The sequence below is a fragment of the Streptomyces sp. NPDC001922 genome, assembly GCF_042891165.1.
In the GTDB taxonomy this organism is placed as follows: Bacteria; Actinomycetota; Actinomycetes; order Streptomycetales; family Streptomycetaceae; genus Streptomyces.
In genome coordinates this window covers 429,582-485,593 of sequence record NZ_JBIASV010000003.1, presented here as the reverse complement: position 1 = coordinate 485,593, position 56,012 = coordinate 429,582, and the positions used below count along the sequence as shown (strand labels likewise).

General features: G+C 71.4%; 53 protein-coding genes and 1 riboswitch (2 of these 54 cut by a window edge). Of the genes, 29 read left to right on the top strand and 24 right to left on the bottom strand.

The window, feature by feature from the left end:
* Positions 1-447 carry the 3' portion of a pentapeptide repeat-containing protein gene (locus ACFYYR_RS07700; RefSeq protein ID WP_388848096.1) on the top strand. It extends 1,371 nt beyond the left edge of the window, so 447 of the gene's 1,818 nt are visible here — the last part of the coding sequence; the start codon falls outside the window, past its left edge; its stop codon occupies positions 445-447.
* 1,056 nt (positions 448-1,503) lie between these two features.
* Here ACFYYR_RS07700 and ACFYYR_RS07695 read toward each other — a convergent pair.
* Entirely contained in the window at positions 1,504-1,779 is a 276-nt protein-coding gene (locus ACFYYR_RS07695) for a hypothetical protein (protein WP_388848164.1), read from the bottom strand.
* A gap of 813 nt (positions 1,780-2,592) precedes the next feature.
* Positions 2,593-3,003 carry a winged helix-turn-helix transcriptional regulator gene (locus tag ACFYYR_RS07690; protein WP_388848093.1) on the bottom strand — a complete coding sequence of 137 codons (411 nt, stop codon included), beginning with the start codon at positions 3,001-3,003 and terminating at the stop codon, positions 2,593-2,595.
* A gap of 101 nt (positions 3,004-3,104) precedes the next feature.
* Here ACFYYR_RS07690 and ACFYYR_RS07685 point away from each other — a divergent pair, with 101 nt between their 5' ends.
* Positions 3,105-3,962, top strand: coding sequence for an alpha/beta fold hydrolase (locus tag ACFYYR_RS07685; RefSeq protein WP_388848090.1), 858 nt, complete (start codon positions 3,105-3,107; stop codon positions 3,960-3,962).
* On the opposite strand, the gene ACFYYR_RS07680 is transcribed toward ACFYYR_RS07685, so the two are convergent.
* Complete coding sequence (locus ACFYYR_RS07680; RefSeq protein ID WP_388848087.1) at positions 3,872-4,303, bottom strand: DJ-1/PfpI family protein; 432 nt, start codon at positions 4,301-4,303, stop codon at positions 3,872-3,874. The genes ACFYYR_RS07685 and ACFYYR_RS07680 overlap by 91 nt on opposite strands.
* Before the next feature lie 324 nt (positions 4,304-4,627).
* Here ACFYYR_RS07680 and ACFYYR_RS07675 point away from each other — a divergent pair, with 324 nt between their 5' ends.
* A complete protein-coding gene (locus ACFYYR_RS07675) occupies positions 4,628-6,331 on the top strand; it encodes a GAF domain-containing protein (RefSeq protein WP_388848084.1) in 1,704 nt (567 codons plus the stop codon).
* 224 nt (positions 6,332-6,555) lie between these two features.
* Positions 6,556-7,584 (top strand): alcohol dehydrogenase catalytic domain-containing protein, encoded by a 1,029-nt coding sequence (locus ACFYYR_RS07670; RefSeq protein ID WP_388848081.1) that lies wholly within the window; start codon positions 6,556-6,558, stop codon positions 7,582-7,584.
* 36 nt (positions 7,585-7,620) lie between these two features.
* Here the strand turns inward: ACFYYR_RS07670 and ACFYYR_RS07665 are convergent, their stop codons facing one another.
* The 3 genes from ACFYYR_RS07665 to ACFYYR_RS07655 all read right to left on the bottom strand — a co-directional run bounded on the left by ACFYYR_RS07665 (position 7,621) and on the right by ACFYYR_RS07655 (position 9,993).
* Positions 7,621-8,310 carry a helix-turn-helix domain-containing protein gene (locus ACFYYR_RS07665; protein ID WP_388848078.1) on the bottom strand — a complete coding sequence of 230 codons (690 nt, stop codon included), beginning with the start codon at positions 8,308-8,310 and terminating at the stop codon, positions 7,621-7,623.
* A 31-nt stretch (positions 8,311-8,341) separates the two neighbouring features.
* A complete protein-coding gene (locus ACFYYR_RS07660) occupies positions 8,342-9,013 on the bottom strand; it encodes a CBS domain-containing protein (RefSeq protein WP_388848075.1) in 672 nt (223 codons plus the stop codon).
* 263 nt (positions 9,014-9,276) lie between these two features.
* Positions 9,277-9,993 carry a response regulator gene (locus tag ACFYYR_RS07655; protein WP_388848073.1) on the bottom strand — a complete coding sequence of 239 codons (717 nt, stop codon included), beginning with the start codon at positions 9,991-9,993 and terminating at the stop codon, positions 9,277-9,279.
* Positions 9,994-10,464: 471 nt separating this feature from the next.
* Here ACFYYR_RS07655 and ACFYYR_RS07650 point away from each other — a divergent pair, with 471 nt between their 5' ends.
* From ACFYYR_RS07650 to ACFYYR_RS07615, 8 genes are all read left to right on the top strand, one after another.
* Positions 10,465-10,971 carry a flavodoxin domain-containing protein gene (locus ACFYYR_RS07650; protein WP_388848070.1) on the top strand — a complete coding sequence of 169 codons (507 nt, stop codon included), beginning with the start codon at positions 10,465-10,467 and terminating at the stop codon, positions 10,969-10,971.
* 102 nt (positions 10,972-11,073) lie between these two features.
* Complete coding sequence (locus ACFYYR_RS07645) at positions 11,074-11,601, top strand: hydrogenase maturation protease (RefSeq protein WP_388848067.1); 528 nt, start codon at positions 11,074-11,076, stop codon at positions 11,599-11,601.
* Between the two features lie 169 nt (positions 11,602-11,770).
* Positions 11,771-12,514, top strand: coding sequence for a CBS domain-containing protein (locus tag ACFYYR_RS07640; RefSeq protein ID WP_388848064.1), 744 nt, complete (start codon positions 11,771-11,773; stop codon positions 12,512-12,514).
* Between the two features lie 174 nt (positions 12,515-12,688).
* On the top strand, positions 12,689-13,840 hold the full coding sequence (locus ACFYYR_RS07635) for a 4Fe-4S dicluster domain-containing protein (protein ID WP_388848061.1): 1,152 nt from the start codon (positions 12,689-12,691) through the stop codon (positions 13,838-13,840).
* A complete protein-coding gene (locus ACFYYR_RS07630) occupies positions 13,837-14,295 on the top strand; it encodes a cyclic nucleotide-binding domain-containing protein (RefSeq protein WP_388848058.1) in 459 nt (152 codons plus the stop codon). Before ACFYYR_RS07635 ends, ACFYYR_RS07630 begins: the two co-directional genes overlap by 4 nt.
* A complete protein-coding gene (locus ACFYYR_RS07625; RefSeq protein ID WP_388848055.1) occupies positions 14,292-15,095 on the top strand; it encodes an FAD/NAD(P)-binding protein in 804 nt (267 codons plus the stop codon). Before ACFYYR_RS07630 ends, ACFYYR_RS07625 begins: the two co-directional genes overlap by 4 nt.
* A 1-nt stretch (position 15,096) precedes the next feature.
* Positions 15,097-15,903 carry an oxidoreductase gene (locus tag ACFYYR_RS07620; protein ID WP_388848052.1) on the top strand — a complete coding sequence of 269 codons (807 nt, stop codon included), beginning with the start codon at positions 15,097-15,099 and terminating at the stop codon, positions 15,901-15,903.
* Positions 15,881-17,245 carry a Ni/Fe hydrogenase subunit alpha gene (locus tag ACFYYR_RS07615; protein WP_388848049.1) on the top strand — a complete coding sequence of 455 codons (1,365 nt, stop codon included), beginning with the start codon at positions 15,881-15,883 and terminating at the stop codon, positions 17,243-17,245. Before ACFYYR_RS07620 ends, ACFYYR_RS07615 begins: the two co-directional genes overlap by 23 nt.
* 101 nt (positions 17,246-17,346) lie before the next feature.
* Here the strand turns inward: ACFYYR_RS07615 and ACFYYR_RS07610 are convergent, their stop codons facing one another.
* Together ACFYYR_RS07610 and ACFYYR_RS07605 are read right to left on the bottom strand one after the other, a co-directional pair.
* Positions 17,347-18,363, bottom strand: coding sequence for an Acg family FMN-binding oxidoreductase (locus ACFYYR_RS07610; protein WP_388848046.1), 1,017 nt, complete (start codon positions 18,361-18,363; stop codon positions 17,347-17,349).
* A gap of 182 nt (positions 18,364-18,545) precedes the next feature.
* On the bottom strand, positions 18,546-19,421 hold the full coding sequence (locus ACFYYR_RS07605) for a universal stress protein (RefSeq protein ID WP_388848161.1): 876 nt from the start codon (positions 19,419-19,421) through the stop codon (positions 18,546-18,548).
* A gap of 388 nt (positions 19,422-19,809) precedes the next feature.
* Between ACFYYR_RS07605 and ACFYYR_RS07600 the strand changes: the two genes are divergently transcribed.
* Entirely contained in the window at positions 19,810-20,592 is a 783-nt protein-coding gene (locus tag ACFYYR_RS07600; protein ID WP_388848043.1) for a CBS domain-containing protein, read from the top strand.
* 205 nt (positions 20,593-20,797) lie between these two features.
* Complete coding sequence (locus ACFYYR_RS07595; protein WP_388848040.1) at positions 20,798-21,667, top strand: universal stress protein; 870 nt, start codon at positions 20,798-20,800, stop codon at positions 21,665-21,667.
* A 331-nt stretch (positions 21,668-21,998) separates the two neighbouring features.
* On the opposite strand, the gene ACFYYR_RS07590 is transcribed toward ACFYYR_RS07595, so the two are convergent.
* The 6 genes from ACFYYR_RS07590 to ACFYYR_RS07565 form a co-directional block, all read right to left on the bottom strand.
* Positions 21,999-23,624, bottom strand: a complete 1,626-nt coding sequence (locus ACFYYR_RS07590; protein ID WP_388848037.1) for a hypothetical protein — start codon at positions 23,622-23,624, stop codon at positions 21,999-22,001.
* A 74-nt stretch (positions 23,625-23,698) separates the two neighbouring features.
* Entirely contained in the window at positions 23,699-27,142 is a 3,444-nt protein-coding gene (locus ACFYYR_RS07585) for a hypothetical protein (RefSeq protein ID WP_388848035.1), read from the bottom strand.
* 43 nt (positions 27,143-27,185) lie between these two features.
* On the bottom strand, positions 27,186-29,393 hold the full coding sequence (locus tag ACFYYR_RS07580) for a hypothetical protein (RefSeq protein ID WP_388848032.1): 2,208 nt from the start codon (positions 29,391-29,393) through the stop codon (positions 27,186-27,188).
* 154 nt (positions 29,394-29,547) lie between these two features.
* Positions 29,548-31,962 carry a DUF6603 domain-containing protein gene (locus ACFYYR_RS07575; RefSeq protein ID WP_388848030.1) on the bottom strand — a complete coding sequence of 805 codons (2,415 nt, stop codon included), beginning with the start codon at positions 31,960-31,962 and terminating at the stop codon, positions 29,548-29,550.
* A gap of 668 nt (positions 31,963-32,630) precedes the next feature.
* Positions 32,631-33,416: a hypothetical protein gene (locus tag ACFYYR_RS07570; RefSeq protein ID WP_388848027.1), complete on the bottom strand. Its 786-nt coding sequence runs from the start codon at positions 33,414-33,416 to the stop codon at positions 32,631-32,633.
* Positions 33,417-33,788: 372 nt separating this feature from the next.
* Positions 33,789-34,442: a TetR/AcrR family transcriptional regulator gene (locus ACFYYR_RS07565; protein WP_388848024.1), complete on the bottom strand. Its 654-nt coding sequence runs from the start codon at positions 34,440-34,442 to the stop codon at positions 33,789-33,791.
* 221 nt (positions 34,443-34,663) lie between these two features.
* On the opposite strand from ACFYYR_RS07565, the gene ACFYYR_RS07560 reads away from it, so the two are divergent.
* Positions 34,664-35,308 (top strand): SRPBCC family protein, encoded by a 645-nt coding sequence (locus tag ACFYYR_RS07560; RefSeq protein ID WP_388848021.1) that lies wholly within the window; start codon positions 34,664-34,666, stop codon positions 35,306-35,308.
* 212 nt (positions 35,309-35,520) lie between these two features.
* On the opposite strand, the gene ACFYYR_RS07555 is transcribed toward ACFYYR_RS07560, so the two are convergent.
* The 3 genes from ACFYYR_RS07555 to ACFYYR_RS07545 form a co-directional block, all read right to left on the bottom strand.
* Complete coding sequence (locus ACFYYR_RS07555) at positions 35,521-36,237, bottom strand: DUF4232 domain-containing protein (RefSeq protein WP_388848018.1); 717 nt, start codon at positions 36,235-36,237, stop codon at positions 35,521-35,523.
* 408 nt (positions 36,238-36,645) lie between these two features.
* Complete coding sequence (locus ACFYYR_RS07550) at positions 36,646-37,443, bottom strand: CbtA family protein (RefSeq protein ID WP_388848015.1); 798 nt, start codon at positions 37,441-37,443, stop codon at positions 36,646-36,648.
* Between the two features lie 13 nt (positions 37,444-37,456).
* Positions 37,457-37,684, bottom strand: a complete 228-nt coding sequence (locus ACFYYR_RS07545; protein ID WP_388848012.1) for a CbtB-domain containing protein — start codon at positions 37,682-37,684, stop codon at positions 37,457-37,459.
* 34 nt (positions 37,685-37,718) lie between these two features.
* Positions 37,719-37,884, bottom strand: a riboswitch (cobalamin riboswitch).
* Positions 37,885-37,954: 70 nt separating this feature from the next.
* Here ACFYYR_RS07545 and ACFYYR_RS07540 point away from each other — a divergent pair.
* Positions 37,955-38,566, top strand: coding sequence for a histidine phosphatase family protein (locus ACFYYR_RS07540; RefSeq protein WP_388848009.1), 612 nt, complete (start codon positions 37,955-37,957; stop codon positions 38,564-38,566).
* A 121-nt stretch (positions 38,567-38,687) separates the two neighbouring features.
* Here the strand turns inward: ACFYYR_RS07540 and ACFYYR_RS07535 are convergent, their stop codons facing one another.
* From ACFYYR_RS07535 to ACFYYR_RS07525, 3 genes are all read right to left on the bottom strand, one after another.
* Complete coding sequence (locus ACFYYR_RS07535; protein WP_388848006.1) at positions 38,688-39,230, bottom strand: GNAT family N-acetyltransferase; 543 nt, start codon at positions 39,228-39,230, stop codon at positions 38,688-38,690.
* A gap of 84 nt (positions 39,231-39,314) precedes the next feature.
* Positions 39,315-39,671 carry an ArsR/SmtB family transcription factor gene (locus ACFYYR_RS07530; protein ID WP_388848003.1) on the bottom strand — a complete coding sequence of 119 codons (357 nt, stop codon included), beginning with the start codon at positions 39,669-39,671 and terminating at the stop codon, positions 39,315-39,317.
* 9 nt (positions 39,672-39,680) lie between these two features.
* The gene (locus ACFYYR_RS07525; RefSeq protein ID WP_388848000.1) at positions 39,681-41,072 is read right to left on the bottom strand and encodes an MFS transporter; all 1,392 of its coding nucleotides are present in this window, start codon (positions 41,070-41,072) and stop codon (positions 39,681-39,683) included.
* 240 nt (positions 41,073-41,312) lie between these two features.
* Between ACFYYR_RS07525 and ACFYYR_RS07520 the strand changes: the two genes are divergently transcribed.
* The 4 genes from ACFYYR_RS07520 to rpmF all read left to right on the top strand — a co-directional run bounded on the left by ACFYYR_RS07520 (position 41,313) and on the right by rpmF (position 44,495).
* Positions 41,313-42,815 carry an FAD/NAD(P)-binding protein gene (locus ACFYYR_RS07520; RefSeq protein ID WP_388847997.1) on the top strand — a complete coding sequence of 501 codons (1,503 nt, stop codon included), beginning with the start codon at positions 41,313-41,315 and terminating at the stop codon, positions 42,813-42,815.
* A gap of 107 nt (positions 42,816-42,922) precedes the next feature.
* On the top strand, positions 42,923-43,870 hold the full coding sequence (locus ACFYYR_RS07515) for a phosphotransferase family protein (protein ID WP_388847994.1): 948 nt from the start codon (positions 42,923-42,925) through the stop codon (positions 43,868-43,870).
* Positions 43,871-43,925: 55 nt separating this feature from the next.
* On the top strand, positions 43,926-44,162 hold the full coding sequence (locus tag ACFYYR_RS07510; protein ID WP_388847991.1) for a hypothetical protein: 237 nt from the start codon (positions 43,926-43,928) through the stop codon (positions 44,160-44,162).
* Between the two features lie 159 nt (positions 44,163-44,321).
* Entirely contained in the window at positions 44,322-44,495 is a 174-nt protein-coding gene (gene rpmF / locus ACFYYR_RS07505; protein WP_388847988.1) for a 50S ribosomal protein L32, read from the top strand.
* A 60-nt stretch (positions 44,496-44,555) separates the two neighbouring features.
* Here rpmF and ACFYYR_RS07500 read toward each other — a convergent pair whose 3' ends face one another.
* Together ACFYYR_RS07500 and ACFYYR_RS07495 are read right to left on the bottom strand one after the other, a co-directional pair.
* Entirely contained in the window at positions 44,556-45,305 is a 750-nt protein-coding gene (locus ACFYYR_RS07500; protein ID WP_388847985.1) for a TIGR03943 family putative permease subunit, read from the bottom strand.
* On the bottom strand, positions 45,302-46,312 hold the full coding sequence (locus ACFYYR_RS07495) for a permease (RefSeq protein WP_388847982.1): 1,011 nt from the start codon (positions 46,310-46,312) through the stop codon (positions 45,302-45,304). The genes ACFYYR_RS07500 and ACFYYR_RS07495 overlap by 4 nt, the downstream gene beginning before the upstream one ends.
* A 381-nt stretch (positions 46,313-46,693) precedes the next feature.
* Between ACFYYR_RS07495 and ACFYYR_RS07490 the strand changes: the two genes are divergently transcribed.
* Both ACFYYR_RS07490 and ACFYYR_RS07485 read left to right on the top strand, forming a co-directional pair.
* On the top strand, positions 46,694-47,185 hold the full coding sequence (locus ACFYYR_RS07490; protein WP_388847979.1) for a hypothetical protein: 492 nt from the start codon (positions 46,694-46,696) through the stop codon (positions 47,183-47,185).
* Positions 47,186-47,323: 138 nt separating this feature from the next.
* Positions 47,324-47,716, top strand: coding sequence for a hypothetical protein (locus ACFYYR_RS07485; protein ID WP_388847976.1), 393 nt, complete (start codon positions 47,324-47,326; stop codon positions 47,714-47,716).
* Between the two features lie 199 nt (positions 47,717-47,915).
* Here ACFYYR_RS07485 and ACFYYR_RS07480 read toward each other — a convergent pair whose 3' ends face one another.
* Positions 47,916-48,647 carry an alpha/beta fold hydrolase gene (locus tag ACFYYR_RS07480; protein WP_388847973.1) on the bottom strand — a complete coding sequence of 244 codons (732 nt, stop codon included), beginning with the start codon at positions 48,645-48,647 and terminating at the stop codon, positions 47,916-47,918.
* Between the two features lie 261 nt (positions 48,648-48,908).
* On the opposite strand from ACFYYR_RS07480, the gene ACFYYR_RS07475 reads away from it, so the two are divergent.
* Positions 48,909-49,556 carry a class I SAM-dependent methyltransferase gene (locus tag ACFYYR_RS07475; protein ID WP_388847970.1) on the top strand — a complete coding sequence of 216 codons (648 nt, stop codon included), beginning with the start codon at positions 48,909-48,911 and terminating at the stop codon, positions 49,554-49,556.
* Positions 49,557-49,674: 118 nt separating this feature from the next.
* On the opposite strand, the gene ACFYYR_RS07470 is transcribed toward ACFYYR_RS07475, so the two are convergent.
* Positions 49,675-50,148: a hypothetical protein gene (locus tag ACFYYR_RS07470; protein ID WP_388847967.1), complete on the bottom strand. Its 474-nt coding sequence runs from the start codon at positions 50,146-50,148 to the stop codon at positions 49,675-49,677.
* Positions 50,149-50,602: 454 nt separating this feature from the next.
* Here ACFYYR_RS07470 and ACFYYR_RS07465 point away from each other — a divergent pair, with 454 nt between their 5' ends.
* The 6 genes from ACFYYR_RS07465 to ACFYYR_RS07440 form a co-directional block, all read left to right on the top strand.
* Positions 50,603-50,989 carry a molybdopterin-binding protein gene (locus ACFYYR_RS07465; protein ID WP_388847964.1) on the top strand — a complete coding sequence of 129 codons (387 nt, stop codon included), beginning with the start codon at positions 50,603-50,605 and terminating at the stop codon, positions 50,987-50,989.
* Positions 50,990-51,049: 60 nt separating this feature from the next.
* Positions 51,050-51,814, top strand: coding sequence for a molybdate ABC transporter substrate-binding protein (modA, locus tag ACFYYR_RS07460; RefSeq protein WP_388848158.1), 765 nt, complete (start codon positions 51,050-51,052; stop codon positions 51,812-51,814).
* A complete protein-coding gene (locus ACFYYR_RS07455; RefSeq protein WP_388847961.1) occupies positions 51,811-52,659 on the top strand; it encodes an ABC transporter permease in 849 nt (282 codons plus the stop codon). Before modA ends, ACFYYR_RS07455 begins: the two co-directional genes overlap by 4 nt.
* A complete protein-coding gene (locus ACFYYR_RS07450; RefSeq protein ID WP_388847958.1) occupies positions 52,656-53,693 on the top strand; it encodes an ABC transporter ATP-binding protein in 1,038 nt (345 codons plus the stop codon). The genes ACFYYR_RS07455 and ACFYYR_RS07450 overlap by 4 nt, the downstream gene beginning before the upstream one ends.
* Before the next feature lie 591 nt (positions 53,694-54,284).
* On the top strand, positions 54,285-55,154 hold the full coding sequence (locus tag ACFYYR_RS07445; RefSeq protein ID WP_388847955.1) for an arpA protein: 870 nt from the start codon (positions 54,285-54,287) through the stop codon (positions 55,152-55,154).
* Positions 55,155-55,228: 74 nt separating this feature from the next.
* Positions 55,229-56,012, top strand: the 5' portion of a protein-coding gene (locus tag ACFYYR_RS07440; RefSeq protein WP_388847952.1) for a class I SAM-dependent methyltransferase. It continues 50 nt past the right edge of the window; the window shows 784 of its 834 coding nt (coding positions 1-784); it begins with the start codon at positions 55,229-55,231; its stop codon lies off the right edge, out of view.

Here is a 56,012-nt window from a genome sequence, read left to right as displayed (position 1 = left end):
GAGATGCGTCGCCACGATCGCACTGGCACCCCGCGCGCCGAACGCGGCCTGCTGTGGGCTTACTGGCTGCTCTCCGGCTACGGCCTGCGTGCCGCGCGCGCCCTCGGATGGCTGACCCTCGCGATGATGGCCACGATTCTGCTGATGATGGGCCTCGGACTGCCGGATGAGTCCCCGAAGCAGGAGGCGATCGGCGTCGTCCCATCGGGTGGCGGCAGGGTCACATTCGAGATCGACAAGGAGGATCCGAAGAACCCGACTGGTGACCGGTTCACGACGGAGCGGTTCGAGAAGGCGCTGAACGTCACCCTCAACTCGGTCGTGTTCCGTTCCAGCGGCCAGGACCTCACCACCACGGGTACGTACATAGAGATGGCGTCACGGTTTTCGGAGCCGGTACTACTCGGTCTCGCAGCACTCGCCATCCGGGGCCGGCTGAAGCGGTGACGTGGCTGTTCCAGAAGGGCCGCTGGGCGGCCTCCGATGGAACGCATGCATCTCCGGCCCCCCCACGGCTGACACCGCGAGGAGTCCGGGACTCCAGGGCTAGGGCGTGTTTCGAAAGTAGCGTTGTCCGCCCGAAGGGCGGGGCCGGAGGTGTCCGGTGCGTGCGATCGCAAGGCGGAGGGTGGGGGTACCTCCCGGGCCGCCAGGCCCAGGGGGAGAGAGCGCAGCGGGCTGCGCCGACGACCGACAACGCGGCGTGGGGGCACCTCCCGTGCCCGAAGGGCTACGGGGGAGTGCGTGCCGGACACCTCCGGCCAGGCGGGACTTTCGAAACACGCCCTAAGTGCCGAGGGCGCCCGCCTGCGATTGATGCGCTACGGCCCGGCAGGGCCAGGCGACTTCGCTCGAGTTGTCCGCCGGACACCTCTGCCGATGCGGCCCAACGGTTTTACCAAGGGGCGACCGCGTCCACACCGGCGGGCCGCCAGCCTTGATGCCCTGCGTCAACAACGGTGCCACTCGGGTTCCTTGGCTATTTGTCGGATCACCCCGTCCCACAGGGCGTGATCACGCACGGCCAAGTTCCACTATCGGAAACAGACATAGCCCCACTGGGAGTCGCCCGGCAGGGCGAAGACGGCATGGACCTCAAAGGAATACTCCCCGCCCCGAAAAATTGCACTGCACCAGTTGAGCAGCGGCTCCTCGCGGAGCTCACGCAGGACGATTTCGTCCTGGCCGGAGGAGTGAGTATGCGAGCGGAGGGTCCGGTGCCGGCGGGCCGCAGACACCGAAGGGCGGCTGGGAACATCGAGTAACCGATGGTTCAGCCGCCCTTGCGCTTGTTTCAGGTCGCCTCGAACGCTCGCCGGATCAACGGTGCCGCCTTCTCCAGGTCGGCCGCCGAGGCGAGGCGCATCTCCAGGTCGCCGGTCCCCAGGTGTCCGATGCTGCCCAGGGCCACGTACCGGGGAGGGTGCACAGTCGGATGGGCACCCGTCTCGGCGCTCAGGGGGCACGGGAAGCCTGCGCCCCCTGAGCCCGGCGGAAGCGCAGTCAGAGGCGTCGCAGCCATGCGGCTGCGCCATGGCCGACCGCGAGGTAAATCAGCGCAGGAAGAGCGTAGTTGAAGAAAACGCGCAGCCCTTCCGCCTCCATGACGAAGATGTCCTGCGACCAGCCGGCGAGCCAGTCGGCCACACCGTGCACGAAGCCGACGAAGACATTCGCCTGATTCGCTTCGAGCAGATACAGCAGGATCCACAGCCCGAGGAATGCAGCAGCGATATCCGCGAGGCTGTGAATGATCAAAGCGAGTCGGTCCGCTCCGATGCCTCGCCGGTTTCCCCTCCCACTCCTTCTTGCGTCGGAGGCTGCGTTCGGAACGCCGTCGTACGGCCCTGCCGGGGTCGGGGCATAGGTTGAGGGTGAATTGCCGTAATACGGGGGCTCAGCCTGGGCAAACGGCAGCGGAGGTGTATCACCGGAATCCGGCGAGTTCGGTCCGCCATGGTAGGGAGAGTTTCGACTGGAACCGTATGGGCGATTTTGCGGTATGCCTTCATGGGGATGATTCACGGTCTCACACATTTCCTGTCGGACGATTCCGAAACTCTCTTCACCGCTATGTCACATCGATGTCTCCGGGCGGCCACCTCGCAAACGACTGGTCAATGGCGCGGGCGGCCAACCGGGGATCACCCGCGCCGCGCGCGGCAACTCGAGGCGGAGGGGGCAGACGCCAAGGCACCACAGCGGCCGATAGCGATCGGCACTCTCCACTGCGGCGCGCTGGGCGAAAGTGTCACACCCGGCTGCGACCGCCTCACTGCGGACACCTTGAAGCCCTGAGGGCACCACGGAGGGCGCGAGGCCATCCGTGCCGCTTGCCCGTGACGGTGAACTTGCCGCGAATGCCGTCGCCCACCATGCCCGGCTTGCATGCCGTGGCGTACGCTCCGGGCTCGGACACAGCGTCCACGGCCGTCGCCGTGCCCTGCCCGTCGAAGTGGAACGACGTGCCCGACACCATCGCGTCGACGTCCTCCTCTGGCGTCGACCTGACAAAGCGACGTGGTATCAGGGCGGCGATGCCGGCTGCATCGAGTACCCCAGCCACCGGTACTGAGCGCGGAATCGGCCTGTCTACCCCTCATCGGCCTCCTGGGCGGCGGCTTCGTTGGCGCGGTCGACCTCGACCATGTGTTCCTCCGCCCAGGTCCGCAGCCCCGCGAGCGCGGATTCCAGGGACAGCCCGAGTCCGGTGAGTCGGTAGAAGACCCGCGGCGGCACGGTGGGTTCGACCCTGCGCGCCACCAGCCCGTCGCGGGTCAGGCTTCGCAGCGTCACGGACAGCATCTTCTGCGACACGCCGGGCATCCGGCGTCTCAGCTCCGCGAAGCGCACCTCGTCCGGTGCGGCATCGGCGAGCGTCTTGACGGCCATGGACGTCCACTTCGTACCGATGCGGTCCAGCAACTGCCGCGTCGGGCAATGGGGATCGAACAGATCGCCGCGTACCCCGTGACCGGGGGCCCGGGCTCCTCGGGTGGTCACCTGTGGCTCACCACCTTCCCTGAAAGTGCCGTCTAGGAAGCGGTCGGTCAGTTACCTATCGTTCTTTGGTCACCAATGGTAACCATCAGGGAGGGGCCGTCATGCCCGTCACCACCGCACACCACCTGCGCCGCATCGCGACGAACGGCGTCCAGCTCAATGTCGCAATCGCCGGGGACGGACCTGCGGTTCTCCTGCTGCACGGCTTCCCGCACACCTGGCAACTCTGGAGCGGCATCATGGGCCGACTGGCCGGGCAGTACCGGGTCATCGCCCCGGACCTTCGAGGCTTCGGTGCCAGTGCACGCGCCGTCGAGGGTTATGACGCAGGCACCCTCGCTGCCGACGCCGAAGGGCTGCTCGACGTACTCGGCGAGCCCTCGGCAGCGGTGGTCGGCATCGACGCGGGCACTGCCCCCGCCGTCCTGCTCGCGCTGCGCCGGCCCGGCCTCGTCCGGCGCCTGGTCGTGATGGAGGCACTGCTCGGCCGCCTGCCCGGAGCAGAGGACGTCGTCGCGGGCGGTGCCCCGTGGTGGTTCGGCTTCCACGCCGTCCCCGGCCTCGCCGAGACCGTCCTGGCCGGCAACGAGGCCCCGTACGTCGACTGGTTCCTCGACTCGGGGACGCTCGGGCGAGGAGTACCCGACGACATCCGTGCGGCCTTCGTCCACGCGTACACCGGGGGTGAGGCTCTGCGCTGCGCGTTCTCCTATTACCGGGCCCTGCCCACCAGCGCGCAGCAGATCCAGGACGCAGTCGCGACGGCTCGGCTGACCATGCCCACCATGGCCGTCGGCTCTCACCCCGTCGGCCGCGGGCTCGAACGCCAACTCCGTCCCATCGCCGATGACCTGGTCGGATACCACCTTCAGGACTGCGGCCACATCATCCCCCTGGACCGCCCCGACGCGTTGTTCGCGCTCCTTGCTCCCTTCCTCTCCGCCGATCTGCCGAAGTGACCGGAGCGGGGCCGAACGCACACCGAGGTGACACGGCGGGCGGAGGCCCCGGCCGCGGCGAGCCACCCGGTCAGCGCGCTGTCCTGCGCCGCGTGGTCGACGCTGTCGCCGCCCACCGTCACCAGGGTGTCGATTCCGCGCGGGTCGAGATCGGCCACACCGTGTCCGGCCTGTACGGGCAGGCCGCTGGTCGAGCGGACCAGGCCGGCGGCGGGCGCCAGGATCCGGCAGTCGTAACCGCCTGAGAGCATCCCCGCGTACTGGAACACCTCGTGCGGGCCGACCAGATCCAGAGACTGGAAACCCTCGAAGATCACGAAGACGATGCGGCGTTGTTGCACGTCCTCAGGCTGCTGGCCCCGGGTGATGGCGTCAACGACGCACATCCCACGATTCGCGCCATCGCGGCACCGCCACGTGCCCTGGCTCCCTGCCGTGAAACCAGGCTCTCACCGCACAGCACCGCCCACCACCGGGAGCAACCCCTGCACTCCGGTCCGTGGGCAGGGCCCGTGATCATGTCTCTCGGCCCGTACACGGCCCAGTCCGCCGGAGCCGGAGCAGCGGCCGGCGAGGAGCGGAGTAGCCGATCGGCAGCAGCCCGATACCGTGGACCGGGAGGCCCTGTGGCGGCGGTCGGCCCCGGAGCGCTCAGGAGGTGGGCGTTGGCGAACACGGACGAGGGCTCGGTGAGGCTGCCACAGCTGAGGCTGGACGAGCTTCAGAGCAGGCTGGACGCCGCACGGGGCGCCCGGGACCGGGTGCACCACCTGCTTGAGGCCGTGCTGTCGGTGGGACGGGAGCTCGACCTCGAGCATGTGCTGCGCCGCATCGTCGAGGCGGCCGTCGCGCTGGTCGACGCCCGGTACGGAGCGCTCGGGGTCATCGGGCCCGACGGCCGGACTCTGGCTCAGTTCCTCACGGTGGGGCTCACCGACGAGCAGATCGTCGCCATCGGGCCTTACCCGTCCGGCCACGGCATCCTGGGCGAGCTGATCCGGCACCCCGAGCCCCTGCGTATCTCCAAGATCTCGGATCACCCGGCCTCGTACGGCTTTCCGGAGAACCATCCGCCCATGCGCTCCTTCATGGGGGTACCGATCCGGGTGCGGGACCAGGTGTTCGGCAACCTCTACCTGACGGAGAAGGCCGGCGGCGGCGATTTCGACGACGAGGCCGTGCTGTCCACGTTGGCCGTGGCCGCCGGAGTGGCCATCGACAACGCCCGGCTCTACGAGGAGTCCACGCTGCGGGAGCGGTGGCTGCGGGCGACCGCCGAGGTCACCACCAGCCTGATGTCCGGGAGCCCGCCGACGGATGTGACGCACCGGGTGGCGGTGCTCGCCAAGGAGATCACGGGCGCCGCGCTCGCGATCATCGCCGTCCCGGTGCCCCGGGAGGACTCCCTGACCGTCGAATGCGCCGTGGGGGAACAGGCCGACGAGCACCGCGGTCGGGTGATTCCGACGGAGGGCGGATTCCTCGGACTCGCCTGCACCTCGAGCCGGCCGGTCTTCAGCCCGGACGTCAGTGAGGACCCCCGGGTCCGCGTGGGCCCGTCCCGCTACGGGGGGCTCGGGCCCGCGGTGGCGCTGCCCATCACGTCCGGCGACACCGTCCGCAGCGTCCTCATGCTGCTTCGGGACCGCGCGGAGCCGGAGTTCTCGGAGCAGGAGACGGAACCACTCGTCGGCTTTGCGAGCCAGGCGGCGCTCGCCATGGAACTGGTGGAGCGCCGGAGCGCCGCGGAGCAGGTCGCGCTCCTCGAGGACCGCGACCGGATCGCCCGCGACCTGCACGACCTGGCCATCCAACGGCTCTTCGCCACCGGCATGACGCTGCAGAGCGCGGCCCGCCTGATCGAGCACGTGGGCGCCGCGGAACGCGTCCAGCGGGCCGTGAGCGATCTGGACGAGACCATCAAGATCATTCGTTCGACGATTTTCGGCTTGCGAGCCCCGGAGCCGGCAGCTCGGCACGGGTTGCGGACGAGGGCCGTCCGGACGGTCGAGGAATGCGCCGCCGCGCTCGACTTCGCGCCCAGCCTGCGGATGGAGGGGCTGCTGGACACCGATGTTCCCCGGGACGTGGCCGACGAGGCCGTGGCGGTCCTGGCCGAAGCACTGTCCAACGTGGCCAGACACGCCCACGCCGACCGCACCGACGTGGCGGTCGTCAACGAGGGAGGGTTTCTCACGGTCACCGTGTCGGACAACGGCGTCGGTATGGCCGGGGCGGGGTACCGCCGCAGCGGCCTGCGCAATATCGAGGAACGGGCGGCGCACTGCGGTGGGGAGCTGCTGCTGTCCACCCCGCGTGCCGGAGGCACCGTACTGACGTGGCGTGTGCCGCTCTCCCGGCCCGGCTGACGGGCACCGGCTCCCGGTCACGCGTTCTGACCGGGTCGCCCCGGATCCGCACGGCGGAGTCCCTGCTCGTGCCCGGGGCGACCGGGGCCGTCCCCGAGGGGCGCAGCTCACGGGTCCGGGGGAGGTGCCGAGGGACCTTCGGCCCCCGAGAGAGCCCGGGAGCCCCTGTGCCCCGACCAGCGGTCGGCGACAGGGTGGTGACGTGAGGAAGACAGGGAGGTCCGATGCGAGCCTTCGTGTACCACGGCCCGGGCCGGGCCGCCTGGGAAACGGTGCCGGACCCCGTGATCAAGGAACCGTCCGACGTGCTGGTCCAGGTCGACACCACGACCGTCTGCGGAAGCGATCTGCACATTCTGGAGGGTGAGCTGCCAGAGGTGACAGCGGGCACCGTCCTGGGGCACGAGGCCGTCGGCGAGGTGGTGGAGGTGGGCCGCGAGGTCCACGGCCTGAGGACGGGTGAACGCGTCATCGTCTCGTGCGTGTCCGCCTGCGGGCGCTGTCGGCCCTGCCACGACAACGCGTTCGGCCAGTGCCGGGGCGGTGGCGGCTGGATCCTGGGGCACCGGATCGACGGCACCCAGGCGGAGTACGTGCGTGTGCCGTTCGCGGATCTGTCCACCCACCGGGTGCCCGGGACGCTGAACGGAGACGCGGCAGTGCTGCTGGCCGAAACCCTGCCCACCGGCTACGAAGTCGGGGTCCGCAACGGGCAGGTGAGCCCCGGCGACACGGTCGTCGTGGTCGGGGCGGGACCCATCGGCCTGAGCGCCGTGCTCACGGCGCGGGTTCTCTCCCCTGCACGCATCATCGCCACGGACCTTTCCTCCGCGCGTCTCGACGACGCCCGTCGCATCGGAGCCGATGCCGCCGTCCTTCCGGGGCGCCTGATCAGCGACCTTGCCGACTGCCCCGGTGCCGATGTCGCCATCGAGGCGGTGGGAGCTCCCGACAGCTTCACCCTCTGCACCCGTGTGGTCCGGTCCGGGGGACACATCGCCAACATCGGCATGCACGAAAAGCCTGCGACGCTGCACCTCGAGGCGTTGTGGCAGAAGAACGTCACCATCGTCACGGGGCAGGTCGACACCTACTCCGTACCGACGCTGATGGACATGGTGGTCTCCGGCCGCCTGCGTCCCACGCCGCTCATCACCCACCACTTCGGCCTGCACCGAGTGGCGGAGGCGTACGAGGTGTTCGCCCGGGGGACCGAGACGGGAGCGCTCAAGGTCCTGCTGCACCGGGACTGAGCAGCACGCGGCGGCTCCCGCTTGCCGGAGTGGGGGTCACGGCACAGCGATCCGACGGCCGGTGATCCTCAGGGGGACGATGCGGATCCAGAGCCCGCGGTCGCCGCCGGCCCAGGCCGAGGTGTAGGCCCGCTCCGCCAGCCGGTCGGCCATGGCGGTGTCGGTGGCCCGCTCGGCACGGCCGACGACGAGAACGCTCCACCCCCGGCTGAAGGCCTCGTCGATGTGGTCCACTTCGAACGCCACGTCGGTGCCCGGCTGCGGGTCCGCCGAGCCGCCGGGCCGCGTCCGGTAGACGATCTCGTCGTCCACGACCGAGTAGTTGACGGGGGCGACGGCGGGGCCGTCGGCAGTGGTCACGGCCACCCGGCCCACGCCGTGGGTGGACAGGTGCTCCCGGCACTCCTCGGGACTCATGTCCAGGAGTTCCGGGTGCCGAGCGGCCTTCCCGAGGCCGGTCGGCAGATCGGTGCCGCCGCCTCGCAGGCCGGCCGTCGTGGTCTCGAGCGCGCCTGCGAGCCTGATGAGGCCGACGGCCCCGGCATCGGCCACCTCTTCCTCCACGTACTGCAGATATCCCGGGGCCATACCGGCACGCCGCGCCACTTCCTCCCGGGTGAGCCCGAGCTCTTCCCGGCGCAGGGCCACCCTCCTCCCGAGATCGCCGGGGCCGGTCCGTGCGTTCCCCGCCCGGGTGCCGTGCGCCTCGTCGTCGTTCGCCTGCACGAGGATCAGCTCCCTTCTGCTCCCGCGCCGGTCAGGTCCGGGCACGTGCCGGTACGTCGTCGAGTTCGGCACCGAGGTCGTGTTCGACGTCGACGACGCCGTCGACGCTTCTGCACAGACGGACGAGGACGGGCACGAGACTGCTGCGGGCCAGCGTGCCGGTCAGCGTGACACGGCCGTCCGCGACCTCCACGCCCACGGCTGACGGCGGCTCCCCGAGGGTCGCGGAGAGGATCTCGTGTTCGATCTCCTCGCGGATGGCCCGGTCCCGGCGGAGGAAGACCCGGAGCAGGTCGCTGCGGCTGATGACACCGACGAGCCGGTCCGCCTCGTCCACGACCGGCAGACGCTTGACCCCGTGATCGTGCATGACGCGCGCCGCTTCGATCACGCTCCATGCGGGCCGCGCCGTCACGGCAGGAGCCGACATGAGTCCCTCCGCGGTCGTCGCCTCGGCCCGGGCCCGCTCCGCCGAGCTCGGGCGGGGCTCCAGAAGCAGCCCCGCGGGGTCGGGCTGCCCCGCCTCCTTCCGCAACAGGTCGCCCTCGGATACGACACCCAGCGGGCGGCCACCCGGGTCGAGCACGGGAACCGCGGTGATGTCGTGCTCGGCCAGCAACCCGGCGATGTCCTTGAACGTGGTCCCGGGCCGTGCGCTGACGACGGTGTGGGTCATGAGGTCTGCCACTGTTCGATGCTGCATGTCCAGGTCCTCCGAACGACTGCTCGTCCGTGGGTCATGGCTCCTCGGGCGTGGCGCACCCTGCCTGGCGCGGGGCGGTGCCCATGCCGGTCGGCGGAGCCGTTCCCCTCCAGGGTCGACCCTCCGCCCCCTCTGCCGCACGGGGCCGTCCGGCCCGGGGCCCGGGACCGGGTGGTCCGCGCCCTTCGTGCCGCGCCTCTCCGGGCGCTGCCCACTCGGGGACGATGCGGCCCCCGCACGGGCCGGCGAGCGGCGCGGAGTCGCTACTGCAGCCGGTGGTGGGAGCGGCGATGCTCCGGCTCCGGGTGGGCCGCCTGGGCCCGGGTGGCGATGACCGCGGCCTGGATCCGTCGCTCCACCCCGAGCTTCGCCAGCAGGCGGGAAATGTGGTTCTTGACGGTCTTCTCCGCCAGGTAGAGCCGCTGACCGATCTGCCGATTGGTGAGCCCCTCACCGATGAGGGCGAGAACCTCCCGCTCGCGGTTGGTCAGGCCCGGCAGCACCTCGGGTTCCCGGAGCTCCGGCTCCGGCTCGCGCAGTCGTGCCATGAGGCGGGTCGCCGCGCTGGGATCCAGCATCGACCGGCCCGAGGCGACGGTCCGGACGGCGGAGACCAGATCCGACCCCTCGATCTGCTTGAGCACGTAGCCGGCCGCCCCGGCCATGATCGAATCGAGCAGGGCCTCCTCGTCGTCGAAGGAGGTGAGCATCAGACAGGCCAGCTCCGGCAGGCGCGAGCGCAGCTCGCGGCAGACGTTGACCCCGTCCCCGTCCGGGAGCCGCACGTCCAGAACCGCGACGGCCGGACGCAGCGCCGGCACGCGGACGAGGGCCTGTTCGGCGGTCGAGGCCTCTCCCACGACGTCGATGTCCGGCTCGTCGTCGAGCAGGTCGCGCAGCCCCCGCCGGACGATCTCGTGATCGTCGAGCAGGAAGACCGTGATCGGGCTCGTCGGGGGGGTACGCGGGCTCTCCGTCATCCACCGCTCCTGTGTCGTCCGCGGAACTCCGGGAACAGCGCCCCCGGCCGCCCCTGCGGACGGTCGTTGCCGCCCGCCGGCCGTCGACGTGGGCCCTGCCCCCTTTCAGGGTGCCACCGTCCGGGGCCCGTCACCGCCCACCTGCCCCGGTGCGGGCCGGGGACCTCCGGCCCGCACCGGGGCCCGGTCAGCCCATCGGAAGCGGACCCCGGTCCGGGGAGACTGGAATCGACACGGGCGCGATCGTGTCCGGCAGGGCAGTCGCACGGGAACGGCACCCACGGGACGCGGCGACCGTGACGACGCACCACCGGAGGGCGGTGTCCGCACAGCCGGCCGGGGCCGGTCCCGGTCCGGTGGTGGCCCGTACCGACGGCGCCCCGGCGGAGGACGCGCGGATGCGCCCGCTGCCCCGCCGTCACCACGACCCCTGTGTGCGCCGACTCCGCCGACGACCGAAAGGAGCAGGCGATGAATCCGCACCACGTGCTGGTCGCCCACGGATCGAGGAACGGCTCGACCGCGGAGATCGCCGAATGGATCGGGGAGACGCTGCGGGCCTACGGACCGGCGGACGTGCGGCCCGCCGCCGAGGTCGAGGACGTCGAGGAGTACGACGTGGTGGTCCTGGGAGGGGCTCTCTACGCCGGCCGGTGGCATCGCGACGCGGCCCGGTTCGCCCGCCGTCATCACCAGGCACTGATGTCCCGAGCGGTGTGGCTGTTCAGCAGCGGACCACTGGACGCCTCCGCCGGAGAACGGGACATCCCCCCTGTTCCGGGGGTCCGCCGTATCGCTGCCCGGCTGGATGCGCTGGGCCACGTCACGTTCGGTGGCCGCCTCGAGGAGGGAGCCAAGGGCATCATCGCCCACCAGATCGTGAAGGCGGGCCGCGGCGGTGACTACCGGGACCCCGCGAGAGTCCACGCCTGGGCCCGGGAGATCGCCGCGGAGCTGGGCGCCGCAACCGTTGTCTGACAGCGGCGGGACAGGACCGGCCACCCGTGGACGCCGGTGTCCGGGTGCGCCACAGCCGCTCGGACACCGCCGTGGTGTTCCGCGCGCCGAAGGGAGTGGTGCATGGTGACGGCGGCCCCCCTTGTCGCGATCATCGGCGTCGGCAATGTGTACCGGCACGACGACGGTGCGGGACCGGCCGTGGTCGAACGGCTCCGGGCGCGAGCAGCGGACCGGCCCCTGCCGCCGCGCACGCGGCTCTCGGTGTGCGACGGGGACCCGGCACGGCTGATCGGCCTCTGGGAGGGCACCGGTCGTACCGTGGTGATCGATGCCGTGTTCACCGGGCCGGCCGGCACCCCGGGCCGCATCCGGCGGCTCGAACCCGACGGTGACACCTGGCCGGCCGGGGCACCGAGCGTGCACAGCACACACGGCCTCGGTCTCGTCGAGGCCGTGGAACTCGCGCGCGGCCTCGGCCGTATGCCCCCCTGTCTCGTCGTGTACGCAGTCGAAGGCGTGGACAGCTCCCTGGGGGAAGGGCTGTCCGAGCCGGTTGCCGCAGCCGTGGAATCGCTGGCGGAGAAGGTCGAGGCGGAATGCGCCCACGACCGGAGCGCCGCGGCCCGGCGTCCTCGGCCCGCGTCCTGATCCTCCGGCCCCGTCCGGCCCTGCCCCGACGGGGCCGGACGGACCGTCGACGTGCCCGGCCAGCCCTGGGGGAGCGGCACCCGGCGCCGGACGATGGGGACAAGCGAAGAACGGCCACGCGCTGCGGCAAGACCGCTTCTCGAGCCGGCACCGGGACGGAGCGACGGAGATGAGACACAGCAGAATCGGCAGCCTGATGGTGACCGATGTGGTCGCGGTCGGACCGCGGACTCCCTTCAAGAAGGTCGCCAAACTGCTCGCCGAGCACCGGATCAGTGGCCTGCCGGTCGTGGACGACGACGAACGGGTCCTGGGAGTGATCTCGGAGAGCGATCTGCTGGCCCGCCAGGCGAGGAATCCCGCATCGCCACCCCACGACGCCGCGGCCTGGCCCCGCTGGCTCCGTCGCCTGACCGGGGTCCGGCGGCCGCCCGCCGGCACCAGGGAACGGGCGGTGACGGCGGAGGAGCTGATGTCGGCCCCCGCGATCGCCGTCCACGCGGAGGACACCATCGCGGAAGGCGCCCGGACCATGGCGAGCCACCGGGTGGAACGCCTCCCCGTGCTCGACGAGGAGGACCGGCTCGTCGGCATCGTCACCCGGCGCGACCTCCTCGAGGTCTTCCTGCGCCCGGACGCGGACATCCGCCGGGAGATCGTCGACGAGGTGTTCGTCCAGGCCATGTGGCTGGCGCCGGACACGGTCGACGTGCATGTGCTCGACGGCGTGGTCACCCTGCGGGGCCGGATGGAGCTCCGGAGCGACACGGAGATCGCTGTGCGGATGGTCCGTCAGCTGGACGGGGTCGTCATGGTCGTCGACGAGCTGGTGAGCAGGATCGACGACACCCGCAGACGGCCCGCCGAGCGGACGCCTCAGGGGACCGCCGGGTCATGGCCCGCGACATCGTAGGCGGCCCGTCCGACGGGACCGCCCCGGCCCTGGGGCCGTCGGCTCCGCAAGGGACGTCCCACCGGTGAGGGCGGGAGGACGTTTCCTCGGGCCGGGTTCGACGTGCGGGTGGGACCGGCCCGTGATGCAGTGTTGACCGAACCGGGTGCAGGCCGAGAAGCCCGAGGGAGAGCGATGAGGGGCTCCGAAGAATCCGAAGCGGTCCTCGACCGGGACGGACTCGGCGCACTGGTCCGGGCCCTTCTCGCTCGCGGACGGACGGTGATCGGTCCCACCGCCCGGGACGGGGCGATCGTTCTCGCCCGGCTGGATTCGGCCGACGAGCTGCCCTACGGCTGGGGGGTCGAACTGGAGGCGGGCCGGTACCGGCTGCGCCGCCGGCCGGACGGGGCGGCATTCGCCCACAGCGCGGGACCGCAGTCGTGGAAGCCCTATCTGCTCCCCGAGCGGGTGCGGCAGTGGAGCGCCGACCGGGATTCCACGGGCGGCTTCACCGTCCGGGAAGAGGATCCGGAGTCCGTCTCCTACGCCTTCCTCGGGGTGCGGCCCTGCGACCTCCGTGCCATCGCGATCCAGGACCGGGTCCTGACCGGGGGCGCATACGAGGACAAGGGGTACCGCAGACGCCGGTCCGGAGCGTTCATCGTCGTCGCGGAGTGCACCGAACCCGGCGCCACGTGCTTCTGCGTGTCCATGGGAGCGGGCCCGGGTGTGGACGGTGACGCGCTCTACGACCTCGCCCTGACCGAGGTGGTCGACGGCGAAGGCCACCGGTTCCTCGTGCGCGTCGGCAGCGAGGAAGGCGCGGATGTGCTGGACGGTGTCCCGCACCGGCCGGCGGAGGAGGAGACCCGCACGGCCGCGCGGAACTCCGTGACCTCGGCGGCGGAACGGATGGGGCGGTCCATGCCACCGGTGGACCTGCACACGCTCATGGCCGGCAGCCTGGACGCCGAACGCTGGGACGACGTCGCGTCCCGCTGCCTGACCTGCGGCAACTGCACCATGGTCTGCCCCACGTGCTTCTGCACGACCTCCGAGGACGTGACCGACCTGACCGGCGACCACGCCGAGCGCTGGAGCCGCTGGGAGTCCTGCTTCGACCTCGACTTCTCCCTCCTCCACGGTGGTCCCGTGCGCGACTCGTCCCGCAGCCGGTACCGCCAGTGGCTCACGCACAAACTCGGCACCTGGTACGACCAGTTCGGGAGCTCCGGATGCGTCGGCTGCGGACGGTGCATCGTCTGGTGCCCCGTCGGAATCGACATCACGGAGGAAGCCCACGCCCTGCACCGCGAATCCATGGAGCGGGAGGGCCCGTCATGATCACGGACAAGGGTGTTCTGGCCGCCCTGCCCGAGGGCCGGCGTGCGGAACTCATGGCGCTCGCGGACGCGGCGTCGTATCCCGAGCACGCCCGCATCTTCGACGAAGGCGGCAGCGCCGACCGGTTCTGGGTGGTCAGGACCGGAACCGTGGCACTCGACGTCCACATCCCCGGCCGTGGCCGGGCGATCGTGGACACGGTGGGCCCGGGAGACCTGCTCGGCTGGTCATGGCTCTGTCCTCCGCACCAGTGGCACCTCGGGGCCGTTGCCTCCACCGATGTGGAGGCATGGGAGTTCGAGGCGGCACCGGTGCGCCGGCTGTGCGAGAGGGACCCGGCGCTCGGGCAGGCGTTGGCCGTCGTCGTGGCCGGCGTGATCGGGCACCGCCTCAGGTCCGCCCGCACCCGGCTGCTGGACCTCTACGGGCCTCCCGGAACCGAGCCGTTGCCGTGAGCACCGTCCCTGTGCCGTACCGCGTGGTCCGCTCCCACCGGGAGACCGCCGACACGGTCACGCTCGTGCTGGAGCCCGTCGGCGCGTCCCTTCCGCCGTTCGCCCCGGGCCAGTTCGCCATGGTCTACGCCTTCGGTGTGGGGGAGGTCCCGCTGTCCGTCTCCGGCACGGACGACGGGGTGCTCGAGCACACGGTGCGCACCGTCGGCGCCGTCACCGACGCCCTGCACGGCCTGCGCGCCGGCGCGACCGTCGGCCTCCGGGGACCGTTCGGCACCGGCTGGGACCTTCCCGGGGCCCGGGGCCAGGACCTTCTCGTCGTGGCCGGTGGTATCGGACTCGCCCCTCTTCGCCCCCTCGTCCGCACGGTGCTGGACCGGCCCGACGCGTACGGGCGGCTGAACGTCCTCATCGGGGCACGGACTCCGGACGATCTCCTCTACCGGGACGAACTGGATGCCTGGAAGCGGCCGTACGGAGAGGTGGTCGTCGACCGGCCCACCGGTGGATGGCGGGGGAGGGTCGGCGTGGTCACCGGACTTCTCGACGAGGCCCGGTTCGCACCCGGCGCGACCACCGCGTTCGTCTGCGGCCCCGAAGTCATGATCCGTGCCGCCGCGAGGGAGCTCCTGCAGCGCGGCGTGCCGCCCGAACGCATCCGGGTCTCCCTCGAACGCAACATGCACTGTGCCACCGGGCACTGCGGGCACTGCCAGCTCGGTCCGCTGCTGCTGTGCCGCGACGGCCCCGTCGTGAGCTACGCATGCGCCGAGCCCCTCCTCGCCGTCCCGGAGCTGTGACATGAGCGCCGACACCGCACCCGAGCCACGGCGTCCCAGGCTGGCCGTCTTCAAGTTCGCCTCCTGCGACGGCTGCCAGCTCACGCTGCTCGACTGCGAGGACGAACTCCTCGGGCTCGCCGACGAGGTGGAGATCGCCCACTTCCTCGAAGCCTCCGGCCGCGTCGAGCCCGGGCCGTACGACCTGTCGCTCGTGGAGGGCTCCATCACCACGGCGGAGGACGAGGAACGTATCCGGAGGGTGCGTGCCGAGTCCCGTTACCTGGTCACCATCGGCGCCTGCGCCACGGCGGGAGGCATCCAGGCCCTGCGCAACTTCGCCGATGTACGTGAGTTCCGGGAGGCCGTGTACGCACTGCCCGACTACATCGACTCGCTGGCCACGTCCACCCCCGTCTCCGCCCACGTGCCCGTCGACTTCGAACTCAGGGGCTGCCCCATCGACCGCAGCCAGCTGCTCGAGGTCATCTCCGCGTTCCTGACCGGGCGGAGTCCCGGCATCCCCGGCCACAGCGTCTGCTTCGAGTGCAAACGGCGGGGAACCGTCTGCGTCACGGTCGCGCACGGCACCCCCTGCCTCGGGCCGGTGACGCACGCGGGATGCGGCGCCATCTGTCCCGCTTACGACCGTGGCTGCTACGGCTGCTTCGGTCCCTCCCGTTCGACCAACCTCCCCGCCCTGATCCCTCTGCTGAGGAGCGACGGCATGAGCGACGAGGAGGTCCGGCGGTTCCTGGGCACCTTCCATGTCTCCGACTTCGCCGCACTTCAGGAGGAGGACCGGGATGACCGGCGACGGGCCCCGTGACCTGCGCATTGCTTCCCTCGCCCGGGTGGAGGGCGAGGGCGCCCTGCGGCTGACGATCCACAACGGCCGGGTCGAGGGCGCTCGGCTGAGGATCTACGAACCGCCCCGGCTGTTCGAGGGGTTGCTGCGCGGACGGGCGCACGACGAGCCCCCCGACCTCACCTCACGGGTCTGCGGGATCTGCCCGGTCGCCTACCAGCTGAGTGCCTGCCGGGCGGTCGAGGACGCCTGCGGAGTGGTCGTGGACGGGCCGCTGGCAACCCTGCGGCGTCTGCTGTACTGCGGGGAGTGGATCGAGAGCCAGACTCTCCACATCCATCTGTTGCACGCCCCGGACTTCCTGGGCTGTGACAGCGCGATCGACCTCTCCCGCACGCACCGTGCGGAGGTGGAGCGGGGCCTGAGGCTGAAGCAGACCGGCAACGCCCTGATGGAACTCCTCGGCGGGCGGGCCATCCATCCCGTCAACGTCCGGGTGGGAGGCTTTCACCGCACGCCCGCCCGCCGCGCGTTGGATCCCATGGCCGAGCGTCTGCGCCGGGCTCTCGACGATGCCCGGGAGACCGTTCGCTGGGTGGCCGGATTCGACTTCCCGGAGGCGGAGTGCGACGCCGACCTGCTGGCGCTCGCCGAACGCGACGTGTACGCCATCGAATCCGGCGTCCCCACGGTTCTTCCGGCGGATCCGGAACTCCCGCCCCGAACCTTCGCCGTGAAGAACTTCCCCGAGCACGTGATCGAGGAGCAGGTGGACCACTCGACGGCTCTGCAGTCCCGGCTCGACGGTCGCCGCCACCTCACCGGCTCACTCGCCCGCTACGCCGTGAGCGGCCATCTCCTCTCGCCCGTGGCCCTGGAGGCGGCCCGCGAGGCCGGGCTCGGCGATCCGCCCCGGACACCGGGACACGCCCGGGCCGCCCGCCCTCCCGCGTGCCGCAATCCGTACCGGAGCATCGTCGTCCGCGCGGTCGAGGTGCTCTACGCCGTCGACGAGGCGCTCCGGCTCATCGAGGCCTACGAGCCGCCGGACCGCCCGTACGTTCCCGTGCCGCCGCGTGCGGGCATCGGGCACGGTGCCACCGAGGCCCCCCGAGGTGTGCTCTACCACCGCTACGCCCTCGACGGGAACGGACTGGTCACCGAGGCGACCCTGGTGCCACCGACCGCCCAGAACCAGGGGGCCATCGAGGAGGACCTGCGCCGCATCGTCCAGGCACGGCTGACCCGGGGGTATGCGTCCGACGAGGAGCTGACCCGGCTGTGCGAACGCGTCGTCCGCAACCACGACCCGTGCATCTCCTGCGCCACGCACTTCCTCGACGTGAGTGTCCTGCGGGACTGAGCGCCGGCGGAACGCCCGTCGTTCGGCGTGCGGCCGCGTCTCGCTCGGTTGCGCGGGCTCCATGCACCTCCGCGTCCCGGTATGCGGCGGGCCCTTCCTGCTCAGGGCTCGATGTCGAGGACCTCCCGCACCGGCCGGCGGGGTGTCGGGGCGCCTTCCGGACCGTAGCCGAGACGCAGCACCATCTGGACATGCCCCGCTCCCGACACCGGGTCCCGCAGCGGCCAGCGCATGTCGGGCCACTCCAGGGCCTGGGTGACGAAGGAACTCGACAGGCCCCGCAGCGTGGCCAGGAGCAGCACACGCTCCACCGCCTGGCCGGCCCGGAGCCAGTCCACCGGAGTGTCCTCCGCGGTACTGAGCAGGGCGATGTGCGGATCCTCCTCGAATGCGGCAGCCTCCCGGCCCGGTACACGGCGCGTACCGGCGAAGTCGCGCATCGGCGCCTTGCCTCCGCGTTTGCGGGGCCCGAAAGCGGAGTCGGGGACGCCCTCGGTCCGCACCCCTTCTGCCGCGGTGCCCGTTCCGGTCCAGCGGGCCAGGTCCCCTCTGCTGCCGCTGTCGGTCAGATTCCGGGCCTCGGCCTGCTCGGCGAGCTCCAGCACCCACTGCCGGTGCCATCCGGACGGGAAGTCCAGTCGTGCGCCTTCCAGCCGGGCCGCCTCGCGCAGAGCGTTGCGCACGTCGTCCGGAATGGGCGCTGCGGTGAACGGGTGGCGGCTGGTGTGCCGGCGGTGGACGGCCGCGTGCAACGCACCGATACCGTTCTCCCCGTTGCCGTTGCCGTTGCCGTTGCCGTTGCCGGGACCGGTCAGGCGCACGAGGGCGAGCAGGGCCGGGTCCGTCGAGTCCGGGAGCAGCCGGGTCACCGGGACCCACCCCGCGTACTCCACTGCGACGCGCAGGTTCAGCAGCGCCGCACCGCACCCCAGATGCAGGGCGCGGGTGTCGGGGTCGGAGTGAGGCATGAACCGGTCGAGATCCGCTCGTAGCTGGAAGGCCCGCCGGCTCCGTGAGTAGCGGAAACGCCAGGGCTGTGCGTTGTGCATCGACGGCGCCGCGACAGCGTCCGCGATCATTGCGGTCACACGCTTCTCGTCGACTGGTGGAGCGATCACGGATCCTCCCGGGGTATGCGGCATCCGCTGCGGGTCGTTGCCTTCATGATGGTCCCGCCGACCACGCGTGCGGATGGGCCGAACGACCCTGTCCGGGCGGCCGGTCGGCGCGCCGCGGCCGTCCCCGGACGCGCGGCGGCTCTGCCGGAGCTGCTGCCCGGGGCCGCACGGCCGCACGGAAGCTAACCGCGTTGCGGCACCACCGCGACCGGGCACGCCGCGTGGTGGAGCAACGCGTGTGCCACCCGGCCGAGTTGCAGGCCGACGTGTCCGTGGCTCCGCGGAGCTCCGATGACGAGCAGTGACGCTTCGGCAGAGGCGTCGGCGAGTACCTTGTGCGCGGGACCCTCCGCCGTGATCCGCCGCACCACCGCCCCGTCCCGCACCGGTCCCACTCCCCGAAGCGCCGCGTCCATCTGGTCGGTGGCCCGCTGCTCGGGGGTCGGCGCCGGTGCGTCGCCCGTGGGCAGCAGGTGTTCCACTGCCTCGTGGGCCGGTGTCCGCCAGGCCCGCACCACGTGGAGCGGGCAGTTCCGTACCTCCGCTTCCGCCACGGCGAAGCGCACGGCCGCCGATGTCACGCTGCGCTCGCCGACGCCGAGCACCACGGGCAGACCGTCCCGCCGGGCCGGGTCCTCGCCCCGGACGATGATCACCGGGCAGACGGCCCGGGCCGCCACGGTGAGACTCACCGAACCGAGCAGGGTTTCGCCGAGCATGCCGCGCCCGCGCGAGCCCGTGACGAGGGCGAAGGCTTCGTGCCCCTCCCGGAGCAGGGCTGTCGTGGGGTCGGCGGCCAGCACGTCGCTGGAGACCTTCACGTCGGGGTTCCGCCGCTGAGCACGTTCGGCCGCCGAGGCCGCGATGTGTTCGGCGAGAATCCGCTCCGCCGGGCGGTCCGTCGCCAGCGAGGGGCGCGTTCCCTCGTACCGCTCCCACAGGGAGCCGTGGACGAGCCGCAGCTGAAGGCCGTGCCGTTCCGCCTCGTCCACGGCCCAGTCCACCGCCTCCAGGCTGGAGTCCGATCCGTCGACTCCTACGACCAGCGGGATGTCCATCGTCCCCACCGCCTTCCTCGCTCCGCGCGGTCCGGGTGCCCCGGTGCCCACCATGCCGCCGCACCGGCGCGCCTCGCGAGGGCGTACCGGCCCTGATCCAGGACCTTCGGTCCCTCGTTCCCTCCGGGCTCCGGGCGCCCGCTCGGGCTCCCGGGCGGCCCGGAGCAGCGGCCCAGAGCACCTGTGGGGCCGAGTGGTCCGGGACGAGGCCCGCTCGGCCCTGACGCCTGGCTCGCGGCCGCCGCACGATGAAGACGAAGCCACGGCGAAGGAGAGCTGCTCATGACCACGAGAGCGGGTGGCTTCGGCGCTCTGCCCAAGGACCACCGTCTGCGCACCCCCGGGCGGCGGCGCCGTGCACTGACCTGAGCCGGGACGGAGGCTCACCATGTTCGACACCCCGCACATCGTCCGTGACGTCATGACCCTGACCGTGGTAGCCGTCGGCCGTGACGCGCCGTTCAAGGAGATCGTCCGCACGATGGAGCAGTGGAAGGTCAGCGCGCTGCCCGTCCTGGAGGGCGAAGGCCGCGTCATCGGGGTCGTCTCCGAGGCGGACCTCCTGCCCAAGGAGGAGTTCCGCGACCGGGATCCCGGCCGCCGGGAGCAGTTGGACCGCTGGGACGACCTCGCCAAAGCGGGCGCGGCCGACGCGGAGGAGTTGATGAGCACTCCGGCCGTCTCGGTGCACGAGAACGCGACCCTGGCGCAAGCGGCACGGATCATGGCGGTGAAGGACGTCAAACGTCTTCCCGTCGTCGACGACGAGGGCATGCTGCGGGGCATCGTCAGCAGGAGTGACCTGCTCAAGGTGTTCCTCCGCAAGGACGAGGACATCGAGGAAGAGGTCCGTCGCACGGTGATCTCGTACCTTTTCCCGGCCCTGACCAGCCACGTCCGGGTGCGAGTCGAGGAGGGAGTGGTGACCCTCAGCGGGCGGATACCGGACACCTCGCTCGTATCGGTGGCGGCGCGCCTGGTCCGTGCCGTCGAAGGAGTCGTCGACGTCGAGTGCCACCTCACGGGAGAACCGTCTTCCGACGAGTCCCTGCCCGGTGACGCGGTGGAGCCCGGGAGCGCGGCGCGGGCCCGGATGAGCGCACAGAGGGAGGGACGGGCTCCTTGGCCCGCATGGAGCCGCGGCACAACGGATGAAACAGGAAAGCGCTAGGAGGAAATGGCGTGTGAGGTCTGCCGCGGGGTGAGACATCCCGGATCGGTCTCGTCGGCGGTCGTCGTCGGAGCCGCAGGGAGCCGAACCCGCTCCGGCCGAATCTCATCGGTGCTCGGCAGCCGTGCTGCTGCCGGTGCTCCGGCGCGCCGAAATGCCGGACGGGTTCGGCCGGTACCGGCCCACACGAGAGAGGCAACTCGTCATGGAGGACGTCGTCACCGTTGGCCTCGACGGTTCGGGCGAGAGCATGGACGCCGCGCGCTGGGCGGCGGACGAAGCCGACCGTCGAAACCTCACACTGCGCCTGTTGCACGCATGGGTCCTGCTCTCCCCGGACACCCCTGGCGCGCCGCAGGAAAAGGATCAGAACTACTGGGCGAAGCGGATCGTCGGCGACGCCCAGCGGGAGATCACCCATCGTCATCCGGACCTGTCCATCGTCGAGGAACTGCTGGCCGAGGACGCCACGGAAGCGCTTCTGCGGGCGGCCGCGGATTCCCGCATCCTGGTGCTCGGTTCGCGTGGGCTGGAGCGCGTCGAGAGCTTCTTCCTCGGTGACACCGGCCTCCATGTCGTCGCCCGGGCCGACCGGCCCGTGGTGCTCGTGCGGGCCGGGGCCGCGGAGAACCGTCCACCAGGGGACCGCGAGGCCGGAGTCGTCGCCGGTGTGAGCCTCGAAGGGGCCTGCGACAGCGTGCTGGACTTCGCGTGCGATACGGCAGCCGCGCGGGGCGTTCCCGTCCACGTGGTGCACGGCAGGAGCCTTCCGGTTCAGGCGTACGTCCCCTGGGGCGTCGATCCCGATGCCGCGAAGGAGATCCGGGACGACGTCCAGCGGGACCTGGCACCGGTTCTGGGCCCGTGGCGTGAGAAGTTCCCCGCGCTGCGCATCGTCGAGGACATCCGGCTGGAGAGCCCGGCACGGGCCGTGGTGCGGGCCGCGCGAAGCCATCAGCTGCTCGTCGTCGGACGGCGCCGGCACCGGCAGGCGCTGGGGCCGCGCCTGGGGCCGGTCGCCCAGGCCGCAGTACACCACGCGAACGGCCCTGTCGCCGTCGTCTCCCACGATTGACCGGCCGTCCTTGCGCACCGCTCCGGGTCCGCGCCGCCGCATCGGCACGGTCCGGGCGGGTGCCGGGGAGCTCCCCTGACGGGCCCGCTGCCGGGTCCGGACGCAAGGGAGGGCCCGGCTGCGCCGGGGCCTCCCGCGTGTTCCCGGAGCCGTGCCGTGCCGAGGCCGATATCGGAGCCGACGCGGGCGGTTGGCCCGCGGACGTCCCCACACCCTCCAGAAGCTCCCATGGCCGCGGTTCGTGGGATGGTTCGGGGCGGACCGAGCTGCTGGACGGGTGAGGACGGCATGACCGCAGGAGGTGTGGCCGCCCTCCGAACTCACCGCCGGGTCACTCCACGGGGGGCTGTGCCTCGGGCTCCGCCGGCGGCTGCGCGTCCGCGGGGCCGTCCTCGACCGGATCCGGAACCTCCGAGGCCGCCACCTGCGTCAGGTTCGGCCCGCCCCCGAGAGGCGTCCAGAAGACGGAGAACCACCCGTTTCCCGTGCCGCCCGGCAGTTTGGTGTTGTTGAGGGACACCACGACCGTGCCGCCCTTCGCGACGGGGACCGAGGTGAAACTCTTGGCCTGGGGTGACCCGCTGAGCTGCACCTGGGGGATGGCGATCTCGTGAGCCACGCCGGCCGTGGCCGCGGCCGCGGTGAAGTAGGCGTCGAGCTCGCGCCACGACGTGGTCGTCGTGTAGGACAGACAGGAGAGTTTGATGCTGAGGAACCCGTCACCGTCCGCTCGGAAGGTCTTCTGCCCGTAACCACTACTGATGTAGTCGGCGTGCAGCCCCTGCGAGCTGTTCTTGAAGATTCCGACCGTGCCGTAGGCGTGGAGACGGGTTCCCGCGGCGGTGTCGAGGCGGCCCGTCTTGAGCCAGAGGTAGCCGTCGGCCCCGGGGTCGACGGTGAGGTTCTTCGTGGTGGTGGCACCGGTGAGGCTGGTGGCGCCCTTCAAGGTGGCGGCACCGTTCAGGGTGGCGGCGCCGTTCAGGGTGGTGGCACCGGCGACGGTGAACTGGCTCTGGACGTTGACCTCGCGCCCCGCGGTGGAGAGGGTCAGCCGCCCTCCGATCGCGAGCGATCCGTAGGAGCCGCTGCCTTCGATGGTCCGGACGTGCAGGGTGTTCGCAGTATTGACCGTGAGGTCCCGCGTGCTGGTGGCGCCCTTGAGGTTGGTGGTGCCGTTCACGACGAGGTTGCCGATCTCCAGGTCCGGCTTGCGGACCGTGACCGGGGCGGACAGGATCCGCACCACGGGGTTCGACGGGTCGCCGACGGTGCCCCGCAGGTAGAACATGGTGTCGGACTTGACGTTGGTGATCTTCTTCGTGGTCAGGGCGGTGACATTGAGGTTGGTTTCGCCGTACAGCAGCTCGTAGACGGCGTTCGCCGAGCGCTGCCAGGTCAGGACGACCTCGCCGCCGTTGTCGATGATCAGCGGATCGCAGACGAGGTTCCGCAGGTAGAAGTCCGGCGGGAATTTGCCCACGTTGAACACCATGGACCGGGACTGGAACGCGCTGCTGCCGGTGCGCGAGCTCTCGGTGACGGTGATCGGCGACGTGCCGACCTTCCGGTTGATCGGGATGTCCGAGAGCTGGATGGTGAATCCGGTGTCCGGGCCGATCGGGGCGTGGCTCGCCCCCGGGGAGAACACGAACTCCTTGGCCGAGGCGTCCAGCCGTCCCGACCAGCCGTTCAGGCTGATCCGGTACGTGACCTTGGCCAGGTCCGTGGCCAGGTCCGGGGACATCGCTCCGGCGGGTACCTTGACCTTGATCCACTGGACGTCGGCCGGCGTGCCGCTGTGCCGCGAGCCGACGATGACCAGTTCACCCTTCTCCTCGGGCGCCTGCGGGTTCTCCGGTGACGCCTTCAACGGGTCCGGGTCGGTGCTGACGGTGTAGGCCAGCAGTGGTTCCTGCGCGGTGGCGTCCACGGTGTCGGTCTGCGTGACAAGGGCCACGGATGCTCCTTCGAGTGTGATCCGCCGCGGGTGTCCCGGACGGGGACACCCGCGGCGGTGGGGGTGATGCCGGGTCAGTGGTCGGTGGTGCGGCTGTGCGCGGCGGCGTCGTCGAGGCTGAGGAAGCCTGAGCGGAGTTCGGGTTCGGCCAGGGGCATGTCGTACTGGTCCTGACTGAGGATCGGCAGCTTCCGCCAGGCGCTGCCCCGCTTCTCCGTCCAGGTCCAGTTGCCGACGACTCCGGCCGGGGTGGGCATGAGGACGGTTTCCTCGACCTCGTCCTGGGGGCCCTTGAGCCCGGTGGTGGCCGCCAGGAGCGGGCCGGTGCGGAAGTTGACCGTCATGCGGGTGATGGCCTGATCGGTGAATTCCTGCGGGATGAAGACGCGCTTGGTGGCGAGGATGTCGGTGGTGGCGTGCACGGCCGCGCGCGGGTCCAGGAGGACGGTGGCGAGGGCGCTGCTGGCGTCACCGAAGTTCAGGTGCAGGCTCGGGCGGTCGCCGATCGGCCGCAGATAGCCGCTGCCGCCGGACGAGGGGTCGATGACCGTCTCGAAGTGGTCGTAGTCGTCGTCGAGGACGTAGCCCACCAGGCCGTCGTCGGTCTGCGCGGCCTCGCCTAGGCGGATCGCGAAGGGGTAGCGCGGCAGTTCCGCCTCCGTCTCGCAGAACAGGTTCTGCCAGCTGACGTCGGTGCGCAGCGGGCCGCGCAGGTCCATGGTCAGCCGGGTGCGGACCAGGGCGAGCGGCCGGCCCAGGAAGAAGCCCAGGCCCGGGTCGGCGGGCCCGTCCGGGTCGATGGTCTCCAGCGCGCGGTCGACCGTGGCGCGGAACGCGTCGAAGGTCCGCGGACCGCGGCTCTTGACGGCGTTCAGGAGGTCGTGGGCGTGCCGGGAGAGGTCCCGCAGCTGGTCGAAGTCGGCCACGTCCGAGCCGGGCAGGGCCGACCAGGAGACCTCCTGGACTCCGCCCGCGTTCAGGGTGACCCGGAGTTCGCCGAGTGCCGCGCCCTCGGCCGCGTACACGACCAGGGATGCGTCGAGGCGGTTGTGCACCAGCCAGGCGCAGACCGGGTTGGTGCCGGGGACCAGGTCGACGGGCTCGTCGGCGGTGGCGGAGAGGAAGTCGAAGCGCAGCCGGGCGGGCTGGAGCAAGCGTGGGCCGAGTTCGACGAGGCGGTCGCTGTCGTAGCCGCTGACCGGGTGGGCCGGCCGCATGGTGCGGGACATCTCCGGCCGGAAGTGATGGGAGTCGCCGACGAGGTTGACGGCGCGTCCGAACCGGTCGACCACCGCCACGTCGAGGAACGCGAGCTGTCCCGCGCGCAGTTCCTGGAAGGCCGACTCGGGCCAGGGGTCCCAGTCACTGGCGGGCAGGGTCCCGGGGTCCGGCGGGGAGTAATCGCCGTTGCCGACGAGGGCGGCGGTGTCATCGGCGGGCTGGAGGCCGGAGAGGGGCTGCCGCTGGGCGATGGCGGCGCCGAAGCCGTCGAGCGTCTGCGAGAGCAGGTTCGCCCGGCTCGCCTCGGAGCGCAGACGGCGCAGCGTGTCGGTGGGCAGCGCGTCGCGGATGCGGGCGTAACTGGCGAGGGCGCCGTCCATGACGTGCCCGGCGGTGGGGGCGAGTGTCTGCCGGCCGGAGACGACCAGGGGGGTGCCGGGCTCGCCGGTGCCCTTCCACTGGTAGCGGGAGCGTTCGATGAAGTCCCAGTGGTCGGTCTCCCCGTCGCGGAACGGCAGCGGGAAGTACTCGGCCTTCCACAGCAGGTACAGCGGCTGCCACGGCATGCGCCACGCGGCCGTGCCGTATTCGGGCAGGGTGCCGGTGACGTCCCGGATCCCACCGGCCTTCAGCGCCCGGTCGAGGATGAGGAACTCGGAGAGCAGGGCGGGGAAGCAGTCCGGCTGGCCGCTGAGGTCGACCTGTCCGGCGACGGCCGCGACATCGCCGGTGGTGATGCCCGACGCTCGGGTGACGAGGCGCTCGGGGACACGGCAGGGCAGAGGAGTGCCGCGGGTGAGAGGGGCGTGGAGGTTGGCGCCGTCGAGGGTGAGGACCGGATCGGCGGAGTACTCGTAGTCCTGGGCGGGTACGCGGATCAGTCGGCGTGCGGCGCGTGCACCGTACGCGGGGTGGAGGGCCTCGATGTTCGCGGCCAGGTCCGCCTCGGTCCTGCCCCAGGGCAGGGTGCGCCGGTGCTCCGACAGGCGGCGGGCGAGTTCGACGACCTGGCCGGCCGCACCGTCGGGGTTGTCCGGGGCGAGTTCGGCGTCGACGCGCTCCCGGAATTCGTCGGACTGGCGGTCCAGGCGGCTGAGCCACCACAGGTGGTAGAGGCGTTCGCGGGCGGCGTCGAGTTCGGCCTCGGCGGCGTCGTGCTCGGTCTGCTTGCGGTTGAGCTCGGCGACGGTCTCGGCCTCGGCCGCGCGGGTGGCGGGCCGGAGGGCCGTTTCGGCGATGTCGTCCCCGCGCTCGCCGATGAACCAGCGGTAGCCGCCGGGGACCGGGCCGAAGCCGGTGTCGTGGGCGCGGCGGTCGGTGAGGATGTCGGCCTCGGGCCGGTCGCGCTCTTCGAGCCCTTCGATGCCGCCGAGGAGGAAGGCCCGGAAGAGCTCGGCCTCCTCGGCGGAGAACACTCCCTCGCCGTCGGCCTGGGCGCCGAGTTCGCCGACGGCCTCGGCGATGCTGTTGGAGATGATGGGGGTGACGTCGCGCCGGTGCGGGCAGTCGGATTCCGGTACCGGGCCGGTCAGGTTCCAGTCGAGGCCGAGGACGGTGCCGGTGTGGACGGACGTCCGGATGCCGCTGCCGGAACCGGGCGGCGGGGTCCACCCCAGGCGTTCCAGGAGCGCGGCGAGGCCGTCGGGGCCGGCGAGGATGTCGGCGGCCGGGTCGGCGTACCACCCGGCGACGAAGTAGCTCAGCCGCTCCTGCTCCGGCACCCCCTCCAGGGTGTCGTGCAGGGAGAAGACGTTCTCGTTGTAGGGCTGGAAGACGGAGAAGGTGGGCAGGCCGGGGCCGATCGCGGTGAGGAACGGCTCATGCACATCGGCCGGTTCCCGCCAGCGGCCGGTGAGTTCGTGGCACTTGCCGATCAGGGTGGCGGACGGCTCGTCGCTGTCCGGGTCCTGGAAGGAGACGGTGCCGTTCATCGGGTCGAGGTAGTCGCTCTCGACGACCCAGGCCTTCAGCGAGCGGCTCGAGTCGGCGTGGCGGACGACCAGCCATCGGTTGGGTACGAGGGGGAAGTCACCGATGCCCTCTTCCTCGTCGTGGCGGCCGCGGGTGAGTGCCGCGGGCAGTTCCCACTGGAGATAGACGCCGAGACGGTCCTCGCGGCCGGTCCACTCCTCGGGGCTCGAGAAGGGCTGTGGCTCGGGCGCGACGCCTCTGCCGACGTCGCCGAAGTCGGTGATCCAGCGGTGGATGACGTGTTCGCCGCCGGTGTCGCGGGTCTGGCGGTTGACCGCGAGTGCGGCCACCTCGACCGGTACGACCAGGGTGTTGTCCACGGACATGGGCCCTCGGTCCTTTCGTTCGTCGTGCATACGGGCGGCGGGATCAGGGCCGGGAGAAGGCCTTCACCTGCGGAGCGTTGATCATCTGCAGGGCGAACTGGGCCGAGGAGATCCCCCCGACACCGTGCGCCGCGGCCAGAGCGGGGACCAGGGCGTCGCCGCTGCCCTGGACGTTGAGGACATCGCGGCCCCCGGGGCGCAGGAAGCGGCCGAAGCCGGCCGGCTGCGGGAACTCCTCCTCCTTGGGGTGGCCGATGTGGTCCCCGCTGATCTCGCGCAGCTCGATCGTGCCGACGTCGCCGATGCCGAAGCAGATGCCGCGCGGCGGTTCGGCCAGCTCGAAGCGGTCGATCACCCGGGGGTAGAGCAGCAGCTGGATGCCGGTGCCGTAAACAGCGCTGCGCAGGGGTTCGACGGGAGTGCCGCCGGCGTAGCCGGTGATGACGGTGTTGGGCCAGTCGGTGACCAGAGCGGAGTGGAGCAGCACCGCGCAGGCCGGCACCGGACCGCCTTGGGTGGCGAGGTTGTTGAGGTCGGCGTCCAGGGCGTGGCCGACACCGATGCTCAAGGCCCCGTCGACGGCGGCCCGGACCCACTCCTGGTCGATGTAGGCGAAGCGGATGGTCTCCGGCGGGAGCATCCGGCTGTCCGGGACCAGGTGCTCCAGGCCGAGCATCTCCAGCCGGCGCAGACCGTCGAGCCACCCCGTCACGGTCCGGTACTCGTTCGCGGCGGCCTGGGTGAGGACGTCGGCCACACCGGGCCGGGACAGCAGGGCCCGGGGATCGGCGGGGGTGCGGCTGACCCCGGTGGCCGCGTCGCGCCGCCGCCCGGCGCGCAGCTGCGGCCCGGCCCGGTCCACGGCCCGGGTGAAGCGGGTGCCGCCCTCGTCGGTGAGCATCCGGTCGAAGGACTCGAAGGCCAGCGGCGCGGTGAGCTGCCGGGCCGAGACCGCTCGTCCGACGAGCTGGGGGTGGGAGGCCAGACGGCGTACGGCACCGCGGGCGGTGGCGCGGAACTCCATCAGCGCCGTACGGAAGGCGGCGTCGGCCAGGGCGAGCGTGCGCCCGGCGGTGAAGGCCGCGGCGTAGGAGGTGTCGAAGACGCCGTACTTCTCCAGATAGACCAGGGCCTCGCCGGGCGAGTCGAGCCGGGTGGCCGCCGGGTCGGGCAGATCCTGCGCGGGCCGGGCGGTGAGGGGCCCGCGGTGGAAGGCGACGGTGCGCTCGCCGGTCTCCAGGCGCTGGGGCAGGGCGACGGCACCGCCCGCCATCCGGTCCAGGGCCTCGCGCTGCGGGGCCGTCGGATGGGCCGGTGCGGAGACCGGCAGCCGCAGCCGCAGTTCCTCTTCCGGGCGCGGGGTGGTGCCGTCGACGGTGGCCAGGTTCTGGCAGACGTCGCCGAAGCCGATGCCCGAGTCGGGCTCGCTGGTGAAGGCCCAGCAGGTGAGGGAGACCAGACGGACCCCCTCGGCGGGGGCGGATGCGGTGAGGTACCGGTCGAACCCTTCCAGGGAGACCAGGTGCACCACGTGCCGGCCGCCGCTCGCGGCCGGGAAGCGGTTGGCGACGACAACGCCGTTGAGTTCCTTCTCATCGGGTTCCGGCTCGTCACCGGCCCGGGTGGCATCGGGCCGGCCGCCCTCACGGACATGGGCGAGATACCCCATCTCGCCGGGCAGCGGTTTCACCGCGTCGAAGAGGGCAGCCGGGACCAGGACCGTGGCGCACACTTCGTCGTACTCCTCCGGGCGCAGGCTTTCCCCGGGCAGGACGGGCGCCTTGCCGGGCCCCAGACCACCGGTGAGGAGCTCGCGCACGGTGCCGGCGGTGACCGTTCCGACGGCGTCGGGATCCTCGGGGAGCTCGTCCTCCCTGAAGAGGAGCAGAGCCATCCAGGGAATCGCGGCACCGTGGCCGGAACCCAACGGGCGGCTCCAGGGCAGTGCGGGGGCGTCGAGGTTGATGTGCGGAAGCGTCCGGCTGTACGTGCCGATGGCGTCCTGTACGGGGAAGCGGGCGTTGATGCCGATCGGGTCGATGCCGAAGCGCGGCTGGACGACGTCGAACGGCTGCGGCGTGGCGTCGATGACGCGGTCGGCGCCGTCGACGTCCTTGAGGATCTGCCGGTTGTCGATGCGGTAGCGGCCGGCGTGCAGCGAGGGGATCCGGTGGTCGAAGAACCGGGTGCGGTGCTGGGCCAGCGGCTTACTCGTACGGGGCCGGGGGCCGGATTCGGGTGAGGCGGTCACGGGCGTGCCTTTCGACAGGGCGCGGCGGCGGGAGGTATGGCAGCGCGGCAGGAGACGGGGCGCGGTACGGCGCGACGTGGTGCGGCCGGACGTGGCGGCCGGACCGGCCCGCGGGAGTCCGCGCGAGCCGGCCGGGCGCGGTGGAGCCGCCGGGTCAGCCGGCGGGTACCAGCATCGGTTCGGCGGTGAAGGCGGTGCCCGCGGCACGGGCGTACGCGCTCAGATCGGCGTCGAGTGACCCGAGGCCGGCGCCGAAACCCTTCAGCGCGTCGGCCAGGGCGGCACGGTTCGCCCGGGTGCCCGCGGTGTCGACGCCTTCCTGGATCGTCCTGATGACCCCGCCGGGCCGCTGCGGAACCGGGCCCGTGGCGTCCTCCTCCTGCAACGGCTGGTTGCCGTCGGGAGCGATGGGATCGAAGCCCAGCCCGAGCTCGTCGAGGAAGCCGGTGGAGGTGCCGTGGTCCACGGGCGGGGACACCAGCCGGACCCCGAGGATGCGGTCGGGGATCAGGCCCTCGCCGGGCGCGTCCGGCCGCTCGCCCCACAGACCATTGGCCACGTTTCCGCGGAGGGCCGTGCGGGCCCAGTCGCTCAGGCTGTCCTCGCCGCCGTTGTACGTGAGCCAGACGCGCAGTTCGCTGGCCCGGTCCGTGACCTTCATGGGCAGGATGTCCACCGGGTCACTGGTGGCGACGGGTGTCGTGCTCGTGCGGTCCAGGTAGAGCTTGCTGACGGGCGCCCGGGTGTCGGCGGTGAAGGTGAAACCCCCGTTGTCGACCAGCCACGGCTTGTCCGCGCCGCGGGTGGGCGGGGCGCCCTCGCCGGTGTACCCGGTGACCGGGGTGGTGCGGACCATGTTCTCGGGCGGCGGCAGCATGCCCTGGAAGCCGCCCCAGCCCAACGCGGGCTCCTTGTCGCGGCGCTTGGCGCCGAAGGGGATGGTGAAGGAGATGAACCACAGGTGGATGGTGCCCTCGCCGCCCACGGCCGGGCCCCAGACACGCATGCTGATCCCGACCTCGACCGAGATCCGGATTTTGACGAACCACACCTTGATGGTGGCCGAGACCCCGACCCGGACCCCGACGCCCACGTCGAAGTAGAACGGATTCCACTCCAGCGAGGCGTCGATCCGCGCGTGCAGCCAGGCCCGCAGCATCCCCGACTGGAAGGTCAGGTCCAGTCCCGCGCCGGCCATCAGGGACTTCGGGGTGAACGCCGCGTACGCGCTGCCGGTGAGGTTGACCGTCGAGCCCACGCCCCAGGTGATGCCGGCGGGCTGCTGTTTGGGGTAGCGGGGGGACACCTCACGGCCGGGCGGGATGGCACCGAGCAGCAGTGCGAAATCCCCGGCGTGCGCGTGCTCGCCGAACCAGAACTTCATCCCGATGCCGCCGCGCAGCTTGCAGTTCGGGTCGATGAGGAAGGTCTTCTCGGTGAAAGCGGCCCCGATGCTCAGTTCCCCGGCCTGCGGCCGCAGCGTGGCCTCGATGCCGATCTCCACCCGGGCGATCTTCTTGTCGCTCTTGGTCGGCAACTGCGCGCCGCCGACCCCGAGCAGGCTGATCGACAGGTCCGAGCCGATCTGGACCAGGGCCATCGCGTGGCCGCGCAGGGTCTCGAAGCAGTCGAAGGCCAGACCGGCGGCCAGCCACAGATCTCCCTCCTGCGGACGCACCCACGGATTGCCCCCGCCGATCAGGTGGCTCAGCACCGTGAGCGGATCGACCTCGTCCTCGTCGGCGCCGATCTCGCCGGGGTTGTCGAGCGCGATCATGAACGGGAAGCTGCCCAGGGCGTCGGCCGCCGGCACCCGCACCCGGCTGTTCCAGCCGAACCCGGCGGAGATGCCGCGCACCTGGAACATCGGCGGGCCGAACCCGGTCTCGCTGCCCAGCGATCCGTAGGCGAAGAGCGACGGACGATTGCCGTTTCCGTCGGGCACCGTATACGCGCCCATCGCGGAGCCGTTGAACGCCCCGGTGTCCACCACCAGTACGCCGCCGACCACGGTCTTGTACCCCTGGGGTGCCGGCAGCGCGGTCAGGGCGCCGGCGATGCGCAGGGGCGGGTTCACATAGTCGACGCTGATGCCGTTCTCGCCGGTCGGGGTGCCGATCGGCGACCAGCCGCGCACGGCCGGTGAGTCGAGGATCCGTACGCCCTTGCGGCGGCGGGCCGGGGGGCGTGGGGTGAGGATGCCCCGCTCGGTGACCAACGCCCTTGGCGTGCGGTCCTGTTCACGTTCGGCGGGCGTCCGGCGGCGGGCCGGCGGCAGCGGCCGGCCGAGGCCGTCCAGGCGCCCGGGATCGGTCATGGGTGCGGCGGCCCGTACGGTCAGCCGCAAGGCCCGGCCGTCCACCACCGCCCAGGCCCCGGGGGGCAGTTCGGCATCCCCAGGAGCGCCTTCGATGAGCAGCAGCCTGCGGCCATTGCCGAGATCGGCCGCGGCCGTCGTCCCGGTCACCAGTTCGTTGTCGGCGGTGAAGGTGATGCGTACCGGCACCCGGGCCGGAGAAGCGGTGGTGGCTGCCTGTCCGGTGATCCATAACGCCTTCGGATCACACACGGCATCATCGACCCGCATCGTTCCGCCACGGAACACCAGGCCCACGTCGGGTGCGTGGTCGCCCAGGACGGATGCCGGGATCTCGACCGTTCCTCGCGGTGCCGCGTACTCAAGGATTTTCCGGATGTCACCCACACGTACTGTCACAGATTCCCAGCCCCGAACCACAACAGAAGGGATTATCGGACCACATCATGGCCTCAGCGGCGGGAACCACCCATACCCGGCGCATGACCTCGCTCACTCTGTCCGTTGAGTGACGTGGAGCACAACCACACCTGGCCGACATGGCCAGAAGAAGGCCTCGGGCATCTCTTCGAAACCGCCGATGGGGCCGGGGGCGACCAGGTGAGTTCCGCCAAGGGATCGGGTGCAGCCCCACCGCTTCACCGCAGTCAAGGGCGCCTGAAACGCGCGCCGGTCATGGCGGCCGGCCGGCACCGGTCAAGGTCGGCCGATGGCGAGCCGTCCGTCGAGGCTGAAAAGAAGCCCCCCCGTGACGGTCCGACCGGCATGCCCGACTCCGGGCGCCTCCTCGGCTTGAACCGCCCCGGCGATGAGCCCTCAGCAGATCAAGTGCTCTGCTTCTCCGGGCGGGGCGGGTGCTCGACGGAGGCCGTGCTCACGCCGCTCCTTGCTGCCGCGCATCGCAGGGGCGAAGGAGCCGGTCAGTCGATCCGGATGCCCAGCGCGTATGCGGTGACCGTGGAGGGGTCGGAGATCAGGTGGTCCTTGGCGGCCGCGCCGAAGCTCGGTGTGCTGCCGGTCGACGGTTCCAGTTTCCAGAGCAGGCTGCCGGCCGAGCGCCAGTGTGCCTCTCCGCCGCCTCCGGTGAGGGCGTATCCCGGGGGCAGTGTTGCGACGGCGGCCGGGTGTGCCGCCTGGGCGGACTCCGCCCGGGCCACGGCGCCGGACACTCTTCCCGCAGGGAGGTCGCGCCGCAAGGAGATGGCGTAGGAGCGGATGTTGGCGGGGTCGGAGCTCATGTGGTCCTTCGAGCGGGCCTTCCAGGAGAAGTCCGTCGACGGGAACGATGCCGTGGCGAGGTTGCCGGCCCCGGACCAGTTCACCTTGAATCCCCCGCCGACCAGGACGTAGTCGGAGGAGGAGGGGATGCCCGCCTCGGCCTCGGGGTGCGGGGCCACGCCGCTGTCGGCGCGCGCCACATGAACCGCCTGCCGCAGCTGGTCGCGGGTCATTCCGGCGACCTTCAGCCCGATGACGTAGGTGACCAGTTCGTGCGGCTGAGCCACCTTGTGGTCCTTCGACGAGACGGTCCAGCCGGTCAGGTCGTCGTTGGGGTACGACGCCGTGAGCAGCGCACCGTTCGGGACGTTGACCGCGGTGGCGCCGCCGCCGATGGCGATCATGTCACCGTCGCCGACGAGCAGGGTCTGGTCGGTCCAGTGCTGCTGGGCCGGGTTTCCGCGGCGGGAGAAGACGGCGACGGTCACCTTGCCCGACGCGTCCCGGAAGCTGCTTCTTCGTGATCCCGTCGGGGCGAGTGCTCGCCCCGTCCGCCCCGGTGCTGCCGATGCCGAGCCGGTGCCCGCGGCACCGAACGCCGCTAAGCCTGCGGCAACCGTCGCTGCTTTGAGCACGTCTCTTCTGCTTTTCGACACGCTTCCTCCACGATTTCTGCACGCTTTGACCAAACGCGAAGGAATGTAGCGGTGGGCGACGCCGCGCGGTACCCCGGCAGTGGAGGTGGTTGCGCCTCCCGGTGGCGGTCGGCGGTGGACCAGGTCCCCGGTCACCCGAAGTCGTGCACGCGAACCCGCCGTCGGGGCTCCGCGCCGGACCGGGGGCGTTGCGCCGCCCGCGACTCAGGTCCGGGGTGCCGGCAGGTCGTCCAGTTCGGCCGCGAAGAGCAGGGCGGGGTCGAAGTCCATGCCGGTGAAGTGGCCGGCGAGTTCCAGGGACAGGACGCCGTGCAGACGGGTCCAGAAGGTCAGGGCCCGGTGGAGGGCTCCGGGTGGGGCGGGGTGGCCGGCGGCCCAGTCCCGGTGGTCCCCCAGGTGGGTGTCGAAGGGTGTCGCGGCGCTGTCCGGGGCGAGTGCCGCGCACGCGTCGAGCAGGGTCTTCATGATCTCGGAGGAGATGGCGGTGGTGTCCGCGGGCGCGTGGTAGCCGGGGATGGGGGTGCCGTAGACGAGGAAGTACCGCTGAGGGTCCGCCAGGGCCCAGTCGCGCAGGGCGTGTGCCAGCCCGGCCAGGCCGGCACCCGCGGCGGACGCGGTGCGGAAGGTCTCGGCGAGGCTTCGGTACGCCTCCCGGACGAGTTCGGTGATCAGCTCGTCGCGGCCGGCGAAATAGCGGTAGAGCGCCGGCCCGCTCATGCCCATCTGCTTGGCGATCGCGTTGAGCGAGAGTGCGGACGCCCCCGCTGTGGCGATCTGCTCCCAGGCGCGTTCCGTGATCTCCGCCCGCACTTGGGCCCGATAGCGCTCCCGCGGGGTGTTCGCGCCTGTCGTCGCCATGGCCTGCCACCGTCCCCATCCATCCGGCTACAACCTCAAGGGTTGATGAGAAGGTATCACGCACCCATTGACCGCCGGTCCGTGTGCCGTTATAACTTCTAACGAACCTGTGAGGCTGTATCCCAGCTGTATCTCAAGCTGTGTCTCAACGGGGGATGTGCGGTGCTTGCGCGAGAGGCGCACCAGGCAGCGCTCACTCCCGACCGACAGAGGGGAACTCCATGTCCGGCACCCGCAGCACCGGCAGCCGCGCTGCCCTGTTCGCCGTCCCGCTCGTCCTCGGTCTCCTCGGTGCCGCTGCCGCACCAGCCGGGGCCGTCGGCCCCCACGCCTCCCTGCCCGGCACGTCCCTGACCTGCCGCGGGAAGGGCGTCGACCCCGACGCCCCCGTCCGCCACCGGACCGAGACCGTGATCAACGCCCCGCTGCGCACCGTCTGGAGGCTGCAGACCGACGTGGAGCGCTGGCCGTCCTGGCAGCCTCCCGTCGAGACCGTCGAACGCCTCGACCACGGCCCCTTCCGCACGGGTTCGGCATTCCGCTGGACGACCCCGATACCCCCCAACCCCTCAACTCCCGCCACCGGCCTGGAGATCACCTCGACCGTGCGCCAGGTCGAGCGCAACGCGTGCATCCGCTGGACCGGCCCCGCGATCGGCGAAGGGCTGCGCATCGACGGCATCCATGTGTGGAACTTCGTCAAGGTCAGGGGCGGTGTCCGGGTGAGCACCGAGGAGACCCACACCGGTGCCCAGGTCGAAGCGGACGTTCCCACCGCGACCGAGATCCTCCGCGAAGGCCTCGAAGCATGGCTGCGCAACCTGAAGTCCGCAGCCGAAGCCCGCACCCACAGCCGGCCGCACTGAACCGCGAACCGGCCCGCCCGGCCGCTCGGCGTCAGTGGGTTGTCGCGCTGAACGCGAGGGCCTCCTGAGAGCCGGTGGAGCTGTCGCCCTCCACGCCGGCCCGCAGGAGGCCCTCACCTCGTTCCGGGCATCATCCGGGGCATGTCGCCCGTCACCGAGCCCCGGGCTGCGCAATCACCGCGTCGGGGATTCGTCCGGGCCCCGGGCTGCCGTCAGTCGCTGTCCAGGCCGGTACCGGGAACGGCGTCCTGGGGCACGGTGTGCCAGTTGGTGACGATCGGCCGGTCGACGGTGATGCTGCCGGTGGTCAGGCTGACCGGGTCGGTCCGGTCGTCCCTGCTCACCGAGGTGATGATCTCGTTGAGCTCCTTGCCGTCATCGGTGTTGGTGGTCTTGGGGTTCACCCCGGCGTAGGCGGTGGTGGCGCCACTCAGCTTCACCTGCTCACCGACGGCCTGCTCGGCCGGCCCCGCCTCGGTGCCGTCGGACCCGAACGCCACCACCGGATGCACGCCCGGGAGCATGCAGGTGATCCCCGCCTTGGCCTTCACCGAGATGAGGATGTAGCCGCCGGCCTGGCTCTCGGACTTGGCACTCCACGTCAGGTCGTTGGTCCCACAGGCCTGCCCGTAGCCGCCCTTGCCCCCGCCCCCGCTGCCGCCGTCGGCCGATCCGCCGCTCTTGCCGGACGCGCTGCCGCCCGTCGAACCCCCGCTGTCCGCCCCTGCCGAGGTGCTCTCGGAGCCGGATCCCTCGGCGTTGCCGCCCGCGCCGCCGTCGGTCTCCTGTCCCTGGTCCGCGGACTGCGCCGCGCCGGGCGAGGACGAGGCGTCGGCGGAATCGGTCTCGCCCCCGCAGGCGCTCAGCGACAAGGCGGCGGTCACCGCCACAGCGGCCAGGGTGGTCGTGCGGATGAGGTTCTTGCGCATGGGTGTTCCCCCGTGGATCGGTCTGCTTCAGTCGGACGCAGCCTCACGCGCGCCCCGTCAAGATCATCTTCGAGGGTCGGGTTGACGTTCCGCTAACGGATGGCTAACGCAGTGCAACAGCGCTCCGCGGCGCGCCTGCCCCCACCGCCATGACGGGCGCATCGCAACAAACCGTGCCATCGCACGAACAGGCTTTGTGGCCGAGTGGTTGACGCGACGTGAGTCCTCGGAAGTGAGGCGCAGGCCGCAGGTCCGCGCGCCTACGGGCACACGCCCGCGCCCGCCGACGGTCGGCCGCGGCTGCGGCAGGCCCCTTTGCGCGGGATGGCGGCACGCGCCGTGGCCCCGCTCGACCTCAACAGGTCGGCGGGGCCACGGTCGTGTCCGGTGTGCCGCGCGGCAACGCGGTCAACCAGCGGCGGGAACGTCCCTGGCCGCCTGCTCGGTTCGGGGCAGGCCCGGCATCAGCAGGCGCTGGGCCAGTGTTCCGAAGGCGACCGCGAAGGCCGTCCACAGCACGGCCTGAACGGCCAGTGAGGCCAGTCTGAACTCCCACAACAGGGCCGCCGGGAAGCTCGGTTTGACCGCGTCCTCGTTCGCGGGCAGGAACACGAACGCGACAGCCGTTGCGAGGACGAAGCCCGCCCCTGCGACGAGTGTGGCGTTCCAGTTGCCCAGGCGGGGCGCCAAGCGGCGGCCGACGATGATCGCAGCGATGCCCAGCAGGACGCTGAGCAGGATCATCAGGAAGAACAGCGTGGTGCGCTTCCCGATCGTGTCCGGATTGCCCACCGCAGGAGGTGTGGCGGGGTACTTCAGGAACGGCACCAGATACACGGTGGTGAAGGCGGCCGCCGCGGTGAGCGCGGCAGTCGCCCGCGGGGTGAAGCGGCCGATGCGTCCCAGGACGAAGCAGAACGCGAGGGAGGCGATGCCGCCCAGCGCCACCCCGTACACCAGGACACCGGTGGCCAGGCCGGCGGTCGACTGCACCGACCGGCTGACCGGGGCCTCCTCCTCTTCCTCCGCTGCGGCCGCACCATGGCCGGCGTGGGCCTCGTGGGCGGCTTGGGCCTCTTCGACGGCGATGGAGGCGTCAACGGACGGTTCGCCGAGACCATAGGCCACGGCGAAGGCGCACAGGGCGGCGACCAGGCCCGCGAGCATGCCACGGACCAGGAGATTTCCGATTCTTGAGGCGTGCACGTGTCGTCGCCCCTCAGTGGCAGGGGAAGCCGAGCAGATGACGCCCGTCGTGCACCCACTCGTGCACCCCGGCGCCGGAGAAGACGGACGTGGCGCCCTGCTCCGCGCCGACGAAGTACAGCGCGACGAGCATCAGGAGGCCCACGAAGACGGCCCAGGGGAGTACCGCACGGACGGGCAGGGACTGCGGTGCGGGAAGGGAAGGGGCGGAAACGGCAGCAGAGACAGTGGCCTCGGCCATGGCGGAACCTCCTTGAGGGAACACGCGTCCCATACGGTGGTGCATGACGACGGTCCGCGGGTCTGACTCACCGGGCGCCCGCCCCGAGGGGCGTGCGCCGCAGCACACAGTGGCGCGACCGTGCCGGATTCACACCGGCTTCCGTCTCGCCGTCGTCGAGTGATGGAGAATGTCGCGGTGACCGTACCGCGTGTAGCACTTTCGGCCAAGGGCGTGAGGCGCGACTCACGTTCGTGCGCCCCTTGGAGCGGGCTCACGTAGGGTGCGCCGATGACAGTTCGGGTCACTTTGATCACACCTGCGACGAGCGAGGCGCTGCGCGGTGTCCGCTTCGACGACGACAGTCCGCTCGACCCCGAGGCCTTGGCACGCACCGAGGCCCTGGCGGGCGCAGTCGGCCGGGATCTGCCGGCGTTCGCCTCACCCTCGCTGCGCTGTCGCCGCACCGCGGAGGCCCTCGGACTGGCCGCGGAACCGCTGGCCGCCATCGCGCCCTGTGACATGGGGCGCTGGCGGGGACGGACCCTTGACTCGGTCGCGGCCTCCGAGGAGGAGGCTGTCATGACGTGGCTGACCGATCCGGCAGCCTCGCCGCACGGGGGAGAGCCGCTGCGGCAGTTCCGTGAACGGGTCGGTGCCTGGCTGGATTCACTCGACGACCGGAGCGGGCGCATCGTCGCCGTCGCGGAACCGGACATCGTGCGCGCTTCCCTGGTCCACGTCCTCTCCGCGCCCGACCAGGCCTTCTGGCGTTTCGACGTCCGCCCGTTGCACGCAACCGATCTGAGCGGCCGACGCCGGCGGTGGAATCTCTCGGTCGGCCGGCCGCTGACTCACGACGGTGATGCTCGGACGGACCCCGGGGTACCCCCGACGACCTGAAGGACGAGCGAGCGAGTCGGGTGCCCTGGGCAGGCGCGGCCGGACGGCCGGTCAGGTGTCGTCCGGGAATGCGGCGGCCGATCCCTGGGAGGAGAGGCGGCAGCCAAGGCTGCCGCCTTTCCTACAGGGGCTGGAGGGCCATCAGGACCTCGTCGCGGTCGTCGCCGGGGGACAGGCGCAAGGCGCCGGGCCACCGGCCGATCTCCTTCCAGCCGAGCCGTCCGTAGAAGGTCTCCAGCCCCGCACCGCCGCGGGCGGCCAAGTGCAGTTGTTCCAGGCCCATCTCGTCCCGCGCCACCCGGCGGGCCTCCTCCATCAGTGCGGCACCGATGCCGCGTCCGCGGACCGCGGGGTGGGTCTGTACGTGGTGGACCGTCCCCCAGTGCGCGGTGAGGCGGAAGGTGTCGCGGCGTATGGTCAGCCAGCCCACCGGTTCCCCTTCGGCCCAGGCCACCAGGAGGCGGGAGGTGTCCGCCGACAGGCCTGCGACGAGGGTGTCCAGGGCGGGGGCGGCGTGGTGGGTGTCGATGGGCGGGAAGGGGAAGCCGGCCGCGCCGCCGGCGTTGGTGACGTCGACCCAGCAGTCGAGCAGCGCCTGCCGGAGCCATGGGTCGAGGTCGTGGGGGGACACGGCCTGACGGATGTGCAGGGAGTCGGTGGTCATCCGGGGAGTCTTGCAGGCCCCCCTGACACCGGCATCGGTCCGACACCGCCCCCGGTGAGCGGCCCGGCGTCGGCTGCAACCGCCCTAGTCGTGCGGTGCCAGGTGTCCGAGCTCGTGGTCCGCGACGCTGAGGGCCTCCGTGACCAGGCGCTTGAGGTGGCCGTGCTGCAGTCGGTAGACGACACGGCGGCCGTCCTTGCGGGTGGTGACCAGTCCGGCCAGGCGGAGCTTGGCGAGGTGTTGGCTCACCGAGGGGCGGGCGGCCCCGCACCCTTCGGTCAGGGTGGCCACGTCCGCCTCGCCTTCGACGAGTTGCTGGAGCAGGGCCAGCCGGGTGCGGTCGGCGAGCAGGGCGAGGACCGCAGCGGCGGTTTCCAGCCGCTCGTCGTTGTCCAGTTGTTGCGAGGGGTGTGCACCTGCGGCATGCACGCGTGCGCTCATACGCACATGCTAGGCGCCTGACGGGCCGGAGTGGACCGGTCGGTCGATGCCGGCCCGGGGCGGCCAGTGCTCGTGGAGGTCGTCGATGACGAAGTCGTGGGCGTGCTGCCACCCGGCAGCCGACCGCCGCGCTCCGGACAGGTGGGGATGTCCGTGGTCCAGGGCCGTGTGGAGGTGGGGGACGCGGTCGGGGTCCGGCGCCGGCCACAGGTGCCGGGCGGCCAGTGCGCCGGCGAGGGCCACCGTGCCCAGGGCCAGGGCCGCGGCCGGCAGGCCGGCGGTGGACCCCAGCCAGCCGGCCAGCGGGTAGACGAGCAGCCAGCAGCCGTGGGAGAGGGAGAACTGGGCGGCGAACGCGGCCGTCAGGTCCTCCGGGGCGGCCGAGCGGCGGACCAGACGGCCCGTGGGTGTCATGATCACCGACTCGGTGACGCCGAACACCGCCCAGGCCGCCAGCAGCGCCGGCCACGACCACGCGCCGGGACGGGCCCACGTGCCGACGGCCAGGGCGAGCAGCAGGACCGCGGAGGTGAGGGCCGCCGGCAGCATCAGGGTGCGGTCGGTGACGCGGCCGAGGAGCCGGGGGAGCAGGAGCGCGGCGAGGATGGAACCGGCGCCGTACGCGCCGAGGGCCAGCGGTACGTCCGAGGTGGCCCGTCCGAGGTGGTCACGCACGTAGACGATCGAGTTGACCATCACCATCGCGCCGCCCGCCGCGACGGCGAGGGTGAGGGCGAGCAGCGCGCGCAGGCGCGGGGTGGCCAGGAACAGGCGGGTGCCCCGGGTGGTCCGGTGGACGAAGCCCGGGGCCTGCCCGGCCTGGCCGGGCGACCGTGCGGGGAGGGTGGCGGTCAGGACGAGGGCGGCCGAGGCGAGGAACCCGGCGACGGTGCCCAGGAAGAGCCGGTTGTAGGTGATCCAGGACAGCAGCGCGGCCGCCAGCGCCGGGCTGAAGACCATTTCCAGGTCGTACGCCAGCCGGGACAGGGAAAGGGCCCGGGTGTAGTCCTCCTCGGCGGGCAGCACCCTCGGGATCAGCGCCTGGAAGGCCGGGGTGAAGGTGGCCGAGGCCGACTGCAGCAGGAAGATCAGGGCGTAGATCTGCCAGACCTCGGTGACGAACGGCAGGCCGCACGCCACCGTCGCCCGGATCAGATCGGCGCTCACCAGCAGCGGCCGGGGCGGCAGGCGGTGGGCGATCGCGCTGATCACCGGAGCGAGCCCGACGTACGCCACCATCTTGATCGCCAGCGCCGTCCCGAGCACGGATCCGGCGTCCGGGCCGGCGAGGTCGTAGGCGAGCAGGCTCAGCCCGACCGTCGCGAGCCCGGTCCCCACCAGCGCGATCACCTGCGCGGCGAACAAGTGGCGATAGGTGCGATGACGCAGTACGGACAGCATGAACCCCTCCCCGACGACGTGAACCAGCGGGCACACCGACCATAGTCAATGTGTGCGCATGAATGCACGTATTGAAATGCGCGTACGGGAACGGGGCAGCCCGTCGGCGACGGGGCCCGTCGATCGTCCCCGGCTGGCCGGCCGTGCCCGCCCGAGCAGAATGGGAGATGGCGCCGGCAGGATCCGTGGCGCACCGATGCGGTGGCCGCGAGCCGACGGAGGGTGCACGGCATGGTCCGCATGCGCGAGATCGCAGTGGTCGGGGGCGGCGGGGGAGCGGTGTGTCTGCTGGAGGCACTGTCCCAGCGGTCCGGGCCGCCGGCCGCCGTCACCGTCTTCGAGCCGTCGGACCGCCTGTGGCGCGGCCGCCCCTATCAGCGGGATGCCGACTGCGTCCTGGTGAATCTGCCGTCGCGTGCCATGTCGGTCCGCGCCGGGGATCCCGGTCACTTCGACCGATGGCTCGCCGGCGCCCGGCGGCGGGAGACCGGCGCGGCGGGCGAGGCGGACCCGGTGGCCGGCGGAACAGGGCGGGCCGACCCCTTCGACGCCGCGGCCTTCCCCGCCCGGGCGATCTTCGGCGACTACCTGGAGTCGGTGGCGCACGACAGCGTGGCCCGGCTCCGGGCCCGCGGCTGGACGGTCCGCGTCGTCCCCGAACGCGTCGTCCACGCCGCTCCGTGCGGCGGGGGCGCCACCCTGACCACGGAGCGCGGCGGGTCCCACCGGGCCGACCGTGTGGTCCTGTGCCTGGGAGCGGGTGCGCCGTACGACCGGTTCCGGCTGCACGGACCGGAGCCGGGATTCGTCCCCGACCCCTATCCCGTGGCGCACACCCTGGCGGGCATCGCCCCCCGTGACACCGTCGCCGTCCTCGGCACGGGACTGACCGCCGTGGACGTGGCTCTCGCTCTGCGCGCCAACCGTCATCAGGGGCCCGTCTGCCTGCTCTCCCGGCAGGGGGTGCTGCCCGCGGTCCGGCAGCGGCCGGTCGCACACGTCTTCCAGCACTTCACTCCCGGCCACTTCCACGAGCTGAGCCGCCGGGGAGAGGTCGGTTTCACCGAGGTCGTCCGGGTGCTGCGCGACGAACTCGCCTCCGCCGGACAGGATCCGGCCGAGCTGGACACCGAATTCGCATCGCTGCACGAGGACCCCGCGCGCCGCCTGCGGCGTCAACTGGATCTCTTCGACGCGCAGGGTCTCGGACTGCGCATCCTGCAACACACCCTGCCCGTTGCTGTCGACGTCTGGCCGCTGATGCCGCACCGGGACCGCGCCGCACTCCTGCAGCACCACTACCGCGCCATCCACTCGCTGTGCTGCCCGATGCCGCCCTCCACCGCCGCCCACCTGTCGGCCATGAGCGAAGCGGGCCAACTCCGCATCGTCCGCGGGCTGCACAGCGTCAGCCGCACCGGCCGGGGATTCAGCGCCGTCACCGGAAGCGGACGGATCCACGCCGACACGGTGGTCAACGCCACCTCCGTCGCGGCGCACCGGGTCCCCACGGCCGCCGCGCCCCTGGTGCAGTCATTGATCACGGCATCCGCGGCATCGGTGCACCCGCACGGCGGACTCCGTGTGAGGCGCGAGACCAGCCAACTCGTCGTCGACGGCACCCCACAGGAGTGCTTCTACGCGCTGGGGGATCTGACCTTCGGCTCCCTGTTCATCACCGCCGCGATCCCCGTCATCGTGAAGCTGGCACAGGAGATCTCCCGCGAGGTGGCCGGGCCGTGACGGCAACCGGAGGACCGGGGAGGGGCCGTCCCGGACCCGTCCCGGCGGCCGGCGCCGTCTCGATAATTCCGAGCACGACCGGTGCGCGGACGGGCAGTATCGGGCAGATGGCATCATCCATGACTCCCGATCAGCTCGCCGCCCGTACGTCGCGGGCTTTCGACGCGGCCGTTGCCGCCGGGCGCGACCTCGGGCTCACGGTGACCGATGCGAGGGTGCTCCACGACGTGTTCTCCGTTGTCGTGCACCTCGCTCCGTCACCGGTGGTGGTCCGGGTGCCCACGGTCCTGCCGCCGTACATCGACCGCGACACCCAGGCGGCGCGGCAGCGGGTGGAGCTCGATGTGGTGGCGTGGCTGGCGGAACGGGGCACCCCGGTGATTCCGCCCAGTCCGCTGGTGCCGCGGGAACCCGTGGGGCGCGACGGCTTCTCGATGACGTTCTGGCAGTTCGTCGAGCACCGGAGCGTCGAGCCCGACTATGTGCGCAACTCCGGCCTGGTGGCCGGCCTGCACGCCGCGCTGCGGGACTATCCGGGTGATCTGCCGTTCCTGGCGACGGCCGAACCGGAATTCACCACGGGGGGACTCGCCGCCCTGGAATCGCGGCCCGACCTCCTCGGCCCGGCCGATCTCGACCGCGCGCGACGGGAATGGGAGGTCCTGGAGCCGATGGCCGCCTCGCGCGCCGGGTTCGAGGCGGCGTTCCCCGGAGCCGACCTCCAGCCGATCCACGGGGACGCCCCCGCGGTCAACATCGTCGCCACGGCCGACGGCGAGTTGTACGCCGACTTCGAACTGGTCACGCTCGGTCCGGTCGAGTGGGACCTGGCCGCGCTCGGCCCCGACTGCGAGGCCGCGTACAACTCCGCCGCGCGCCGCAGAGGCCTGCGGCAGCTGGACGAGCGTGTACTGCGCCTGGTCAACGCCGTCGGGATGGCCCGAATGGTGGCGTGCCTCGCGCTCGCGCCGCAACTGCCCCTGCTCGTCGAGGCGCTGAAGCCGTCCGTCGAGCACTGGCGGACGCTGCCGTTCGCCGGGGGCCTGGCCGACTGAGCCGGTGAGGGGCGTCGGGCGCGCTGCGGCAGGTGCCGGCCTGCGCGGACGCCGGGTGCCGGTCCTGGCAGCCGTCGTTCCAGCCGGTCTCGGCTCGGTGGGGCTGCTGGTCTTCGTGTACGCGATGGTGATGTCGGCCTTCGGCCTGAAGATCACCGGGGAGCCCGACGAACTGGCCGAGCACGGCTGGCAGGTCGTCGCCTTCTGGGTCGCGTATCTGCCCCTGGCTGCCTGGGGTCCGCTGCTCGGCATCCTGACGCCGGGCGATGGTGGGCAGTGGCCCCGGTGGTGAGCAGGCGCCGCCCGACGTGATCGTTCGTCCGGACGCATCGCGCGTGAAGGAGACGGGACGCAGGGATCGCGCCGGGCAGGGCCTTCGACGCTTGTTGTTCATGACATTCATTTTCATGTAGCGTGCGTGTCTCCCGACGTCCTTCAGGAGGTTCCACCCATGGCCGTGCCCAAGCGCAAGATGTCCCGCAGCAACACCCGCACCCGTCGCGCGCAGTGGAAGGCGAGCACCCCCGACCTCGCCCCGATCCACGTCGACGGTGTGGAGTACCAGGTGCCGCGCCGGCTGATGCGCGCCTACGAGCGCGGGCTGCTGCCGCTCCCCGGGCGCTGACCGGCCCGTCCGCCGTCCGCACCGCCTCCCGCCGTGCCGTACCCGTACCCGCGCCCGTGGTCAGTTCTGGTACGGGTCGCGCGGGGCCGGGACCGGTCGGGCCCCGCTGACCTCGAGGTACGGGATGATGCCGCCGTTGACCGGGTCCCTGGTCCGCTTGCCGGTGTAGGTGCCGGTGACTTCGAGCCAGGCGTCCGGTTGCAGCACCGGGGGCACCTTGCCGGACAGCCCGATCTTGACGGGCTGGGCGTCGGCGGCGCAGCAGTTGAGAACCATGCGGGTCAGATGGGGCGTGCCGCTCCGGTCGAGGGCGACGAAGCCGGTCACGGTGACCTGCCGGCCGCCGAGGGACCGCCCGTGGTCGTAGGCCGCGCGGCCGGCGTAGTCCACGACGTCGAGCCGGACGGGGGCGCCGTCGGGGAGGGCGGGGAAACCCCAGGGCTTCTGCAGGGCCGTCCCCGTTCGCATGGCGCTGTAGGAGCCCAGGGCCGGCGGGGCGACCAGGACGAGCGCGCACAGCGGCAGAACGAGCAGCCAGGACACGCGGGGTTCCCGGTGGGTGTGACCGGGCCCGCCGTGGCAGTCCCCGTCGGCCGGGTGCTCCTCGGCCGGGCGGTTCTCGGCGGTGCGCGGCCGGCGTAGTTCGTACCAGGCGGTGGCGACGGCGGCGACGATCAGCACGGCACCCGCCACCAGCACCAACGGGCGCAATCCGGCCTTGACGTAGCGCAGGTGGAGGTCGGTGAGCCCGGCGCGCAGCATCGCCCCGCCGACCAGGAACAGCACCACCGCTTGTGCCTGCCGGTTCACAGCGCCACCGCCCCGGCCAGGGACGACAGAAGAACGGCCAGGGCGAAGGTGGCCGGGGCGAACCGCAGCGCGAACCCCCGGCCGAAGGTGGCGGCCTGCATGGCGAGCAGCTTCAGATCGATCGTCGGGCCGACGACGAGGAACGCCAGCCGGGCGGTGAGCGAGAACTGCGACAGCGACGCGGCCACGAACGCGTCCGCCTCGGAGCAGATCGACAGCAGCACCGCGAGGACCGCCAGGACGAGGACCGACACCACCGGGCTGTCCGCCGCCCGCTGCAACCAGGTGGCCGGAACCACGGACTTGAGGGTGGCCGCGGCCATGGCCCCCACGACGAGGAAGCCCCCGGCGTGCATCACGTCGTGCCGTACCGACCCCCAGAACGCCGCCCCCTTGCCCAGGCCGTCGGCGGACGGACGGGCCGGTGGGCGCAGCCAGTCGGTCCGGCCCAGCCGCTGCCACAGCCAGCCCATCGCACAGGCCAGCAGCAGACTCGCCACGAAGCGGGCGAGAACCATCTCCGGATTGCGGGGGAAGGCGACAGCGGTGGCGGTCAGCACGATCGGGTTGATCGCCGGAGCGGAGAGCAGGAACGCCAGCGCCGCCGCGGGGGTGATCCCCCGCCGCATCAGCGCCCCGGCCACAGGCACGGAGGCGCACTCGCAGCCCGGCAGCACCGCCCCGGCCACGCCGGCGACCGGCACCGCGAGGGCGGGCCGGCGCGGCAGCGCGCGGGCGAAGAACGCCGGCGGGACGAACACCGCGATGACCGCCGACAGCAGCACCCCGAGCACGAGGAAGGGCAGCGCCTGCACGAACACCGCGACGAACACGGTCGTCCAGCTCTGGATCACCGGCGCGGCCAGGGCCCGGCGGAGCGGCCCCTGCGCCGTGAGTACCAGGAGCAGCAGCATGGTCAGAACGAGGGGTGAGGTGATGCGCCGGCCCTGCGGCTCGTCCGCGTCGTGGTGGTCGACCCGGACGGTCTCTGTTCCGGTGGTGCTCACAAGGGATACCTCGACTTCGTGGGTGCTGCTGCCGTGCCACCACCAGTACGTCTGCCGCGGCCTTGCTTCTCACCGCTCTGCCACTGCTGTTTCGCTCTTCTGGCAGGTCGGGGTGGGGGCGGGGTCGGGGGCGACCGGTGTCCGCGCAGCGTCCTGAGGAGGGCGCGTCGCTCTGGCCTCGGCAGGGACCTGTCGCCGCGGCCTCGGCACCATCGGTGGGACCGGTCGGTGGGACCGGTCGGTGGGACCAGCTCGGTGCGGCCGGCTCGGTGCGGCCGCACCGAGCCGCCCCGCGGGACGGCTGAGCACGCCGGTGGCGCAATCCGGCATGCCATCATGAGCCCTTTCAGCGACAGCAGTTGAACGGGGCAGGAGCAGTCCATGCAGTACGTCGACCTCGACGCGGTTCGCGGCACATGCACCGGGGTCATCGACCCCACCCGCTACGTGGAGCAACTGCCCGAGCTGATCGACCGCCTGCCGCCCGGCGCGCGTGCTTTCGCCGCCGACCCGGACCACTACCGGTTCTCCGGCAAGCGCTGCACCAAGGATCTGCAGTTCCAGCAGCTCACCGTGCCCAGCGCCGAGTGCCCGGACTACCGAATCCACTTCCGGCACAACTGCTGGAAGCACGACGAAGACCTGATCGTCCGCTACACGGAGGTCACGGAGATCCGGATCGACATACCGGAGGCACCCGAACTGGGGCTTCCCGGCACCGTCATCCTGGACGAGATCCTCCCGCACGCCTACGGCTGCTCCCACGAGGTGGCCTTCCGCCCCGGAACGCTGTACGTCGTCTGCCGGGACCTCACCGCCACCTGGGTCGCGGCGGACTGCCCGGACAACCGGAATCCGGACGACCGGGAGTAGGGGAGTCACGGTCCGGCTGCGATGGGCAGGAGCTCCGGGACGGCAGCTGTCCACGCACGTTATTCCGTTTGTGTGCGGCGTCGGATTCCCCCTAAGTTGATCATGAAGTCGGACTCAACAGGGGGAAGATATATGCGCGTGCCATCACGCAGGACAGTCTCGGCTCTGGTCAGCGTCGCCATGGGGCTGTCGCTCGCCGGACTCGGCGCCGGACCGGCGAGTGCCGCCGACCGGGTCTACATCGCCCGTGACAAGCACAACACCGGCTGGGCGAGTTTCCACAGCCAGGCTGATCATTTCTACCTCTACGACATCTCGGCCAACGGTCACGGCGAGCTGCTGCAGTACTACCGGCCCGCCGTGGAGCTGCCGGGCGATGCCTCGGAAATGCACTGGGCGGAGCGCTACCCCGCTGCCGTGCGGCACGAGGACTTCAAGGAGGGCTCGACCGTGAAGTTCCGGGTCTGCGAGCAGAAGGGCGAGACCGGCAAGCCCTACAACTGCGGTCCGTGGAAGACGGGCAAGGCCTGACGGAAGGCGGCAGGGCCTGACGCCCGCCGACCGGAGCCGGCCGTCCTTCCCCACCGGGGCGGGGCGGTCGGCTCGTTCACGACGCACCACCGGACAGCCCTGAGTGCTCCATGGGGGTTCGTCACCCCCGGCGACTCATGGCTGAGCACCGCAAGGGGCCGCTGGGTATCCAGGGGCCCGGGTCCCGGCGATGGCGCACTCAGCCGACGGCAGGGAGCTGCCGAGCGAAGCGGCGGACGGCATAGGTGAAGGCGCCCGGGGCATCGAAGTTCGCGAGGTGTCGTGCCCCCGGGATCAACTCGATGCGTGCGTGGGGATGTGCGCGGGCGAAGTCCGCCTCGCCGGCCCGGAAGACGGGGTCCTTCTCGCCGTTGAGGATCAGTACCGGAGCCTTCACCCAGCGCATCGCACCCGCATCGAAGTGTCCCAGTACCTCGCCCCAGGCTGCGGGCAGGGTGTGGAAGGCGTAGCCGGAACGGATGGTCGCCTCCACCACTTCGGACGGATAGAGCCGCCGCAAGAGCCGGTCGTTCCAGCGGGCCAGCCGATCCTCCGGTATATGAGGGACCAGCCTGGCGACCCCCCGATAGGGCGCTGTCCAGAGGCCGCGGGTGGAGGCGCTGGCTCCCGCGAGGACCAGCCCGCGCAGGTGTTCCGGATGACGCCGTGCGAACTCCAGCGAGGTGTATCCCCCGAGCGAGTGCCCGACGACCAGAGCCGGCCCACGGCCGAGCGAGTCCACCGCGGAAGCGATGATCTCTGTTGCACTGCGCAGGCTCCAGGGCTGAGCTGAGCGCTCCCCATGGCCGGGCAGGTCGACGGCGGCCACCGGGAACTCGTCCCGGAGCGCCGCGAGCTGCACACTCCACTGCCCCGCGCTGAAGCGCGTCCCGTGAACGAAGACTATGGGCACTGCATCCGCTGCTGTCATCAATCCCCCTGTTGCTGCCGTTCAGCGGACTCTAGCGGTGTGGTCGCCCTCATGATCAAGGAAGATGCCGACTGAGGCGCGTCGCGCACCGTCGGGACAACTTCTCCCCCGCTCACACAACACGCCCAAGTGCTCACGTGGGTCGTTGAAACGATGTCGAGCTGGCCTTCCTGCCGACTCACGGATCCCGGCTGAACCGGATCGAGTCCGAGTTCGCAGCCCTGCGCTCCTTCGTACTCAACGGCAACTACTGTCGCGAGCATGGTCGAACACGATGTCCTCCGTGCCACCCGCGATGCCTACGACGCTGCTGCCCCCACCTATGCGCAGCTGTTCCGGGAGGTGCTGCGTGACAGTCCCCTGGACCGCGCGATGCTGGGTGTCTTCGCGGAGGCCGTACGTGCGAGTGGGGACGGGCGGGTCGCGGACCTGGGGTGTGGGCCTGGCCATGTCACCGCCCATCTGGACGAGCTGGGGCTGGCGGCGTTCGGCGTCGATGCCTCGCCTGTGATGATCGAGTCGGCTCGACAGGCCTATCCGGGGCTGCGGTTCGACGTGGGCTCGATGGCCGCGTTGACCATCGCTGACAGCGCACTGGGCGGCGTCCTCTCCCGTTGGTCCATCATCCACACTCCGCCGCAAGAACTCCCTGCCATCCTGGCGGAGTTCCACCGGGTGCTGGCACCTGGCGGCCACCTTCTGGTCGGCTTCTGGGCAGGCGATGATCCGACTCACCCGGCGCAGGTCTTCGATCACGCAGTCGCGCCGGCGTATCGGTGGTCGCCTGATCATCTTGCCGCGATGCTGCGTGAGTCCGGGCTGGCCGAGGTGGCCCGGATGGTTCGCGAGCCTCAGCCCACCGACCGACGGCAGTTCCAGGAGGTTCACCTACTCGCCCGCAAAGCCTAGGCAGGGGCTGTTCGACGTCACAGGCGACCGCGCCCGACCTGCGGACGGAAAATCTCCGTGCCGGACGGAAAGCTCCGCATCCGACGCCCCCGATCCATCACGGCATGCCGCACAGCCCTCAGCCCAGGCAGTCACGGGCCGTGTCCAGAAAGGCGTTGCGGCTCGGGCGGATGTGCGCGGCCACCTGCTCGACCACCGATTCCGGTGAGCCGCTCGGGCCGTCCCTGAGAATCTCCTGCAACGCGAACACCAGGACGCGTGCGGCATCGTTGACCTGCGGGGCGCACAGCATATGGATCGTCTTCTGAAGCACCCACAGCCTGTCGATGGTCTCTTCGGCCCGTCGCCGCCTCGACTCCTCGTCGGCCGACCGGTCGAGGCAGCAGTCGACCGCCACGCGTTCGGCCTCCTGCACGGCCACGACGAAGGCCACCAGATGGGAGATCCGGTCCGCGCGGCGGGTCTCGGCGGCCTCGTCGCTGCGGCGCCGCGCCTCGGCGCGTTCCGCCGAGCGGCGTGCGGACTGCTGCGCCGCGAAGGACAGCGCCCCACCGAGGACGACACCCAGCAGCGAGGTCAGTGCGGCCCACATGTCGGTTCCCCTTCTGCGTCGGCCCATCCACGAACGTGGGAGCAGGTGGGTGTCGATTCCAACACAGAACGTGATGAGAGTTCCGAGGTGGCCGGCCGGATACGCGGGGCTGCGGAGGGGGTGCTGCGTGGATGTGCGTAGCCGCCCGGTGCGTCGACGTCCGCCGGTCCGTCCTATTCGACCTGTCTGCTCTGCTCGTCGTGTCCGCTATATCCACTGCGTCCCGGAGCTGGGAGCCCGGAGCCCGGAGACCGCGGCTCGGACCGCGGGCACGATCCGGTCGGGGCGCAGGCGGACGGCTGGGTGCGGCAGGCGCCCCTGGGGGAACCGGCCGCCGTCCTGTCCCATCGAGACTTGGTGTGAACGCACATGCCAGCAGGATCTCCGTTCCTGTTGGGCCCGTGCGATGTGACAGCAGACGTTCCCCTCGCAACTGCGACAGTATGATCGGCGCATGCACAGCTACCGGATCGGGGAAGCCGCCGCCCTGATGGGCGTCAGCGCCGACACCCTCAGGCGCTGGATCGACAGCGGACGGCTGCACGCCGAACGCGACGAGCAGGGCCGCCGGACGGTCGCGGGACCGGATCTGGCCGCCTTCGTCCGGGAGCTGAACCGGGCGGAGCGGGAGAGCACCGGCTCGTCCGCCCGCAACCGCTTCTCCGGCATCGTCACCGAGGTGATCCTCGGCGATGTGTCGGCCCAGGTGGAGATCCAGGCCGGGCCGTTCCGGGTGGTGTCCATGATCAGCCGGGAGTCGGCGGAGGAACTGGAGCTGGCCCCCGGCGTTCCGGCGACAGCCGTGATCAAGTCGACCAACGTGGTCGTCGAACGAGCCTGAAACAGGACAGAGGGAGATACCGTGCCGACCCGTTCCGCCCGCCGCACGCGGACGCTCACCATGGCGGCAGTCGCCGCGCTGCTGTTGTCCGTCGGTGCCTGTTCTTCCTCGGAGCCGTCGTCCTCGGACTCCTCGTCGTCGAAGAAGATCTCCGGCAAGGTGACGGTGTTCGCCGCCGCCTCCCTGAAGGAGAGCTTCACCGAGCTGGGCAAGAAGTTCGAGGCCGACCACCGCGGCACCGACGTCACGTTCAACTTCGGTGGCAGCGACGCCCTGGCCGCCAGCATCACCTCCGGTGCCCCCGCGGACGTCTTCGCCGCCGCCAGCGACAAGACGATGAAGACGGTCACCGACGCGCACGACACCTCCGGCGCGCCGGCGCCCTTCGTCCGCAACAAGCTGGAGATCGCCACTCCGCCGGGCAACCCGAAGAAGATCCGCACCCTGAAGGACCTCACCCGGCCCGGGACGAAGGTCGCCCTGTGCGACAAGACGGTGCCCTGCGGCGCGGCGGCGCAGAAGGCGCTCGACGCCTCCGGGCTGAAGCTCACCCCGGCCTCCTACGAACAGGACGTCAAGGGAGCCCTGACCAAGGTGCAACTGGGGGAGGTCGACGCCGCCGTGGTCTACACGACGGATGTCCGGGCGGCCGGGAGGAAAGTCGAAGGCGTGGAGTTCCCCGAGGCCGCCGACGCCATCAACACCTATCCCCTCGCCCTGCTGAAGAACGCGCCCAACGCCGCCGCGGCCGAGGAGTTCATCGCCCTGGTGAAGTCCGCCGAGGGCCGGAAGGTCCTCACCGACGCCGGCTTCCTCCAGCCATGACCGGCCGGCCGGGCACCGGGGGCGACGTCCGCGCGGGCCGGACGCGACGCCGTCCCGCCCGCGGCGGACGGCGGGCTCCGCTGCCGCTGCTGGTGCCCGCCCTGGCCGGTCTCGTCTTCCTGCTGCTGCCGCTGGCCGCGCTGCTCGTCCGGGCGCCCTGGAGCAGCCTGCCGCAGCAGCTCGGCAGCGCCGAGGTCTGGGACGCGCTGCGGCTCTCGCTGATCACCGCGACGGCCGCCACCGGCGTCAGCCTGGTGCTCGGCGTCCCGCTGGCGTGGCTGCTGGCCCGCACCGAGTTCCCCGGCCGGGGCCTGGTGCGGGCGCTGGTCACCCTGCCGCTGGTGCTGCCGCCCGTGGTCGGCGGTGTGGCGCTGCTGCTGGCGCTGGGCCGCAACGGCGTGGCCGGGCGGTGGCTGGACGACGCCTTCGGGGTCACCCTGCCGTTCACCACCGCCGGAGTGGTCGTCGCGGAGGCGTTCGTCGCCATGCCGTTCCTCGTCATCAGCGTCGAGGGGACGCTGCGGGCGGCCGATCCGCGGTACGAGGAGGCCGCCGCGACCCTGGGCGCCTCGCGTTTCACCGCGTTCCGCCGGGTCACGCTGCCGCTGATCGCCCCGGGGGTGGCCGCCGGTGCGGTGCTCGCCTGGGCCCGCGCCCTGGGCGAGTTCGGGGCCACCATCACCTTCGCCGGCAACTTCCCCGGCCGCACCCAGACCATGCCCCTGGCGGTCTACCTGGCGCTGCAGAACGACCCGGCCGCCGCCATCGCCCTCAGCCTGGTACTGCTCGCCGTGTCGATCGCGGTCCTGGCCGGGCTGCGCGACCGCTGGATGACCGCACCATGACGCTCGACGCCCACCTCGTGGCCGACCGGGGCTCCTTCCGCCTCGACCTGACCCTGCACGCGGAGCCCGGCGACGTGCTCGCCCTCCTCGGTCCCAACGGTGCGGGCAAGACCACCGCCCTCCGCGCCCTCGCCGGTCTCGCCCCGCCCAGCGGCGGCCATCTGCGCCTCGACGGGGCCGGCCTGGACGGGATCCCGCCCGAGGAACGCCCGGTCGGTGTGGTCTTCCAGGACTACCTGCTCTTTCCGCACCTCAGCGCGCTCGACAACGTCGCCTTCGGCCCGCGCTGTCACGGCGCGTCGAAATCCGAGGCCCGCGCCGAGGCGAGCCGGTGGCTGGAACGCATGGGGCTGGCGGACCACGCCGCCGCCAAGCCCCGGCACCTCTCCGGCGGCCAGGCCCAGCGGGTGGCCCTCGCCCGTGCCCTGGCGACCCGGCCCCGTCTGCTGCTGCTCGACGAGCCGCTGGCCGCTCTCGACGCCCGCACCCGCATCGAGGTGCGCGCCCGGCTCCGGCACCACCTGGCGGACTTCGAGGCCGTCGCCGTCCTGGTCACGCACGACCCGCTCGACGCCATGGTGCTCGCCGACCGTCTCGTCGTCCTGGAGGACGGCCGTGCCGTGCAGGAGGGCGCGCCCTCCGACATCGCCCGCCGTCCCCGCACCGACTACATCGCCCACCTCGTGGGGCTCAATCTGTACCAGGGCGAGGCCGACGGCCACCGCGTCCGGCTGGACGCCGGTCCGGTCGTCAGCGCCGCAGACGCCCTGACCGGGCCCGCGTTCGTGGCCTTCCCGCCCAGCGCCGTCACCCTCCACCGGGAGCGGCCCGGTACGTCCAGCGCCCGCAACGTGTGGCGTGCCCGGGTCACCGGTCTGGAGTCGCACGGTGACCAGATCCGGGCCGGTCTCACCGGTGACCTGTCCGTCACCGCGGATCTGACGACCGCCGCCACCGCCGAACTCGGCCTGCACCCCGGTGTCGAGGTCTGGGCCACCGTCAAGGCCACTCAGGTCCACGCCTATCCGGCCTGACGGGTGGGGGAGGGGCGGTACCACCGAGCTGCCGCCCTGCGGCGGAGGCCGGGTGGACGGTGCGTGTGCACTCGCACGGGGGTCTCCGGCACGGTCCCGGCGCGTGTCACGGCGGCGCACGGACGCCGGGCCGGCCGGGCCCGCCGGAGACGGGAAATCCGCCGGGGACGGCTCCGACGCGGGAAACGCCTGTGCGCGGACACCCACGTCCGTGTGAAGACGGCCATGGACCGGCCGTACCTCACCGACTCCGATGTTCTCCTCTTCGCGGGCCGTCAAACCTGTCCGGAGACATTGATGTGATGTCAGATTCCGTTATGTGCGGTTGTGCTGAATCGGCATCAGCGGATCGCAGTGGATCGCGTCACACACCGTCGCCGGACCCTGAATGGAGGGTGACGAATGTGCTACACCCCTTTGGGGTTCGAAAGAGACAGGAAGGCGTTACGGGAGCAGTTCCTTCGCGGGAGGCGGTGGTCTTGACAGTGCTGGGCCGATCTGCTTCTCCCGCACGAGTGCCCAGAACTGTCGTCGATGCCCGCTCCGGTGTTCCGGACGGGCGCGATGAACTTGCGCGTGGAGAGGATCCTCATGAGCACATCGGTAACTCGTACGGTCGAGCAGGTGGTGGACACGGTTCGCTACCCCTTGTCCGATCCGGACAGTGCCGACTGGAAAACCATGGTCATCCGCACCCGCGGCGAACTGGAGACGCTGGGGTGCAGCGTCCTTCCCGCATTCATCCGGCCGTCCCTGGCCGCGGCGCTCCGCGAGGAATGCGCCACCGTCGCGCCACGGGCGCACTACGACGTCGAAACGGTCAATGCCTACAACATCGACGTCGACTCCACCATTCCGGAGGGCCACCCGGGGCGCATCGCGATCGAGCGCGGCAACGCCTTCGTGGCCCGCGACCGCATTCCCCGGGAATTCATCATTCATCAGCTCTACTCCGACGAGCTGTTCCAGCGTTTCATCGCCGACTGCTTCGAACTGCCCCGGCTCCATGAACTCGGGGACCCCCTCTCCGGACTGTGCCTGAATGTGGTCAACCCGGGGATGGAGCACCCCTGGCACTTCGACACGAACGAGTTCACCGTGAGTCTGCTCACCCAGGAATCCGAGGCCGGCGGTATCTTCGAGTACTGCCCGAACATCCGGTCCGCGCAAGCCGAGAACTTCGACGACGTCCGGGACGTCCTGACCGGCCGCGGTGAGCGGCTGATCCGTCGGCTCACCCTGCGGCCGGGCGATCTGCAATTGTTCAAAGGCCGCTACTCGCTGCACCGGGTGAGCGAGGTGGAGGGCCGCACCGCGCGGCACACCGCGATATTCGCCTACAGCGAGCGCCCCGGAGTCATCGGGAGCGTGGCGCGCACCAAACAGCTGTTCGGTCGCGTGATGCCACAGCATCTGGCGGCCGAGGGCCGGGCGGTGCGCGTCGATCAGCTGCTGGACTAGCGAGGCCGCCGGTGCGGTGAAACCACCCTCCCGCGGCCCGTCGACCGCTCTGCATCCACGTCAGGAGTGCACCCGTGCGATTCGACCCGACCGGAAAAGTCTCCCTCGAGAACATCTACACGCAACCCGACCCGCGCGCGTACTTCCGTACGCTGCGTGAGCTCGACTACTGCATCCCTCAGCTGGCCAAGCCCTATTTCACGAAACTCGTCCACGAATACCGGGACGTCCGGCGGGTCCGTACGCCGCACATCCTGGACATCGGCTGTTCCTACGGCATCAACGCCGCCCTGCTCACCTGCAACACGACCATGGACGGCCTCTACGAGCGGTACTGCGACGGCGACGCCCCCGGCCTGACCGGCGACGAACTGCTCGCCCGCGACCGGGAGTGGGTCGCCGGCCGGGAACGCCCCGCCGGGGCCCGGTTCACCGGCCTCGACGCCTCCCGGCCCGCCGTCTCGTACGCGCTGGCGGCCGGGCTCCTCGACAGCGCGGTCCACGCCGACCTGGAGACATGCGACCCCACCGAAGAGCAACGCGCGCTGCTCGCCGGGACCGACCTCGTCATCTCGACGGGCTGCGTCGGCTACGTCACCGAGAAGACGCTCTCCCGGGTGGTCGAGGCCCACGGCGGCGCGCGCAAACCGTGGATGGCCCACTTCGTCCTGCGGATGTTCCCCTTCGACGCCGTCGAGGAGAGCCTGGCGGCCGCGGGGTACGAGACCGTCCACGTCGAAGGCCTGTTCAAACAGCGGCGGTTCGCCTCCGCGGAGGAGCAGTCGCGGGTGCTCGACACCCTGTCGTCCGTCGGCGTGGACCCGTCCGGCCTGGAGGCCGACGGCTGGTTCTACGCCC

Bases quoted from the DNA above. Each gene is read 5' to 3' on its own strand.
- ACFYYR_RS07685 (WP_388848090.1), top strand. From the start codon at position 3,105: ATGCCCGTCACCACCGCACACCACCTGCGCCGCATCGCGACGAACGGC.
- ACFYYR_RS07670 (WP_388848081.1), top strand. From the start codon at position 6,556: ATGCGAGCCTTCGTGTACCACGGCCCGGGCCGGGCCGCCTGGGAAACG.
- ACFYYR_RS07660 (WP_388848075.1), bottom strand. From the start codon at position 9,013: ATGCAGCATCGAACAGTGGCAGACCTCATGACCCACACCGTCGTCAGC.
- ACFYYR_RS07655 (WP_388848073.1), bottom strand. From the start codon at position 9,993: ATGACGGAGAGCCCGCGTACCCCCCCGACGAGCCCGATCACGGTCTTC.
- ACFYYR_RS07650 (WP_388848070.1), top strand. From the start codon at position 10,465: ATGAATCCGCACCACGTGCTGGTCGCCCACGGATCGAGGAACGGCTCG.
- ACFYYR_RS07645 (WP_388848067.1), top strand. From the start codon at position 11,074: ATGGTGACGGCGGCCCCCCTTGTCGCGATCATCGGCGTCGGCAATGTG.
- ACFYYR_RS07640 (WP_388848064.1), top strand. From the start codon at position 11,771: ATGAGACACAGCAGAATCGGCAGCCTGATGGTGACCGATGTGGTCGCG.
- ACFYYR_RS07635 (WP_388848061.1), top strand. From the start codon at position 12,689: ATGAGGGGCTCCGAAGAATCCGAAGCGGTCCTCGACCGGGACGGACTC.
- ACFYYR_RS07630 (WP_388848058.1), top strand. From the start codon at position 13,837: ATGATCACGGACAAGGGTGTTCTGGCCGCCCTGCCCGAGGGCCGGCGT.
- ACFYYR_RS07620 (WP_388848052.1), top strand. From the start codon at position 15,097: ATGAGCGCCGACACCGCACCCGAGCCACGGCGTCCCAGGCTGGCCGTC.
- ACFYYR_RS07615 (WP_388848049.1), top strand. From the start codon at position 15,881: ATGACCGGCGACGGGCCCCGTGACCTGCGCATTGCTTCCCTCGCCCGG.
- ACFYYR_RS07605 (WP_388848161.1), bottom strand. From the start codon at position 19,421: ATGGACATCCCGCTGGTCGTAGGAGTCGACGGATCGGACTCCAGCCTG.
- ACFYYR_RS07600 (WP_388848043.1), top strand. From the start codon at position 19,810: ATGTTCGACACCCCGCACATCGTCCGTGACGTCATGACCCTGACCGTG.
- ACFYYR_RS07595 (WP_388848040.1), top strand. From the start codon at position 20,798: ATGGAGGACGTCGTCACCGTTGGCCTCGACGGTTCGGGCGAGAGCATG.
- ACFYYR_RS07585 (WP_388848035.1), bottom strand. From the start codon at position 27,142: ATGTCCGTGGACAACACCCTGGTCGTACCGGTCGAGGTGGCCGCACTC.
- ACFYYR_RS07565 (WP_388848024.1), bottom strand. From the start codon at position 34,442: ATGGCGACGACAGGCGCGAACACCCCGCGGGAGCGCTATCGGGCCCAA.
- ACFYYR_RS07560 (WP_388848021.1), top strand. From the start codon at position 34,664: ATGTCCGGCACCCGCAGCACCGGCAGCCGCGCTGCCCTGTTCGCCGTC.
- ACFYYR_RS07555 (WP_388848018.1), bottom strand. From the start codon at position 36,237: ATGCGCAAGAACCTCATCCGCACGACCACCCTGGCCGCTGTGGCGGTG.
- ACFYYR_RS07545 (WP_388848012.1), bottom strand. From the start codon at position 37,684: ATGGCCGAGGCCACTGTCTCTGCTGCCGTTTCCGCCCCTTCCCTTCCC.
- ACFYYR_RS07540 (WP_388848009.1), top strand. From the start codon at position 37,955: ATGACAGTTCGGGTCACTTTGATCACACCTGCGACGAGCGAGGCGCTG.
- ACFYYR_RS07535 (WP_388848006.1), bottom strand. From the start codon at position 39,230: ATGACCACCGACTCCCTGCACATCCGTCAGGCCGTGTCCCCCCACGAC.
- ACFYYR_RS07530 (WP_388848003.1), bottom strand. From the start codon at position 39,671: ATGAGCGCACGCGTGCATGCCGCAGGTGCACACCCCTCGCAACAACTG.
- ACFYYR_RS07525 (WP_388848000.1), bottom strand. From the start codon at position 41,072: ATGCTGTCCGTACTGCGTCATCGCACCTATCGCCACTTGTTCGCCGCG.
- ACFYYR_RS07520 (WP_388847997.1), top strand. From the start codon at position 41,313: ATGCGCGAGATCGCAGTGGTCGGGGGCGGCGGGGGAGCGGTGTGTCTG.
- ACFYYR_RS07515 (WP_388847994.1), top strand. From the start codon at position 42,923: ATGGCATCATCCATGACTCCCGATCAGCTCGCCGCCCGTACGTCGCGG.
- rpmF (WP_388847988.1), top strand. From the start codon at position 44,322: ATGGCCGTGCCCAAGCGCAAGATGTCCCGCAGCAACACCCGCACCCGT.
- ACFYYR_RS07490 (WP_388847979.1), top strand. From the start codon at position 46,694: ATGCAGTACGTCGACCTCGACGCGGTTCGCGGCACATGCACCGGGGTC.
- ACFYYR_RS07480 (WP_388847973.1), bottom strand. From the start codon at position 48,647: ATGACAGCAGCGGATGCAGTGCCCATAGTCTTCGTTCACGGGACGCGC.
- ACFYYR_RS07475 (WP_388847970.1), top strand. From the start codon at position 48,909: ATGGTCGAACACGATGTCCTCCGTGCCACCCGCGATGCCTACGACGCT.
- ACFYYR_RS07470 (WP_388847967.1), bottom strand. From the start codon at position 50,148: ATGTGGGCCGCACTGACCTCGCTGCTGGGTGTCGTCCTCGGTGGGGCG.
- ACFYYR_RS07465 (WP_388847964.1), top strand. From the start codon at position 50,603: ATGCACAGCTACCGGATCGGGGAAGCCGCCGCCCTGATGGGCGTCAGC.
- modA (WP_388848158.1), top strand. From the start codon at position 51,050: ATGGCGGCAGTCGCCGCGCTGCTGTTGTCCGTCGGTGCCTGTTCTTCC.
- ACFYYR_RS07455 (WP_388847961.1), top strand. From the start codon at position 51,811: ATGACCGGCCGGCCGGGCACCGGGGGCGACGTCCGCGCGGGCCGGACG.
- ACFYYR_RS07450 (WP_388847958.1), top strand. From the start codon at position 52,656: ATGACGCTCGACGCCCACCTCGTGGCCGACCGGGGCTCCTTCCGCCTC.
- ACFYYR_RS07445 (WP_388847955.1), top strand. From the start codon at position 54,285: ATGAGCACATCGGTAACTCGTACGGTCGAGCAGGTGGTGGACACGGTT.